The organism is Vibrio penaeicida (assembly GCF_002933855.1).
Lineage (GTDB): Bacteria > Pseudomonadota > Gammaproteobacteria > Enterobacterales > Vibrionaceae > Vibrio > Vibrio penaeicida_A.
This window is the reverse complement of sequence record NZ_BFAQ01000044.1, coordinates 57,672-115,342: the sequence shown is the minus strand read 5'-3', so window position 1 is coordinate 115,342 and position 57,671 is coordinate 57,672. Positions and strand designations below refer to the sequence as shown.

The following is a 57,671-nucleotide window of genomic DNA, read 5'->3' as shown; positions in this document are numbered from 1 at the left end:
CAAGTTCAATCCTTGTATCTTATACCCAAGTAACTTCCCGTTGAGCCAAACACATTGACGTCACTTGGGTATAAAACCATTTCAGTTTACTGCTATGGAATATGGCTCATACAGTTTTCACTTTAATGACAGTAGTAAAAAATCTGAATACCATGTTTTTTTATTACTGTTTTGTGATCTGGCAACGTATTCAAAATGTTATCCACATTTTCTGTGGATAACTCAGTTAACACTCGTTACCAGCGTATGATATTTCTATGATTTTGGTTTTCGAGAGCGTAAGTTCGTGCAAATAGGGTAAATGAATGCACTCTGCACGCGTAATGACCTTTAGGAAAGTCGTTGATGGAATCTGTATAGATTAAGATGTGGAATAAGTAAGTGAACAATCCTTAACTGTTGATTATAAATGATTTTTAATCTTTTTTAGATATCTGTAAATACCTTCGGATTTTGTTGTTTAATCTTTGTCTTGTTGCACTGAATCTTTATCAATCACCCTCTCAATTCCAAGTAGATTAGCCGATAGTTTTACACGTAAATTTGGTGGTGTAGAAATGACCAATACAATGAAGGTGTCTTGTTTTAACTGGGTTGGTGGGTTTTGGGCTTGTGGAAAACCTTCAAAAAAATACGTCGTAGCACGCATTTTTCCACAAGATTATCAATAAGAGTTAAGTGGCGTTTACATCATAAGGGCTCACAATTGATGCATAAACCTTCCTGTAAGATAAATCGACCTTAACTCCTTAAATCCCCAAACCTCCAAAAGAGAGCGGGCTTAGACGCTAGAATAAGCAAAACAATCCCAGCCAATAAAATGGCTGGGATTCAGAGCGCGTTATTCGAAGTCTTGGTCGAAATCACCGTGGAAGTGATCGTGGTCAGATACGCTGTCTGCTGCTTTCAGACGTTCACCAATTCGCAATGTTTCTTTTGGAGTTGATGCCACTGAGAAGCTACGAGCTTGTCGTGCTGATGCTTTAGGTTCAGCAGGCTCTGGGAATAAGTCTTCACTCATCGCATAGTAAGTAGTGACATAGGTCAGAGCTTTGGTGTTCATGAACAGTGCTTTGTGACTGACGTTAGTTGAATCGTCACAAGCTCGGTGATAACACTTGTCGTATGCGACATCGATATCGCCACCAAATTCACCGACTTCTTCTGCCGACTTAAGTTTCTCTGCACCAGTAAATAACCCGCCGAATGCGACTCCCCAATCTGCAAAGCCTGCGTAATCAGAACGTTTAGAAAGAGCTTGAGGGACAGTTGTCTCGCCATTGTCACCAAAGAAATTGATAAACTGAGTTTCAATGTCTGATGTGCCAAATGGCGGTTCGAAATCGCCAGTATATGCGTTATCTGGGCTGTCTTTCGTGTCCGACAAATCGCCATCCATAACACCGTAAATGTAGTTAGGCGAGCCGATCATGTCGAAGTTTAGATACAGCTTCACGTTATTCATTTCGTTGTAACGAGCTTCAACCAGTTTATTTTGTTCTTCGGTAAGATCGGCTGGATCTTCAATGCCTAGTTCTTCCATGATTTGCTTACGTGCTTCATCAAGAATAGGTTTGAACAGTTCTTCGGTGTAGTAGTTTGAACCGATTAATCCAGCTTCTTCCGCTGCCCACCACGCAAAGCGGATTTTGTTTTTTGGCTTGATGCCAGTGTCGGCAAGGGTTATTGCGTACTCAAGTAAGCCTGCGGAACCAGAGCCATTATCGTTGATGCCTGGGCCTTCAGGAACGGAATCTAAGTGAGCACCTAGCATAACAACCTGATCATCATCGCCACGGCGAGTTTCTGCAATCAAGTTATGTGTTTTCACGATTCTGTTCATGACGGTAACATTTAACGAAGCGTTGATCGCACCATTACCAAGTTCGTCGAACCATTGTTTACCTAGGTCATAACGCAAACCAAATGTCGGGATAGTGACGGTGCTGTCGCGGCTTAACGTACCTCCTACGACACCTTTACGTCCTTCTGAGTTACCTTGGTTAAAGATGATCACACCAGTAGCTCCGGCTGCTTGAGCATTTGTCGCTTTCGCGTTGAACGAGCAACCACCACGTTGAATCACCGCCACTTTGCCAGTGACATCTTTACCATCAAAGTCTGTCGCCTCACAGCCATCAGTATCATCATAGTCTGGTTGATCAAAACGGAAGTCAGGTGTGACAAAAACGATGTTACCGTCAACTGTCCCATTCGATGATCCGGAGTATGACATGGTTGCGTAATCAGCGACTTCGCCTTCTCCCGCATCTTTAGTTGAGAGTAGAGTTTTACCATCAACCATAACAGAGGTGTTTGGTAATTCTTGCCAGCTCCTAAAATCAAACCCTTGCTTAGTCACCTTATATCCGGCTTTTCTTAATTTCTTAGCGATATATTTTAGTGAACGTTTATAGCCTTTTGTGCCTGCAGCACGAGTAAGAGCGCTACCATCCGGAGTGGGCACCGCACGCTTTTCTAATTTATCGAGATGCTTTACTACCGCGTCTTTCTCTATCTGGTCGCTGACATATTTTGCGTATAATTCAGGAGTACAGCCAGAGAGCATGACTGAAGCGACCGAGATCGCGATCAAAGATAATTTAGTGTTCGCCATTTTCATTATTCATTTCCTTTGAAGTTGACTTTGAGTATTTCCATTTCTATATCCAGAAAGCTATTTTTCTAAATAACGCCTTTATCTAACTTAAAGTGCGATGAGCGCTGCACACTTACTAGGTTTTTCGGATATAGGGAAAACAACCCATGGTAGTAATTGAAAAATAGGCATATCAAATATAATTATAATCTTTCACAGAGAAAATAAATAAAGTGTGAAAGTGGATTGAAATGCAATGAAAATCAAAAGCTTGCATTTCACCTTGTCTAAATGCATAAAAATTCTAGTTTTCACACTTTTTGTAAAATAAATAATCAGTATAAAGTGTGGTGTTGCTTCAAAAAAGGCATCGATAGAATATTATTCTGAGCTTGGTGTCTAAACGCTAAACAATCTAAAGCTTATCGGCAAGCTATAATAAATCTACCGTTGAAATGAGATTGAAACAAAAGATTAGTTTAATTGTTTATGCAATGAGCTTATTTATCAATTACTGACAAGTAATTAAAAGAAGTTTCGTAAATAAGAAAAGAGAATATTTAACATTGATCTGTGAATTTTGATTACAGTGCTATGGTTTTGAAATTGAGATTACTAATATTACGTAATTTTTGAACCAAGGTAGATTTAATTATTTTTAATATTGGTATGTTATATCATAATAAAAACTCGTGGCTACTGTTTTTTTAAATTAAATTGAGAGGAAGCTAATAAAGAAAATAATAGAGCAAGAGTCACCACTATTATTGTTCCCATTTGATTAAATTGGGAATAGAGAGCGTACCGAATCAGCTCGACACAATAGGTAAATGGGTTAAAGCGGCAGATTTGGTATAACCATTCACTGGATTCCTGCATTTTCCATAAAGGATAAAGGGCTGACGACATAAAAAACATAGGGAAAATGACGAAGTTCATTACCCCAGCGAAGTTTTCTAACTGATGAATGTAGGATGCGATTACGATGCCGAGACCCGAGAGCATCATCGCCGTTATGAAGCAAGCAGGTAACGCGTAGAAGAAACCCACGGTTGGTGGCTCAATCCCATATAAATAAGCAATACCTAAGAAGGCATAAACCTGAAGTAATGAAACTAACGAACTGGCAATTTGCTTAGATAAGATAAGAAACCAGCGTGGGAGCGGGCTAGTCAGAAGCAGTTTTATCGAACCCATTTCTCGGTCATACACGATGGAGAGTGCGCTTTGCATACTATTGAAAAGTAACACCATCGCGCACAGCCCCGGCAATATGTACTCTTCATAATTTATGTACGTGGCGTACGGCTCTATTATCGAAATCCCTAATGCGGCTCTAAAACCAGCAGCAAATACGACTAACCAGAGCAGGGGACGCACTAAGCTGCTGGCGAAGCGCGTTTTTTGCTGAGTAAACTTTAAAAATTCTCGATATACAATGCTAGAAAAACCAAACCAATAGTTCACGTTGTATCCTTACTTGGGTTCAACAGACCCTAGGCACGTTTGATACAACTGCTGAACAGAATCACAGCGGAATTTCTGGCACAGTTGGCTAACGCTGCCTTGCTCTACCAAGTTTCCCTTTAATAGCATCAATACGTTATCGTCGGGCTCTACTTCATCAATCAGGTGCGTTGCCCAAAGCACGCATGCTCCACTTTGTGAGGCCGTTTTTCGTATTAAACGTACGAGCACTTTTCTTACTTCGGGGTCTAACCCAGAGCTTGGTTCGTCTAAAAGCAGTAGACGTGGAGAGTGCAACATAGCCCGAACAATTTCCAATCTTCGTCGGTGCCCGCCATTCAGTTCTCTTACTTTGTTTTTTAAGGTGTTCTCTAATCCAAATTCTTGGACCAAAGGTAAAAAAGCGGCGGCTGTTTCTGTTCTGCTTAATCCCCGTAACCCTCCGTAATAAAAAAGGTTTTGTTCTCCGGTTAAATCTAAATCCAAAGCACTTTGTTGAAAAACCACACCTGTATTCTTTGCACTTTGCTGAGGCTGTTCAATCAAAGACTGGCCAAACATCAAAATCTCACCCTGCTGCTGAGGAAGAAGGCGAGTAAGCAATGAAAATAGGGTGGTTTTGCCAGAGCCATTAGGACCAAGCAATATTGTGATACCACTAGAGAGTTCGAAAGAAACATCTTTGAGCGTGATTCTATTGCCACGTTGAAACGTTAGGTTCTTAACACTAACTGGAATCATTGTGGCGTCTCTTTTATGACGGCACCCCAAGGGTAGCGACCAACTTTGATGGATTTCAGAACCTTTAGATTGGGGACATCAATGATCGATACATCGCCACTGACTCCATTTGTAGTAAGAAGTTTGTCTTCTGCCGCGTTAAATGCCATGTGCCAAACACGTCTTCCAACCAAAAGATAATCGAGAATTTCCAAAGATTGCTGATCAACAATCGCGATATGGTTTGCGGGTCCAAGGGCAACAAATGCAAATTTTCCATCGCTCGAAAGCTGAATACCCACTGGCTGAATTTTGTGAGAATGAATGCCTTTCGGTTTAAAGCTGAGCGTTTTTAACACTTGTCTTGATTGGGTATCAATCACTTTTACGGTGCCACCAATTTCAGAACTGATCCAAAGCCTTTCACCACTTTTGGTAAATTCAGCGTGTCTTGGGCGTTCATCAACCAACGTATTATGAACGACTTGGTTCGTTTTAGAATCTATCCAGTGCGCCATGTTTGAGGTTTCAGACGTGACGATAACTGTCGAACCATCTGGGCTCACAGCAACACCTTCTGGTTCTACGCCGACATCAATTTGGGTAATCACGCTTTTTGATGGAATATCGATAACAGTAAGAAGGGCGTCATCTTCATTGGCCACATACAAAACGTCGCCATTCGGATGCAAAGCAAATTGCTCTGGGTCCTCCCCAGAGGGCAGTTCTCCGATGATGTCTTGCGTGGCTAAATCCAATATCTGAACGGTATCCGATTCACTGGCACAGATATAGAGTTGTGTCTTGTCTTTGCTCAGCAAAATACCTCGTGGTCGATCGCCTACGGGGATCGTTTTGAGTACGTTCAAGCTGCCCATATCAATCAAACTGATCGAGTCGTCTTTTTCATTAGAAACATAGGCAACTTCTGACGCAAAAGAAGCCATAGATAACCACGGTAATGTGCATAGCATGCAAAGAGGGAGGTGCATTAAATAACGGTTCATATTCCTATCCTTTTGAATTTTGAATTTTGAATTTTGAATTTTGAATTTACCCAAGTAACCTTTTTAATCTGTTAAATCGCATTTCGAATCCTGCTTGTCAGCGCCCAACGTGTCTAAGTCATTAAAAGGGTGTAAGTAGCCTTCTAATGGGGCGGAAGCTACAAGCGCACTTGGGTGAGCAAGTGGAATGGGTTGACGTAGTTGCCCACTCCATGGTCTGAAACTCAGTTTTCTGCCTTTGTAAGCACCAAATTCAAACGTTGAGCTGAGCAAGTGTTCATGAATTAAATGAGGTTCCACTGAATTTGTTTGAGTGACTGCCGCGTTGAGGGCGCGAATGGCGACCCAAGCCGAGTAGTCTTGAGCGTTCATAAATCGATTCGATTGCTCAAAAAATCGATGCTGAAGTTGTATAGCGGCCCATTGCTCTATCGCTTTATGCCAATTGTCTGCTCGTAACCCGTGGGTTCCCACAACGGGTCTTGGTAGCCAAGTATTAAAAGGGAGGTACTGACCAAACACATTGTGCACATCCACCACCCAAACGGCGTCGTAGTTTTTGAATTGAGTGAATAGTGGGATTTCTTTGGCGGTGCTGCGCCTTAAATCGGCATCAAATGTCCATGGCTTGTCTGCGATTATCTGTAATCCTAAGCGTTTGATGCTGGCTCGAACACTTTCTGCCATTTCCAAATCTTGCTCTGTTGAACCTGTAATCAGCAGAACCTTTGTAAGCTTTTTATACCTGAGCCATTGGGCAATGGCATCGGACAACATGCGATAGCTTGGCGAAGTATGTAAAACATTGGTGAGGCAGGTATTGGTTCGCAATGTTTGATTGGCTGAGTTGACATTAAATATCAGTGCTTCAGAAGGTAAAGCCGCTTGAACGCGTTTCAACGTCGCGGCGTCGCTATCCACTAAGTACAGTTTCGTTCCTGATTGATAAAACGATTCTGCATGTGATACGAGTGCGTCTTGGCTGGTTTCACTCACTGAAGACAGTGTGTATTGATGTCCCAAAAATTTGCCGGCTCCGTTGCTGTCTTCAATGGACAATTCGGCTCCAGCTATGCCACTGTCGGAGTGAGGTCTTAGGTAAATTGGAGTCGCTGTTATCGCGTCTTGAACCAGCTTCAAATACGCTACCTTAACGTCCAGAGCAAAGGAGTAATGCGCACAAGTTGACAGAGAAATACCCATCAAAACAATCTTCATCCAATTCAGATTTATTAGTGGTCTTCGCCTAAAAAAATGAAGCATCCTGCCTCCGATTCCATTACCTATTGCTGACTACTCTAATCAACAAAGTTTGGTTTTGACCACGCTGCAACCCAGTAAAACAGGCGATTTCCTCCTAAAGGATGACAAAATACGAAGCTTTTGGATGATTTTGTTCAATGCCATGTACCCATACACTGAAACTAGAAAAATAGTGAAGTGAAGGAGTACTAATCATGAAAAATCTCATATGGAAGCTACGTAAAAAATGGCAACCAAGAAAAGTAGCGTTAACCATTTTAGGTAGCTTTTTGGTGCCAATTGCCGCTGTCGTTCCAAGCCTGATTTTCTTATCCGAGCCAGTAGCGGCGCACGGAAATGTCACCCCTCAATCAATAGACACTTCGTCTATTCCTCAGTTAGGGGAAGATTGGAAAGACACCAATCCATATCGAGAGTTGCAAGCCAGTGAACGCACAGAAATAGAACGAATTGGCGCATCTGCTTACAATCAAAATTGTGCTCGATGCCATGGCTTAGAAGGCATTTCTGGTGGTATCGCCCCAGATCTTCGTTTTCTTGAGCCTGACTTTGATGGTGATGAATGGTATGTATACCGTGTTCAGAATGGGGCAGTAAGAAACGGCGCGGTTTACATGCCAAAAATGACGGAACATCTAAACCAAGAAGCGTTATGGGCAATACGGACTTGGCTTGAATCTGTAGCTCCAGAAAGTTGATATGAAAGCGATCATTTCTTTTTGTTTATTGGTGGTGATTTTATGGCTACCCATCATAGTCGCTTCTGCCCGTTCAATGGACGACATTGTCGATAGCGGTTACATCAAAGTGGCGCTTTATCGTGATTTTCCACCGTACTCATTCATTGAAGGTGAAAAGGAAAAAGGTATCGATACTGAACTTGCTCGCGCTTTTGCAGAGGCACTCGATGTCGAGCTGAGAATCTTATGGATGACGGCAGACGAAACCGCCGAAGATGATATGCGTAATTACTTATGGAAAGGGTTAAACCTGCATACCAACGACGGAACGCGAGTAAAAGCCGATGTCATGATGCGTGTCCCCTATGACAGGAAATGGCAACTTAAGCGGGACGATTTAGGCTTACCTGCTCATGAACGCGTTTACATGTTTGCCCCGTACCAAACAGAGCGATGGCGAGTGGCATTTGATGCAACAAAAAATGCAGAGATTGAAACGGTTGCTATGTTCCAGTACATCCCTGTTGGAGTGGAAATTGATACGGTTCCTCAGTTTTATCTCGCCACGGCATTTGGCGGACGCTTTCGCCAAAACACCAAAACCTACCATAGCCTTCAAGGAGCGTTTACTGCGATGAGCGCGGGAGAGGTGCACGCTGTGATGGGGTTAGGTGGGCAGGTGCAGTGGATGAAGAACCAGTCCGGCGAGTCGATCGCACTTTCGGATACGCATTTTCCAACCCTAGGTATCCCACGGTGGGACATTGGAATGGCCGTTCAGGCGGATTATCGTCAGCTTTCGTATGCTTTAGAAGATGTGGTTATTGCTACGCTTTCAGATGGGCGAATGCAAGCTTGGTGTCTCGCGATGGCCATCGATTGCCCCATTCCAGAGCTATACAAAGAGGTAGGGTCTGATTAACCTAATCCCCCTCCACCCTAGGGTGGAGACTTTCCCTCCAACTAAGGGATGAGAAAACCTCATCCAGAGTCCAATTTCCCCCACTTTTAAACACAAGCACACTGAATAAGAGCAAATGATCTTCGAGGCTGTAATCTCGCAAAGCTATTACCTTGGAAAGCTTTGACCTAGCAAAGATTCAGTTCTTCAAGAAAGTGTGTTCTACATGATCATCCGTTCTACACGATCAGCTAAGGAAAGTAAGCAAAGGAGCAATACGATGTTATCGAAAGGGAAGTGGTGCATTTGGTCGCTTGCTTTAGGTATGTCTGGGTTGATATCTACGAGCAGCGTCGCTCAAGGTGTAACCGATGCAGATATCCTAAAAGATCAGGAAACACCTGAAGATATTGTGAGTTATGGGTTAGGGCTTCGCGCTCAACGATTCAGTTCACTCAATAAAGTTAATAGAGAAACCGTTGAAGAAATCAGACCGGTATGGGCGTTTTCACTTGGTGGAGAGAAACAGCGCGGGCAAGAATCCCAACCCATGATCAAAGATGGGGTGATGTTCGTGACTGGATCGTATTCGCGGGTGTATGCCATCAACGCAAGAACAGGCGACGAGATTTGGCAGTATGATGCCCGATTGCCCGACGGCATTATGCCTTGCTGTGACGTGATCAATCGTGGTGTTGCCTTGTACGGTGATTTGGTCATCTTCGGAACGCTCGATGCCAAGTTGGTGGCGTTGGACGCCAAAACAGGGAAAGTACGTTGGAAGAAAACGGTAGAAGATTACCGCGCAGGTTACTCTATTACCGCAGCCCCCATTATTGTGAGAGGGAATGTGATTACTGGGGTATCTGGCGGTGAGTTTGGGATTGTAGGAAAAGTCAGAGCGTATGATGCAAAAACCGGTGCTATCGTTTGGGAACGCCCTACCGTTGAAGGGCACATGGGGTATGTCTGGAAAGATGGAAAGAAAGTTGAAAATGGCATCTCAGGAGGGCAGGCAGGAAAAACATGGCCAGCCGATCTCTGGAAATCCGGTGGTGCGGCACCGTGGCTAGGTGGAACTTACGATCAAGATACGGATTTACTCTTCTTCGGTACAGGTAACCCCGCGCCTTGGAACTCCCACATGAGACCTGGAGATAATCTTTTCTCTTCGTCACGATTGGCGATAGATCCAGATGATGGAAAGATAGTGTGGCATTTTCAAACGACACCTCACGATGGCTGGGATTTTGACGGTGTTAACGAGCTCATTTCGTTTGATTACCAAAACAGTGGAAACACCATAAAAGCCGCCGCTACCGCAGACAGAAATGGATTCTTTTACGTATTAAACCGCACCAATGGCGAGTTTATTCGAGGTTTTCCTTTCGTCGAAACCATCTCTTGGGCGAAAGGGTTAGATGAAAACGGTCGACCAATATATGTCGACGAAAACAGGCCGGGTAATCCTCAAGAGTCAGCAGATGGCAAACAAGGGGAAACCGTGGTTTCAGCACCTTCGTTCCTCGGCGGTAAAAACTGGATGCCAATGGCATACAGCCAAAATACAGGGTTGTTTTATGTACCAGCGAACGAATGGAAAATGGATATTTGGAATGAGCCCACAGCTTACAAAAAAGGGGCGGCATATTTAGGTGCTGGTTTCACTATTCAAGCACATCATGAAGAGTACATTGGCGTGTTACGAGCGGTGGATCCTAAATCGGGAGATATTGTTTGGGAATTCAAAAACTATGCGCCACTGTGGGGCGGCGTGCTGACTACCGCTGGTGGGTTGGTCTTTACTGGCAACCCAGAGGGCTACTTGATGGCGTTTGATGATAAAACGGGTGAAATGCTGTACAAGTTCAACACCGGTTCAGGGATTGTCGGTAGCCCAGTTACGTGGGAAATGGATGGCGAACAATATATATCCGTACTCTCTGGTTGGGGTGGCGCAGTGCCATTGTGGGGCGGCGACGTCGCCAAACGGGTGAAAAACTTCAATCAAGGTGGCATGGTGTGGACGTTCAAATTGCCTAAGTCCATGGAAATTGCCAAAAAATAGCGATGTTTTTAAACAGAACCTAACGTCTTATCCCGAGTTCAAGCTATTTAACCATGCGCGCTGCTTTCTGAGTAGCGCGCTTTTTTATCTCGCAAACATTCCTTCATCCCAAAGGATGATCTTTTGCCAACCAACAGCGGATAGAGCCCATTGCGGTGTGTTGAGAAGATAAGTCTATCTGCTGATTGGTGCGGCATTCACAATCTAAAGCCCCCATTGCAGTCTTGACATATACCAATAGAGAGGTGCTTATGATTTACGCAAAACCAGGGACGGAAGGTGCGGTTGTTAGCTTCAAATCCCGTTATCAGAATTACATTGGCGGTCAATGGGTCGAGCCAGCGAAAGGGCAGTACTTTACAAATACCTCGCCTTGTACAGGCGATGTGATTGCAGAAATTCCGCGTTCAGATGCAGCGGATATAGAACTCGCACTGGATGCGGCGCATAAAGTGAAAGATGCTTGGGGTGCCACTTCGGCTACAGAGCGCTCGAATATTTTGCTTCAAATTGCCGATCGCATTGAAGCCAACCTCGAAATGCTCGCGGTGGCTGAAACATGGGAAAATGGTAAAGCGGTACGCGAGACATTGAATGCAGATATTCCGCTGTGTGTTGATCACTTTCGCTACTTTGCAGGCTGTATTCGAGCGCAAGAGGGCAGCGCGGCAGAGATCGATTCAAAAACCGTTGCTTACCACATTCATGAGCCGCTCGGAGTTGTAGGGCAAATCATTCCGTGGAATTTCCCGTTATTAATGGCAACTTGGAAATTGGCACCTGCTCTAGCTGCGGGTAATTGCATTGTCTTGAAACCCGCAGAACAAACACCGACAACAATCCTGTTATTGATGGAATTGGTTGGCGATTTGTTACCACCTGGTGTGTTGAACATAGTTAACGGCATGGGACCAGAAGCAGGGCAAGCACTGGCAACGTCTAAGCGAATTGCAAAAATCGCGTTTACGGGGTCCACCGCCATTGGTAACCATGTGCTTCGCTGTGCGGCAGATAACTTGATTCCTTCGACAGTTGAATTAGGAGGCAAGTCACCAAACGTCTACTTCGCCGACATCATGGAGCAAGAAGAAGCGTTTATTGAGAAAGCGGCTGAAGGCGCTGTACTAGCGTTTTTCAATCAGGGTGAAGTGTGTACGTGCCCTTCCAGATTGCTTATCCAAGAAAGCATTTACGATGCATTTATGGATCGAGTCTTGGCGAAAGCGAAAGCGATCAAACATGGCAATCCACTAGACACCGATACCCAAGTCGGCGCGCAGGCATCCGACGAGCAGTTCGACAAGATCAAGAAGTATCTAGAGATTGGTCGTACGGAAGGGGCTCAAGTGGTCATGGGCGGCAGCGCGGAAGATTTTGGCGGCGGTTACTACATCCAGCCAACGATTTTTAAAGGTGAGAACTCAATGCGAGTCTTCCAAGAAGAAATCTTTGGTCCGGTTATTGGCGTAACCACGTTTAAAGATGAAGCCGAGGCAGTTGCGATTGCCAACGACACTGAGTACGGATTAGGGGCAGGGGTTTGGACGCGTGATGTGAACAAAGCTTATCGAGTCGGGCGTGCGATTCAGGCAGGTCGAGTCTGGACAAACTGCTACCACTTATACCCAGCGCATGCTGCGTTTGGCGGCTATAAGAAGTCGGGCATCGGGCGTGAAACCCATAAGATGATGCTTGAACATTATCAGCAAACCAAAAACCTTTTGGTCAGCTATGATGTTAATCCTCTCGGTTTTTTCTAAAAGCTTGAGCTCTTCTGAGTACTCAGGCTCATCTAAAGAAATGAAGGAAAAGCGCTTATCGCTTTTCCTTCAAATATGGCTGGTGGCTCTGTTTTTGTGGGCTTCCAGCTTTAATAGTCTAGCGAACGACTGGCAGGAGCCAAGCCAAGATATTCTCACCTTTTTCCCTACTGCTACTCGTACGTTGCCAGAAGAACAAGAGCTCGCTATTACGCCTGTGTACCAACTCAATTCACTGTTGGGCTACGTATTTGAATCTGATGACTTAACGCATTTTCTCGGTTTTTCTGGTGAAACGGTTAATTTAAAAGTTGGGTTGGATGTTCAAGGGGTTATTCGTGGTATTAAGGTGCAACGGCATCACGAGCCAATCTTCCTTCATGGGTTAGGCGAAGAGCCTATGCTGGCGTTTATTGCCCAATACCTCAACCACAATATTCAGCATCGCTTTTTGGTGGGCAGCAAACAAATCCGCACGAATGACGGGAACACCCAATATTTTGATGGTGTAACCAAAGCCACGGTGTCGGTGATGGTGATAAATGACACGATTCTTAGCTCTGCTCGTAAAGTGGCACGTCATAAATTGGACGGATTTGGCAGCGCTAAGTCAGTTGCTCAGTTTGAAATGGATTCGCCTAATCGATATGAGTTTCAGCAGTTAATAAGCGAAAACTTGGTGTTAAATTGGCAAGCGACGTTGAGTGAATTTGCTCAGCAATTAGCGTTGCAAGAAAACAGAACCACGGATTTGCTAGAAAACCCAAATGCACACTTTGCGTTAAATTATCATTTGGCGTTTCTTAACCCGCCTCAAATTGGCAAAAGCCTGTTGGGCGATGATGAATACCAGCGGCTTATGGAAGAACTGGAGCCTGGAGAAATTGCCTTATTGTTATCGTCTAGTGGTGGCTTTTCACCTTTAGCCGCTGATTTTGTGTCGGGCACTACACCTGCAAGGTTCAGTGTGACCCAGCAGAACGTGAGCATCGACATTCGAGATCAGGATTTCTATAGCTTTTACGAGCCCAAGTTGGAAGAAGGCTTTCCAGACTTTGATCTGATCAAAGTATTCCGCTTAAAAAGCAGCAGTGGATTTGATCCGGCGCTTCCCGTTACGTTTCAACTCAATGTGCCCGTAAAAAAAAGCTTTTTGGAATACGATATCAAGCAGGTGACGAAAAGCTATCACATCCCCAACGCTTTATGGCGCTACCCAGACGTTGTAGAAGATACACCAATGCCTTTGTGGCAACAGATTTGGCAGCAGCGTCGGTTCGAAACCGCAATGGTTATTCTGTACCTAGCAACGGTGACGTGTCTGTTTGTAAGGCAAAGTTACTGGGTAACATTTCCTGAGCGATTCCATCAATTTCGTTTTGTGTGTTTGATGTTTACGTTGTTTTTTCTTGGCTTCTATGCACAGGGACAGCTTTCAGTCGTGAATATTTACACCTTGCTGCTTTCGGTTTGGAATGGGTTTGAAATTACCGTTTTCTTGCTTGATCCCGTCATCTTTATTCTTTGGCTGTTTGTGTTTGCCTCTCTTTTCCTGTGGGGAAGAGGTGTGTTTTGTGGCTGGCTTTGCCCGTTTGGCGCTATGCAAGAACTGACTGGGCTGGCAGCGAAAAAGCTGAAAGTTAAGCAGTGGAAAATTCAGCCACAAATGCACAGCCGACTCCAAGGCATTAAGTACCCGATTTTGGCGATACTGGTGCTAACAAGCTTTTCCTCACTGACGTTGGCAGAAAACCTAGCGGAGCTAGAACCGTTCAAAACAGCGATCACCTTATGGTTTGTTCGTGATTGGTATTTCGTTGTCTACGCGCTTTTGCTTCTGTTTATTGCTCTCAAGATCAACAAGGTGTACTGCCGTTATTTGTGCCCACTCGGGGCTGGGTTGGCTGTTCTAGGGAAGTTTAGAGCATTCAGTTGGCTCAATCGGAAAAAGGAGTGTGGCAGCCCTTGCCAGCTATGCCATAAAGCCTGTGATATAGATGCCATCAAGCTCAATGGGAGTATCGACTACGACGAATGTGTGCAGTGTTTGGAGTGTGTGGTTATTGCTGCAGACAAAGATCGTTGTGTAGTAGAAAAATACGGGGCTAAGAAACGCCGTAAGCAAAGAAACGTGCCGGATCGCATTCCAATTAAAAGCAACTAGCGAGCATCGCTAACCTGCCTATTGTCTATGAATAAAATTGGATTACAGGCTCCCAACCCTCTGCCCATGTGCGATTAGGTCCATCTCCCATCTCGGCTAATGAAGCCGTCATAAACTCAATGAACACTCGGACCTTGGCGGGCAAATATTCTCGCTTGGGGTAAATCGCAAACACGCCGCTGTCGGGTTGTGGTGGTCTGAAATAAGGGTAAAGCGATACCAATTCACCACTTTCTAAGCCTTTTTTGGCAAGAAAATGAGGCAACTGAGCAAACCCCAAACCATCCGCGCACAGATACGCCATAGTTTCGCCATCGTCGGTGACATGGCTCCGTTCTAAGTCGTATGGCAGGTATGTCCCTTCGTTGTTGGGCAAAAAAATTGGCTGTAACTGTTGTGTTTCTTTTACACGAAACCCAATCCATTCATGTAGATGAAAATCCTCTCGGCAATTTGGTGTGCCGTTCTCCGCTAAGTAACGAGGGGACACACAGGTAAGAAAGTCCATTGGGCTAAGGCATCGAGCCACTAAACGGCTGTCTTTGATGTAACCAGTGCGTAGTGCGATATCAATGTTTTTCTCAATAATATCTATATGTAAATCATTGATTTCTAGCTCCAGTTTAATTTCTGGGTAACTCTGGCAAAAAGCCTGTAGCAAAGGACGTAAGTACAAATGACCGTAACACACGGCTGAATTGATTCGTAGAGTGCCAGATGGGGAGTCATTTGATTGCTTTAATTCTTCTTCACACTTACTGAGATCTTGAATCATTTTTCGTACGGTATCTGCGTATTTTTTACCTACTGACGTGATACGCAGTTGTCGAGTTGAACGTTGAAACAGCGTTAATTGCAGTTGCGCCTCCAAGCGTCCAATCGCTTTACTAATAGTGGAAGGGTCTGTATTACATGCTTTTGCAGCTGCGGCAAAACTACCCGCATCACAAGTTGCCAAAAACATTTCTAATGACCGAAATTTATCCATTTCTTTAAGCTCAATAGGCTGATTCAGCTACGGACTATAGCATGAATATTCGTGAATAATATTCACTATTCAAAAGGGGGTTTGCCAGTTTTTCTCGTAATTTCATGGACATAAAATCACCTCAACAAAGAGTTGAATTTACCTATTTGAGGAATTATGTCTGATCATTTTTTATCGAAGCCGCTTTTGCTAAAGCGCTTATTTCCAAAGCACCAGTTTTCAAAACGGGAAAAATCCAAAGCATCTCGCTCTCACGGTGCTCCTATCTATTTTTTCTTGGCGTTCATTGCTATGTCTGGGCTCTCTTACATCAATTTCTTGCCGAGTGTTGTTAACGCGTTAGCTGGCGAAATTGGTTATAGCGATGTTGAGGCAGGCCAAATAGTTGCACTTAATGGCTATGGTGGTTTATTGGGGAGCAGTATCGCAATTATGCTGGTGCGCCGGATCTCTTGGCGTTTCTCCATGTTTGTGTTTTTGGCTGTGCTGGCTGTGATTGATGTCAGCACCGTTTGGGTAGAAGGCTATCATTTGATGCTAGGCTGGCGATTTTTAGGAGGATTATTTGGAGGGTTGAGTCTTGGTGTGGCGTTTTCAGTACTTGCCAGGCTAGACAGCCCTGACCGCGCTTTCGGTACTTTGTTGTTTGTTCAGTTCAGTGTAGGTTCGCTCGTTATCTACGCTTTGCCTGAGCTGGAAAAGATATTAAGCACACATGCTGTGTTTTATTTAATGACCAGCTTCGCACTCATAAGCATGATCCTTTTGCTTAGTTTACCTGCGATATCCTTAAATAGCGCGCCAGTTCAACTTCGCATGAAGTTGTCGGCAAAGCGGCGAAATGTACTCCTATTGTTGACGGCGATTATCTCTTATCAAATTGCGGCCAGTGCGATTTGGGTCTATGTAGGGCTTATAGGTCAGGCGGCGAGTATCTCGGCTGAAGAAGTCAGCTTTTACATCGCTGTGACCGGATTGCTTGGGCTATTGGGCGCTATGTTGCCTGCCTTCAGTGGCAATCGATTTGGTCGCCTGAATTGGGTGGCGGCGGGTGTCACTTTATCGATGATCTCAGCGGTGCTTCTTAACTATTCAGACTCGGTCGTACTCTACATCACGGCTATGTCACTGCTATTTTTTTCTTGGCCTGCGGTTCAGTCTTACTTGCTGGCGGTAACGGCGGATATGGACAGCAGTGGGCAACTTTCGACTATTGCTGCGGTCGTCTCTTCAATTGGGTTAGCAACGGGTCCTTTGCTTGCATCTAGCTTACTGAATAATGGAAGTTTTTCAGTAATGCTCTACACCTGCGTTGCAACCTTCTTGCTGAGTTTTGTTTGCCTATACAACCCATTGAGAACCACAGAGCGCACTCGACCAGCCACTTTGTCTTCACAGCCTTAACTGTATTGTCGAACCTAGCGTTAATTTACTTTTATCAATTATTCAACAGCTTAAGGGTCTTATTATGATCAAGTATGTACTCAACAAAATGCTGCTATCAATGAAAAACCGTTACGATTATGACGTTCGTTATATGCAGGATATTTTAAACACGGATTTTAAGGCGTTCTTAAAGTTCATGGGGTTTCAAACCATGTCATCCCACTCAGGAGATTTACCCGCCGCACCGCTATTTGCGGCACGGTTGCGAGCGATCATTTGGGATGATTGCGGACCTTGCACACAACTTATTGTGAATATGGCTTTAGAGTCTGAAGTGCCATCAGACATGGTGCGAGCAATTGTCGATAGAGATTTGGACAGTTTGCCAGAGGACATCGCTTTGGTTGTGGAATTTACTGACTTTGTGTTGGCTCATAACCCTGAGGCAGATGACTTACGCGAAAAAATAGTGGCGCTGTGGGGCAAGAAAGGGCTTATCGCTATTGGTTTTGGCATCAGTTCCAGCCGGGTTTATCCAGCGTTTAAATATACGATGGGCTACGGAAAAACGTGTAGTCGAGTCACAGTCAATGAGTCGGCACTTGCGCCAACACGAACATCCGATTGGACATAGAGGCCTCTTATTCTAATCGCCTCCATCCCCAATGTTTTCATGGCATACGGACCTTACCCACAAGAAAGCTTAGCTCTGAAAAGTAGGAAAGAAATCATCACAAAGTAGGATAGTCCACTTTATGGCTAACCCGTAATCTGGAGTTCAGGAATAACAGCAAAGGAGCAGTGCACATGTGGAAAAAACCCGCTTACAAGGAACTTCGCTTGGGTATGGAAGTGACGTTATACATCAGTAACCGCTAGGTCGACAGATTCTAGACGCGATATGAGAAGACAGGGCTTGCTTCTATGGATGAGTAGTTAAGGTCAACAGACCTTGGGCATGTCCTGTGTTTTCTTACTTTGAACAAGGTCGGCGAGCAACACGGTTAAAATCCAGGGGCAAGGAGAGTGGTATGCATGTCATCATACTGGGCAGCGCAGCAGGAGGTGGGTATCCGCAATGGAATTGCCATTGCACCATGTGTAGCGGTTTAAGAAACGGAAAGATCGTAGCAGAACCTCGTAGCCAATCCTCTATAGCAGTCAGTGACGATGGTGAACATTGGGTCATCATTAATGCGTCGCCTGATATTCGCCAGCAAATCAATCAAAATCCGGATATTCATGAGTGTACTGGCAAGCGTGGTTCGTCTATTGCAGCCGTGGTCTTAACGGATGCTCAGGTCGATCACACCAGTGGGTTGTTGATCCTCCGTGAAGGGTTACCCATGGATTTGTACTGTACAGAGCAAGTCCGTTCAGAATTAACCGACTCTTTCCCTTTATTAAATGTGCTTTCACATTGGCATGGTGGTTACCAGCAGCACACGATAAACGAGCAGTCTTGGCATATCCCTACGGTCCCTCATTTAAGGTTTGAAGCCATAAACTTGGAGTCGAAAGCGCCACCTTATTCCTCTCATCGAAATGACCCTCACTCTGGCGACAATATTGCTATTCGCGTGACCGATACAAAGACGCGTCGAAATCTGGTGTATGCACCAGGGCTTGAAAAGCCAAGTTCGCATATTGAAATGGCGATGAGCAATGCCGACTGCATTTTAGCCGATGGCACATTATGGACAGATGACGAAATGATCCTAGAAGGGGTCGGGAGCGATTTGGGCACATCAATGGGACACCTTCCCATAAGTGGGAAACACGGCATGCTGGCGCTTCTTAGCCAGTTCCTCAAGCCTCGGAAAATCCTAGTTCATATCAACAATACCAACCCGATCTTAGATGAACGTGGCTTCGAGCGATTACAAGTGGTCAGGTCAGGAGTTGAAGTCGGCTTTGATGGAATGAAATTTGAGGTTTAGGGTTCACTCAATCTCAACACGGGTGAACTCGGAAGCGTGAGAAAACTTGGAGAAGTGAAGGGATGAACCATCAAGATAGAGCCATGCGTTACCAAGATAAAGCTATGCGTCATCGAGACAAAGCTGCGGCTGCGATGACGCCAGAGCAATTCCGTGAAGCATTGTTGAGCAAAGGAGCGCTTTACCATATTCATCATCCATTTCACAAAGCCATGTACCAAGGGAAATGCAGCCCAGAGCAAATACGAGCTTGGGTTGCGAATCGGTTTTATTACCAGATTTCGATACCAATAAAAGACGCAGCGATACTCTCAAACTGTCGACATCCAGAGATTCGTCGGCAATGGGTGCAGCGCATTTTGGATCATGATGGTCATGCTGAACAGGAAGAAAAATGGGGCGGGATTGAGGCTTGGCTACAACTTGCTGTAGCGGTGGGGCTTACACGCGAAGAGGTGTTAGCCGAAAAATGGGTACTCCCCGGGGTCAGATTTGCGGTGGATGCCTATGTCAACTTTGCGCGCAGAGCAACGTGGCAAGAGGCCGCTTGTTCATCGTTAACGGAGCTATTTGCACCAGAGATACACCAATCCCGTTTGGATTCTTGGCCACAACATTATCCGTGGATCGAACATCAGGGCTTAACTTACTTTCAGCAACGGTTGTCTCAGGCTCGTCGAGATGTCGAACAGGGTTTGGCGATTACTCTGGAGCATTTTGATACAACAGAGAATCAGCAGCATGCACTGAATATTTTGCAGTTTAAACTCGATATTTTGTGGTCGATGCTTGATGCCATCAGCATGGCGCATGAATTTCATCGAGCGCCATATCAAAACCTTACCGCTAGCGAAGCTGTCTGGCACCGAAGCCTATTTCAGGAATAAGGAGAAGCCATGCATACCAAGAAAAACTTCAACGAAAAATGGAAACGAAACCCAACCTTTAGAATGCAGTATGAGCAAGCTCAGAAAAGCCATGTGCTGCTGTTTCCTGAGGGGATGGTCACGTTAAGCGACAGCGCAGCGGAAGTACTTGCGATGTTCGAACAGGAAACGACGCCGAGTATTGCCATCACTCGACTATGTGCTCGGTACCCGAACGAAGATATTGAGAGTGACATCATTGAATTTCTGGATGTAGCGTATGACAAACAATGGCTCCAACCCTATTAAACCACCGTTCTGGTTACTGCTTGAGTTGACGTACCAATGTCCGCTCCATTGCCCATATTGCTCCAACCCCATAGATTTGGGCAGTAAAGAGCAAGAACTTTCCACTGAACAATGGTTTGATGTTTTAGAGCAGGGAAGGGAGCTGGGTGCTGTCCAGTTGGGTCTTTCTGGTGGTGAGCCATTAATGCGTAAAGACCTCACCGATATCGTTGCACATGCCCACGATCTTGGTTATTACATTAACTTAATAACCTCAGGGATTGGTTTGACCCAATCGCGCATTGATGGCTTAAAACAAGCGGGATTGGATCATATTCAGATAAGCCTTCAAGCTGCAGACCCAGAAATGAGCGATGCCATAGCAGGGAAGAAAAATGCGTTTCAGCACAAAGTGAACATGGCAAAAGCCGTAAAGGAAGCTGGATTTCCAATGGTGCTGAATGCGGTTATCACTCGCCAGAATATTCACAATATAGAAAGCATTATGGCATTGAGCTGTGAGCTGAACGCCGATTACGTCGAGCTGGCCACATCGCAATATTATGGTTGGGCACTCGAAAATCGCGCATCGTTGCTGCCGTCCAAAGCCGAAATTGAGCAAGCGGAATACGAAGTGAATGCGTTCAGAGATGCCTGTGATAGGAATGCACCCAAGTTTATATTTGTTACCCCAGATTACTATGAAGAACGCCCCAAACCTTGCATGAGCGGCTGGGGGAGTATCTTTACCTGTGTCGCCCCTGATGGGAAAGTTTTACCCTGCCACAGCGCAGCGGTGCTGGATCTGCCTTTCCTCAATGTTAAAGATCGAAGCTTAAAACACATTTGGTATGAATCTGAGAGCTTCAATGCTTTTAGAGGGTTTGAGTGGATGGAAGAGCCCTGTAAAAGCTGCGATGAAAAAGAATCGGATTTCGGTGGATGCCGTTGTCAGGCAATGTTACTCACGGGCAGTGCTACTGCAACGGATCCCGTGTGCAGTAAATCGCCTCATCATCACAAGATAACCGATGCTATTTTCCAAGCTTCTTCTGGCTATCACAATGAACTGGTTATGCGGCACATGAGAAACAGCCAAACCATATTGATGTCAAAGCCCTAGGTTTTGAGCCGATATTGCCATGAGTAATTTGAGTTTTCCTCCATTTAAGCAAACTAAAGAAAGGGTTACACCCAAAGGAGACGTATGGCTTTGTTGGGAGCACCCTTCAGGCCTGAGGCATTGGCACTGCTCGAACTTATATCGAAGTAATCCAGAACCGCAGTTTTCTGCCTCTGTTATGGTCAAAACGCCTTCGTATGACGACTGTGGTGTTACCCATGCTGTAGAGCATATGGTTTTACGGGGGTGTTACAAATACCCAGACTCTCACCGCTTTTGGCAACTGCGTTCGAGCCTAGGATTGGTGGAGTTTAATGCCACCACTCGCCGAGGTAATACGCGATTCCATCTGTCTGGCAGCCACAAAGACAATGCCTTTTTAGGGCTGGATTATTTTGTCCACTCCACGCTTTGCCCGCTATTAACAGAAAGGGAATGGCAAGCCGATAACCATGATGGTACTTATGTTCAAAGGGGAGAGCTAAGCGCTTTGTATCAAGAGCTGCAAGGATATGAAAACAATGAACACTTCCAACAGGCGTGCGCAGTCGCAAAGGAATTCAATTATCCTCTGTATTCGGGGAGTGCAAAAAACATATCTCGCTTGTCGCTACCAGAAATTCGCCAATATTATTGGTATCACTACCGTCCAGAGTACTTTTGTATTGTAACGGCGGGGAACTGGAATCTAACGCATATTTGGCAAAGTATTGTTACTGCACTGGCCTACCGAAAAAGCGAGGAGCCTGAAAAGATCCCGTTAACGACTCGCTGGATAAAGAGCGCACAAACTGGTTCATGTGACTGTAAGCTAACATTGAAAATGTCAGACAAAAAAGCGGTTCAGATATACAAAATGCTTAGTGAAGGGCATATCAAATCGACCTTGGATACACTTGGTTATCAATTATTGCCTCTGACGACAATGCTTGACCCAAAGCCAACAATTAGGATGAAAAGTGCAAATGGGGAATACGACGAACTGATTACACGTTACCTCAGCATGTTGGCTAGCCAGTGGACGCAATGCCAAGAAGCAAAAAACATTTGGTTTCAGTATTGTATGGAGCGGCATCGAGATACGATGAAAAAGTGGGGAGAGAGCCTGACGGCGCTTTATCTTTCTAACCAACCATTAACTCATGAAATGCACATGCCCAAAAGCCAAACGGAACCAATAGGAGACTGGTTACCTGAGCCGGTTTACCATCAAACGGTGACGATTTTCGCTCGGCTGCCTAAAGCGGATACGAACCTATACTGTGCCTATGAAACGTGGATTCAAGAGCTCATCCATTATGTGACCCAACATTTTAAAACGACACCACATTCTGTGGCATACCATGAACAAACTATTTCTGGGGTTCACAGCGATATTCATGGCCTGTCCATTCATTTATCTTGTTCTGCACTCATCTTCTGGCAACATTTTGATGACCACTTTCGCCAGCATGAGCCACCGGGTTTTATGCTTAATTTGCTAAAGTCTGAACAGGTGATCTTTATGCCTGTAGATATGCCACATAGCGATGCAGACCGCGCACAGCGTGAACCTTTTGTTCGTATTGAGCAAAACCATGACAGCGTTAGAATGGAGTTTCGATTACCCAGATCCGTGTCGACTTTTCATCAGTGCGCTGCGGTGCAATGGATAATGCAGCGAAGGTCAGTGATAGAAATGAGACTCAATGGGCAGCTATACAGCATCAGTAGCTCAATAAAACCGGAATTGAACGCATTGGAAATTTGCAGTCATTTCGATAAAAACCCTCACCATACGCGCAGAATACTGTGTGAAGAAATTCAAGCCTTTAACCTTAAACACCTTTCACCTTCCGAATTACAGGGTGTTTTTCATGGCGCTCGCGGCTTAATGGCATCGCAACTGTGCAAGCATCAGCCAGAATTCTACAAAACGGCATATCGGTTACTGGGTATATCACTAGAAATGCCAGAGGCAGTGGGCTCGTCGGGGCTCGCATTCACATTTGCTATGTGGAAAACCGCACTCGTTCCGTACTTAAAGGCGAAAAAGAAAAAATAGCCGATTCCGTTTAACGCCTTAAGTAGCGATCAAAGTCGATATTGGTGACACCAACTACGGCTTGGATCCGGTTATGAACCCCAAGCTTTTTCAATATCGCTGAAACATGAGATTTCACCGTGGTTTCAGAGATATTAAGGTCGTAAGCGATTTGTTTATTCGCGCTGCCTTGCGACATCGATTTCAACACTAGTAATTGCCGACGGGTTAGGGTGCTTAACATATCAGCAGAAAAGGCGGGCTCTTTGTTTCGTTGCCCAGAAAATTTCGTATCGTCTGTTGCTCGAATGATATTGGCTGGTAAATACACATTCCCATTAATTATTTGAGAAAATGCGTTCGTCATTTCTTCGCGAGAAGAGGATTTTGAGATAAAACCAATGGCGCCATAGGCGATGGTTTGAAGAATGGTTTGTTTATTTGTTTCAGCCGATATGATGGCGACAGGCACTGAAGGTGCTTGATTTCTTAGCTCAAGTAGCCCGTTAAGTCCCCCCATGCCAGGCATGTTTAGGTCTAGCAGGATTAGGTCGGTATCAGAATGCTCATTTACGTATTCCAACGTTGTAGCAACATCTTCCGTTTGATGGATGGAGCAGTCTAAAAATCGTCCTCTAATGACGGAGACCAAGGCGTCTCGAAACAGCGGATGATCATCGGCAATCAAGAATTTGTACATGCGAATCCCTCTTCCTTAAGGTTTTCTTATCATTCTTCGTACCTACTGACGTTATGTTTAACTTTCATTGGGTTACGGATATTGAAGTAAATAACCCTATTCTTAGTAGTTCCTTTTAGTGTAATCAGCTCAATTTATAATGCTTGTTCTAATAATGAGACATCGACTATATGAGGAGAAGATGAACGACAAATATCCTCCTTAAGTAGGATTAACGTTGCCTCAGACCAAGCTAGACTGAATGTATACATGTTTCTTTAATCAAAGATAGATCCAAAGATATCGACTAAGGAAGAGGGATGTTTTCTGCCAGTCCAATACCAGACCAAGCTGCCGTGGTGACGGCTGAATCCTATCAGCTTGAAGCCGTTAAGGCGGTAAGAGAGCTTGCTGCACGTTTGAACACCCCAAACATTGGGTTTGTTTTATTCTTCTGCTCCGCTGCCTACGATTTAAAAGAACTTGAATCAGAAATGGATCGCGCATTTACTCATTGCAAAGTGATGGGGTGCACTTCGGCGGGGGAAATTACCAGCAGCGGTTATGCGAAAAGCAGTATCAGTGCGATTGGCTTTACCCAAAGCGCGTTTACGGTATCTGGCATGGTGATACCGCTAGAAAATTTTGAGTTAAGTGTTGCGCAGCAGTGCGTCGAAACCCTTTTTGAAAATTGCCGAAGCCACCTAAAAGCGCCCATAAAGCACAGTAGTTTTGTGCTTACCTTAATAGATGGGTTGTCGCCGCAAGAAGAAAATTTCCTTGTCACTTTAGATACGGCTCTGGGTCGAATTCCGCATTTTGGAGGGTCGGCCGGAGACGATGAAAACTTGGCAAATACTCATGTGTATTTCGACGGTAAATTCTATGCCGATTCCGCCATTGTGGTGATGTTCAATACTACTTGCCCATTTGAAGTCTTCACGACGCATCATATTCAAAGTTTAGGCAGTAAGTTGGTGGTGACGAAAGCCGACAGTGAATGCCGCCGAGTCTATGAATTCAACGCTGAGCCTGCTGCGCAAGTGTATGCGAGAGAAGTAGGTATTTTACTCGACGATCTCAGACCAGAAATATACGCTCTGCACCCATTAGCGGTGAAAGTGGGAGGAGAGTTTTACATTCGGTCTATTCAGAAAGTGAATGATGATCTGAGTTTGGATTTTTACTGCGCGGTTGATGATGGCATTGTCGTTACCGCGATGAAACCGGGCGACATTTACGCCAATGCAAAACAAAAGCTTAGCGAAGTGTCTGAAAGGGTAGGAGATTTAGAAATCATTATCGGGTGCGATTGTTTTTTGCGGCGTAAGGAAATAGAACAAACTAACGGGTTAGAAACCATCAAAGCCATTTTCAGTGACTTCCGCATGGTTGGGTTTAATACCTATGGAGAACAGCTCGGTGGCGTACATATGAATCAGACGCTAACAGGTGTCGCAATAGGTCGTCAGCCCAATGTTTATCCACTCTCTTCTGATATGACAGAAGTGCGTGAAAAGGTGGGCTAAATGTCGGATGAAGCGTTGAAGCGCCAACTTGAAGAGGCGTTATTAGAAAATGAACGCCAGAAAAAAATCATCGATTCTTTGGTTCGTCGTGTAGAGCAAGACAACAGCCACCGTGTTGATCCTTATGCCGCTTTTCAGCATTCCGTTGTGTTGGCTGATCAGGTTCGTGAAAAAACAGAAGAGCTCAATAACACTCTGCATGAATTAGAAAGTATCAACAGAGCACTTTCGCACGCCAATCAAAAAGTAGAGCGTGCACAGCAACGTTTTGTTGATGCGATTGAATCTATTTCTGACGGTTTTGCTTTGTATGACAAAGACCGGCACCTCGTACATTCCAATAGTCGATTTCAACAATATTGGCTTGATCATGATATTTCACTTGATATGTCGAGCATCACGCTGGCTGAAGTGAAAAGGCTCGCGCACACCAAAGGTCTTATCGTCAAAGAGTTACCGTATTCCGACTTACATGGAGGAAGGGTTTTTCAGCAGCGAGATAATCGCTGGGTGCAAGTGAGTGAACGCCGAACAGTGGATGGTGGGTTGGTGATGCTGTACACCGATATTACCCTTCTTAAAGAAGCGGAATCGGCAAGGTATGAGGCAGCCATTAGTGAAAAATTACGCCAGTCTTATCAAACGCTAGAAAAGCGCGTACAGCTTAGAACGGCTCAGTTGGAAGACCTGAACAATCAGTTAAGTAAAGAAGTCGATGAACGGCGAGAGATCCAAGGCAGGCTACTAGACGCCAAGCAAGAGGCGGAATTGGCTAATCTATCAAAAACGAAATTCCTTGCGGCTATCAGCCACGACTTATTGCAGCCCTTGAATGCTGCGCAGCTATTTTTGGGATCGTTGCGTGCACAAAGGCTAGGACCGCCCGCCCGTAGGCTGGTGGATTCGTTGGATCACTCCCTTTCCGATGTCGAATCTTTAATTACCATGCTGGTTGATATTTCAAAATTGGATGCTGGAACCATTCGCGCAGACAAGCAGCCTTTCGCTCTAAACGAGTTGTTAGACAACATCGCCAATGAGTTCCATCAATTAGCCTTTGAGTCTGAAACAGAAGTGAGATACGTCCCCAGTAAAGTTGTGATTTACAGTGATTCCGTATTGCTTGCCAGAATCATCAGGAACCTGATGACCAACGCCTTAAGGTATACCGAGTCGGGTAAGGTTTTACTGGGCTGTCGGCGCACTGAAAGCGGGGTGAGAATTGATGTTTTGGATACAGGAGACGGCATTCCTAAAGATAAGCAAAAAGAGGTGTTTCAAGAATTCAAACGTCTGAGTCCTAGAAAAGCAGAAAACAGAACGCAACTGGGGCTGGGGTTAGCCATTGTTGATAAGATTTCAGGGGTATTAGGGCACCATATTTCATTGGAGTCAGAACTTCACAAAGGATCGCGCTTTTCGGTTTTAGTGCCTTATGGCACGGTGAAAACAACCGCCATGCCAGTTCTGAAGCCAAAAGAGTTAGATGCAAGTGCTGTTTTACAAGGCTGTCGAATTTGGGTTGTGGATAACGATAATAATATTTGCATGGCGATGAAGGAGTTACTTAGTCAGTGGGGATGTGACGTGGTGACGGCAGAGTCTTTAGCTGCATTGCAGGTGCAATGCGATGTTTCATCGGATTCGGTTGAACTGCTGATAGTGGATTACCATTTAGATGAAGGTAAAACAGGTTTGGAAGTTGCTGAACATGTGCACCTTAATCGTCCTCATTCAGTGCCAACCATTGTGCTAAGTGCAAATCGAAGCGAAACACTCAAGCAACAAGTAAGAGAGAGTGGCTACTTATTGGTCAATAAGCCCGTTTCTCCTGTTCGGTTAAAAACCACCATCATTAGCCAGCTACATTCGAATTCTCAGTTCCCGTTTCAATCGCAAGTTATTCAAGGTTAATCGTTAGCTCTCCTCTTTGGTTGAAACCAAAATCCGCCCTTCTTTTGAAAGAACTTTACGTAACCCCAGTTTGGTCGAAAGCGACAAAGATATGGTCATCATGACAAAAATCGCAATCATAATGATTAACTGATATTTGATTGCGACCAAGGGGGATGTTCCACCTAAAATCTGCCCTGTCATCATGCCGGGTAGGGTAACTAAACCTATTGTTGCCATTGAGGCAAGAATAGGTGACCACGCTTTTTGCATAGCGGTTCGAACAAAAGGCAATGAAGCATAGGTCGGAGAGGCACCCAGTGAAAGCGCGGCATGGTATTCGCCTTCCCGTTCTTTGAACGCGCTGAATAAGTTTTGTAGCATGATGATATTGGCATTCATGCTATTACCAATGAGCATTCCACAAAGTGGGATAACGTATTGTGAGCTATACACAGGTGTTGGCTGAACAACCACAACACATAGCACAATAATGATGGGGGCAAGACCAATCAATAGCCCCGATATCACAGGCAAAAATAGCGGTTTCAATGGGAGCTTGGCTTTATCGATGATTGCACTTGTCCCTATGCCTGCCATGATCAAAACCCAAACAACGTTCAATACTAGGCTATTGAGATCAAAAACAAACTCCAAATAAGCACCCACCAAAATCAACTGAATACACATTCTTGTTACGCTGATAAATGTGTCTTTTGCCAGCCCAAGCTGAAAGTGGTGATTAATGTAAAGCGGAATGCAAAGAGTGAGAGAGAAAAGCAGTAGGAAAACCCAGCCAATATCAATTGATTCCTGCATAGAAACCTCGATTGTTTTTCCCCTATTTTATACCCAAACCACCACATCTTGTTAGGTCTGTTGATCCGAGTTTTTATCTAAAGCAAATACCTTTAGTTAGAAAGTTTTAATTCGCTTCAAATTCTCACAAATGAAGCTTTTAGATTTAACAAATATTCTACATTTATTTCTGAGTAGGTTAGGAAATGAAGCGGCTTTCCTCGGTTTCTTGAACGCTAATAAAGAGTGTTTTGTAACAAAAAACAATCAAATTAAACATATATGAAACAATATTAAATTGTCATATCTGTTCATTAATTTTCACATAAAATGTTAATTAAACACATCTCTGTATGAGCTCAAAAAAGTGTCGAATAGCTTGCTATATAAGGAACCAAACCATTGAATCATAAGATTCGATTGTTCTAAAATTTCTCATTATAAGTTGTAGGTGTACTTGGTCTCCGGACTTGGTACAGATGAAATTATCAATACTATAAGCAGGCAATGTATGAGTAATGTTAATAAAGTGGAGCCAAAAGAAGCTCGCTCATTTGAGTGGAAGTCTTTTCTCCTGATTACCGTCGTTCTCTTTCCCGTATTAAGCGTCATGTTTGTTGGTGGGTACGGGTTTATCGTGTGGATGCTGCAGGTCTTTTTCTTAGGTCCTCCAGGCGTACACGGTTAAATCCCTCTCCATTTTTTGAACGAATTTTTTAAAGAGAACAGATCATGAAATCGTTTATCGTAAAAATCTGGCACACGATGACTCGCCCTGCCGTTCACATCAGCTTGGGTGTGCTGACAATGGGCGGGTTTATTGCAGGTGTTATCTTTTGGGGTGGCTTTAACACCGCATTGGAAGCGACGAATACAGAAGAGTTCTGCGTTAGCTGTCACACCATGCGCGACAATGTGTATCAGGAACTGCAAGAAACCATCCACTGGCAAAACCGTTCAGGTGTCCGAGCGACTTGTCCTGACTGCCACGTTCCACATGAATGGACAGCAAAAATTGCCCGTAAAATGCAGGCTTCAAAAGAAGTGTTTGCACAGATCTTTGGCGACTTAGGTACCCCCGAGAAATTTGAAGAGCGCCGTATTGAGCTTGCTAAACACGAATGGGACCGTTTCTCTGCGAACAAGTCTCTGGAATGTAAAAACTGCCACAACTACGACTCCATGGACTTCGAGAAGATGAAGCCAGCCGCACGTATCCAAATGAAAAATGCGGCGGAGCGAGACCAAAGCTGTATCGATTGCCACAAAGGCATCGCTCACAACTTGCCTAAAAACATGGACAGCTCAGGTGGCATGATTGGTGAATTGGAGCAACTGGCTTCTAATACCGATTACTCCGCAGGTAACAGCGTAACAAGTGTTCGCCATTTACCTATGTATGAAGACGCTGGAATGACCAAAGAAGCAGGATTACTGAACCCAGCATCGACGGTAAAAGTCGTTGATGATAAAGGCGATGCGGTGCTGGTTGAAATTTCTGGTTGGCGTAAAGCGAAAGGCTTTGGGCGTGTTATTCAGGAAGACTTTGGCCTGAACATCGCTATTGGTTCTCTTCTTAAAGAGACCGCTGTTAATGAAGATCTAGTGAAAACATTTGAAACCAAAGAAGACGAGCTGACGGGTCTACCATGGCAACGTGTAGAAACGAAACTGTGGATGGAAAAAACCGCCATGCTGGGTGACGTAACACCAATCTGGGACAAAGCAAAAGAAGCTTATCAAACCAACTGTTCAGTGTGTCATACACAGCCAGACGAAGCGCACTTCACCGCAAACGGTTGGCCGGGCATGTTCAATGGCATGCTTGCATTCGTGAACTTTGATAAAGACAGCGAAGCCCTAGTATTGAAATACCTACAGAAACACTCTTCAGATTTTGCTGAAGGTCACCACTAAGCGTCAGACGGAGTAAAAGAAATGGCAATTACACGAAGAAGTTTTCTTAAAGGTGTAGCGACAACGAGCGCAGCGTCTGTCATTGGCCCTAGCTTATTGGCATCGGCTTCAGCAAATGCAGCGGAAACGACTGGGACATGGAAAGTATCCGGTTCTCACTGGGGCGCATTTCGCGCCCATATCTACGGTGGCAAAGTTCAAGAAATCAAACCACTAGAGATGGATTCGCACCCAACGGATATGCTGAACGGCATTAAGGGCATTATTTACAGCCCATCCCGCGTTCGTTATCCGATGGTTCGCCTAGACTGGCTCAAGAAGCACAAATACAGCGCAGATACACGCGGTAACAATCGTTTTATCCGTGTAACTTGGGATGAAGCTCTGGATCTTTTCTACCGAGAGTTGGAACGAGTACAAAAAGATTATGGTCCTTGGGCGCTACACGCTGGGCAAACTGGCTGGCGTCAAACGGGTCAATTCCATAGTTGTACCAGCCACATGCAACGCGCGGTGGGCATGCACGGTAACTTCATTACCAAAGTAGGGGATTACTCTACGGGGGCGGGTCAAACCATTATGCCTTACGTATTGGGATCGACCGAAGTATATGCTCAAGGCACGTCTTGGTCTGAAATCTTAGAGCACAGCGACAACATTATTCTGTGGGCGAACGATCCAGTGAAAAACCTTCAGGTTGGTTGGAACTGTGAAACGCACGAATCGTTCCCGTACTTGGAACAATTGAAAGAAAAGGTCGCGAAAGGCGAAATCAACGTTCTCTCAGTGGATCCTGTGAAGAACAAGACACAGCGCTATCTTCAAAACGATCACTTATACATCAACCCAATGACAGACGTTGCGTTTATGTTGGCCGTCGCACACACATTGTATAAAGAAGACCTGCACGATAAAGAGTTCATTAAAACCTACTGCTTGGGCTTTGACCCATTCATCCAATATGTACTTGGAGAAACCAAAGACAAAGTAGAAAAAACACCAGAATGGGCGGCAGAGATTTGCGGAGTAGAAGCGGATAAGATTCGCGAGTTTGCCCGTATGCTGGTTAGCGGTCGCACACAGATTCTATTTGGCTGGTGTATTCAGCGCCAAGAACACGGTGAACAGCCTTACTGGGCTGGAGCCGTTGTTGCTGCCATGGTTGGGCAAATTGGCCTTCCTGGCGGTGGGGTTTCTTATGGTCACCATTACTCTGGTATCGGTGTGCCTTCTACTGGCTTTGCTGCTCCGGGTGGCTTCCCGCGTAACCTTGACCAAGGCATGAAGCCAAAATGGGACAACAAAGATTACAACGGCTACAGCCGCACCATTCCTGTTGCCCGCTGGATCGACTGTTTGTTGGAGCCGGGGAAAGAGATTCGCTATAACGGCTCTAAAGTGAAATTGCCAGATTACAAAATGATGGTGATCTCAGGGAACAACCCTTGGCATCACCATCAGGATCGCAACCGTATGAAGAAAGCGTTCCGTAAACTTCAGACCGTTGTCACTATCGAGTTTGCGTGGACAGCAACGTGTCGTTTCTCCGATATCGTACTGCCAGCTTGTACGCAATGGGAGCGTAACGATATCGACGTGTACGGTTCGTATTCTGGTCGCGGTTTAGTGGCGATGCAGAAGCTGGTGGATCCATTGTTCCAGTCGCGTACTGACTTTGACATCTTCACAGAGCTAACTCGTCGTTTTGGTCGCCATAAAGAATACACCCGTGGTATGGATGAGATGGAGTGGGTACGCTCGCTTTATGAAGACTGTCGTAACGCAAACAAAGCTAAGTTCGACATGCCAGAGTTTGATGAATTCTGGGAGAAAGGTGTTCTGGACTTCGGTACAGGTAAACCTTGGGTTCGCCACGCTGATTTCCGTAAAGACCCTGAAATCAATGCATTGGGGACACCATCTGGTTTCATTGAAATTTCGAGCCGCACCATTGGTCGTATGGGTTACGAGCATTGCCAAGACCACCCAATGTGGTTTGAGAAAACAGAGCGTTCTCATGGTGGCCCGGGTTCAGAGAAGCACCCGTACTGGCTGCAATCTTGCCACCCAGATAAGCGTTTACACTCTCAAATGTGTGAGTCCGAAGAATTTCGTTCAACGTATGCGGTACAAGGTCGTGAGCCAGTTTACATCAACCCTGTTGATGCTAAAGCAAAAGGCATTAAAGATGGCGATTTAGTACGTGTATTCAACGATCGTGGCCAATTGATGGCGGGAGCAGTGGTAACAGATAGCTATCCGCAAGGGGTTATTCGTATTGAAGAGGGTGCATGGTATGGACCGCTGAACGAAAAAGAAGGCGCGATTTGTACTTATGGCGATCCAAATACGTTAACTCAAGACATTCCAACGTCTGAACTGGCACAAGCAACCTCCGCGAATACATGTATTGTGGATTTTGAGAAGTTCTCAGGAAAAGTACCGCCAGTGACATCCTTTGGTGGACCTATTGAGGTGATTTAAATGACAGCACATTTATCATCCTTATATCAGGGTGTTGAAGTGCTACTCATGAAGAAAACAAAAGGTTCGGCATTGTTGCCGAACCTTACAGCCTTTCATTAGGATCTAATTACTGCAGTGCAACAGGAGGGCGGGTTTCACGAACCAAAATAGCTCGCTGGCACGCCTGACGTTGCTTTTCCGTCATTAGCACTCCATTACGCCAATAGCCTTTTCTTAAGGCACGTTTAAATTCAGAATAAAGTTCGTCAGGTAGACCGTGTACAATAAGATTAAAGCTATTGCCGTTCATGTTTTATGCTGCCTTGTCTTCCTGATTTTGCAATTCGGTTGGTTTTAAAGCTGGCAGTGGGTTTCTTGAACCAACGGCCTCTTCAATTGAATTAAAGCCATCTTGTTTAAGAAGCTGCACTAATCCGCGGTTAATCTCATTGATATTTTGCGGTCCGTCGAAAATCATTGTTGTGATCATATGTAGCAAATTGGCACCAGAAGTGATCTTCTCGTAAGCATCTTTTGCACTGAATACACCACCAACACCGATTATGGTCAGCTCACCACGAGTACGGCGGTAAACATGACGAATAACGTTAGTAGAGATACGTTGAAGTGGCAATCCGCTCATCGCTCCTTTACCTTTGGGAAGTTTACCTTGTGCTGATGGGTACTCATCAGGCACGTGTTCTTCATTTCCGTCAGGCTTAGCAAGGTTGGTTAGCACAACACCATCCATTTTGTGTTCCACACACGCGTCAACGATGACGTTAATTTCATCCAATGTAATGTCGGCTGCCAACTTAACGTAGATCGGACGGTCGGTGAGAGGGCGGATTTCATCGTTTACGGCATTGAGCAATGCGTCTAAGTTAGCTCTATCGACAAACGGTTCGCCATCTTGTGTGTTAGGGCAGCTGATGTTGATTGTGAAGTAATCACCAATGTCCTTGAAGGCGTGCATCGTTTTTAGGTAATCCTGAATGGAGTCCTCTAAAACAAATTCAGGTGTGATATTTGATTTTGCTGCATTGATTCCCACTCTTAGTGAACCAAAATCAACGTTAGCCAATCGTTTTGCGATTTTTTCAGCACCTTGGTTGTTTAAACCATACCAAACGACAATGGCTTTAGATTTCACCATACGGAAAAGCCTTCTACCAGGGTTGCCGGGGCAAACTTCGCCAGTAAATGATCCCAGCTCTGCGAGCCCAAACCCTAGTGAAGGGTATATTTTTGTTAGCTCACCATCTTTATCGAAACCAGCGGATAAACCGACAGGGTTACGGTAAGTTACACCATCTACCTTTGTATTCAGTGCCTGATTTTCGTAGTTGAAGAGTAAGCTAGTTAGCCCGCGGGTAAGGGCATTTGAACCCAATGCAACGCCCATCTTTTTCAAAACAGAGTGGGCTTGTTCTGGTTCCATAAGAAATATTAGTGGGCGAACGATGCGATAGAGCACTCTCAGAACGAGGTTTCTTACGCCGATTAGGAAGCTCATGACTTTCTATCCTTGTTATTGGTTGACTTTTTATGTCCCTTCAATTGGCCGAGCTCACTACGAGAAGCAATGGTGGTTTCTATCCTGTTAATACTTTAAATAAAATATTAACCATTAAATATCGCAATAATCCCGACACAAAGAGGGTATTTTCTTTTGTAACCAAGATTGACTTGGTATGTTGCTAACTTTAATTAAATGATAATGCGAATGCAAACGATTATCATTTATAATGGTGTTGGTTGTACTCAATTAATGAAGATTAAACTGCACTTTTCACTCGGATCAGGAATGACTTTTTTTTGAAATCAGGTAAAGTAACGACTTTTGAAAAAGCTACCGTCACAGGCACCGAAACTCTTTTGCGATTTTTTGTGTGATTGTCGGCAAAATTTGAAAGTAATTAGGAAGCAAAATGATTCTAGTAGTTGGTCATAAGAACCCAGACACAGACAGTATCTGTAGTGCGATCGTTACCGCTGAGCTATTGAAAGCGCGTGGACTTGAAGCAAAAGGCATTCGCCAAGGCGAAATTAACCGTGAAACTCAGCACGTTCTTGAAGTTGCTGGCGCAGATCAACCAGAGCTACGAACTTCTGTAGCAGGTGAAAACATTTGGTTGGTTGACTACACAGACTTAGCTCAAGCTCCTGATGATATTGGTGATGCTGAAATTCTAGGTATTGTGGATCACCATCGTCTGGGTGATGTGATGACTGTTAACCCTCTAGAAGCTTGGATTTGGCCAGTAGGTTGTACTTGTACAATCCTATTTGCACTTTTCAAGATGGAAGAGACTGAAATCACTAAGCCATTAGCAATTATGATGATGTCTGCAATTTTGTCCGATACGGTTGGATTTGCTTCTCCTACTTGTACTCAGAAAGACAAAGACGCGGTATACGCACTAGCTGAAATTGCTGGTGTAGAAGACGTAGACTCGTTCATCAAAGATCTTCTGATTGCAAAAACAAACATCGAAGGTTTGTCTGCAGCAGAACTCGTAGAGAAAGACTTAAAAGCTTACCCATTTAACGGTCGTGATGTGGTTGTTGGTCAGGTTGAACTTGCGACCCTAGAGCAAGTAGATGGCATGATTGAAGGTCTAGAAGCTGATCTAGAGCGTCGCTGCTCTGAAGAAGGTCTAGCGTTCGCTGCTGTTATGCTAACTGACATCACGACTTCTCAAACTCGTCTTCTTTACAAAGGTGAGTGGGCAGAGAAGCTCGTTAAGCATGAAAAAGGCGGTATGTTAATGATGGAAAACACATTAAGCCGTAAGAAACAAGGTTGGCCTTGGCTTCAAGGTGAGCTTGCTTAACTCTTTATTTATTAAAGTATTATTAGAAGCCGGGGCAGTTGCTCCGGCTTTTTTAATGTCATTTTTTAAGTGCAAACTATGACATATGTATTAAATCTATAATAATTTCGAAATTTCACACTTCATCGACTGGCGAGTTACCTATCACCTGCTACTTTTTTATGTGTCAGTACACATAAAAATATAAATCATTGTATACCTGAGAATTCTTCATTTTAGGTAGAGCATGAACAAAATATATTAAAAAATAGGCTAGGTATTATGGGAATTGCATATCACAGTTATATCGGCACAACAGTCGATCAGTTGCCGGAACTGCCGTGTTCATCTGCTGGGCACCTTTCGCTTAACACACCTGTCGGTAGTTGCGTAGACCGTTTTGGTCGGATTTGGTTAGCCGATACCGCGCACAATCGCGTTTTTGTGTTTGATTCAGAAATGGATCAAATTCTCGCCAGCTTTGGGACCGTAGGTAAAGGCTCACAGCAATTTAACATGCCATTTAGGCTGTTATCACACCCCGATAAGAATTGGGTATACGTTACGGACATAGGAAACTTCCGTGTCCATATTCTTGAATACAATGAAGAACTCGATATTCAATCCATCAAAGTATTCGGTGATGAGCCCGAGGTGGACTTAAAGGGGCCGAATGGCATTGTCGTCCATGAAGGTAAAGTCTGTGTCGCTGATGAGTTTTATGAGGGACCAGATAGCCAGTCTCGCCTTGTGGTTTTTAGCGAAGATGGCAATTTTGAATACACGATCGATGAAATTACCCCAGAAAACGGAGGAGATCCCGTTCACTTACTCTGGCCTCAAGGGTTAAGCTTGGATAAGCAGGGCAATATTTATATTGCTAATACAGGGTTTGCAACCGTCGTGCGCTGTGATTGGCAAGGCAAAGGTATTGTCTTTAGTGAACGCGGAAAATGTTATATCGATGGTCTTGATTTATCTCGTGGCGTTTCAGTCATTCAGAATCGCGTATTGATTCCCGGTGGCGGACCAAACGTTATTTCAATATATAACCTCGATGGTCAATTTATGGGGCAACTGGACGGATTTTTCGCACCCGTTCAGATCACCGAATCGACTGAACCTCAAACCATGCTGATTACCGAACCATTCCTTGCGTCTCTCCAAAAACACAAAGTCAATCTTGCCACTTTAAAAGGAGGCAAAACGCGGGCAACAAAAGTTCTGAAGTCTGTTGGTGATGAACGAGACAATCCTGGGCAACTTCACTTTGTAACTTCTGTTGTTGGAGACGTGACATCCGCGCAAAGCGGCGGGCAAACAGGAGACGCTCCGGCGATTCAAAACTGGTTGGAGCATCAGCTTTCGATACAAGATCAGGTGCTTAAAGCCATGCAGCCTGCTGGTATTCCATCATGGTTAAGTATTGCGTTGTCTGCTCAAACTGAATGGGTTCAGCGATGGCAGCAAACGATGATCCGAATTTTCTTAAACGATAAATTTGATGATCCAGAGGATTTACTTTGGATGGTTGATGCAGGTAATTACCAACTGCAAGCCACTGAAGATGGTAAGAGCAATTCCGCGAGACCGATAAGCTTACCCATGCTGCCGGGCTCGCTTGGCATCGCTGCGTTAACGCCTAGCGAACCGTTACCTGGTCAATTGGATCCAGAGGTGCCGCTGCTTGTCGTGAGCAATTACCTGAGTGGTATTGTCACCGTGCTGCAATATAACGATGTGATAGGCGAATTGGTTCCTTATACCGTCTTTGGCGGATTAGGTTCTAACCCTGAGCAATTAAACAAACCGCAGGGTATTGCCGTTGATCCAACGAACAATGACATCCTGATTGCGGATTCTGGCAATAACCGAATTTGCCGTTGGAGGTTATCGGAAACCGGTGCAGCTGGTTTAGTTCATACCTATGGGCAGCTTGGGGATGAGCATGGAGAATTCCATACGCCATCTGACATCACTGTCGATGCAAACGGAATTAGTTTTATAACCGATCAGAATAACAACCGAATCGAAGTATACGATCAGAGTGGAAAGTGGGTGCGTAGCTTCGGTAAAGAAGGGTATGGAACGAACAACGATAATTTCTTACTTCCTACCAGTATTGATCACGAAAACGGATACCTGTTCGTTTCCGATCTCGTGAACCGAGCAATAAAAATCTTCAAATGTTCTGGAGAGTATGTCGAATCATTCAGTGGTTTTGGAGCCGATAGAGAAAAAGGTCAATTATGGCTGCCTTACTTGCTCCATGTGAAAAATAGCAAAGTCTATTTACCCGATTGTGCGCTGAACAGAGTCAATGTTTATAAATTTAATAGTTAACGTCACCTGTATACCGCTATGACTGGACCATGGGTTGGGTATACACATAGTGAACCGTACAGAAACAACGTCAGGGGTTAGGTATGAATAGTGTTTTTAAACGTGCGCAGGGTAAAAAGCTGTCGCATAAAAAGTTACAAGACGCTCATGGTGTCTGCCAAAAATCGGAAGAAAGTTCTCGGCAGATTTTACAGCAGTTTCAAACGGTCATTCAGCATTTTGAAGACAATGCGAAAGATGAAAAAAAATGCAGAGATGCATTACGTGAGCTGTATGAAAGCCATGAATTTTGCTACGCCAGTGAGAATGTCACTGGTCCGCATGAGTAACGAGGAGGCGCTATGAACTTTTCTCTAAAAAACGCACCCATAAGCATGCGGGCATGGATGATACTGGTTCTGTTTGCTGTTGGGTTAATCGCAAATTCACTCTTAGATGCATCAGCAACGAAAAAGCACATGCGCGCAAACTACGAGCGTGGTGTTCAGCAAATAGTCGAAGGGGCGGTAGGCGTTCTTAACTATTACCATGCACAAAGCCTGAACGGCTCAATGTCGAAAGAAGAAGCGCAGAGGTTGTCGTTAGAGTCGATATCTGCAATGCGATTTGATAACGGAAACTATATTTTTGTTGCGGACAAAGATGGCATCCAGTTGGCGTCTGGACTGAAGCGATTGCTTGGTACCAATATCCTTCCACTGAAAGACGGGAATGGCAAACTGTTCGTGGAAGAGCTCTATGCGACAGGTAAACAAGGGGGCGGGTTTGTCGATTATATGTGGAAAACATCGCCAGATGCGACAGAGCTTTCCCCAAAAACCAGTTATGCCGACTATTTTCACGAGTGGGGGTGGATGATTGGTACAGGCATTAATATGAGTTCACTTGAGCGAGACATTCAACAGTCGCAAATCATATCCATGACCAATGCCGGTATGATTCTGATTGTGCTTTCTGCGTTGATCGCGTATTTCGTGAAGACCATTACCAACCCAATCAATAAAACCGTCGCTGCAATGCGCGATTTATCTAGTGGTGAAGGTGACCTAACGCAACGTTTGAAAGAAGAGGGTAGTCAGGAGCTTATTGAGCTTGCACAGTACTTTAACCGTTTTGTTGGCTCAATTCAGGAGATCATGAGAAGTGTGAGTGATGCGGGCACCCAGTTGGCTGCTTCTGCCAATCAGCTTTCTTCGTCGGTTTCATCCGTTGATGTCAACCTCAATCAACAGCAAAGTGATACTTCACAACTGGCGGGTGCGATGAGTGAAATGTTAACAGCCGTTGAAGAGGTGGCGGGCCGTACCGTCGATGCTTCAGATTACAGCGTGAAGGCAGCCAAGCAAACTGAACAGAGCTTAGTGATTATTCAGCGAAACATACGTGAATCTCAGCTATTAGCGGAAGACATCGGGGAGGCCAGCCAGGTTATTACTCAACTTGCAACCGACAGCCGAAATGTCGATACCGTTTTAGAAGTCATCAGAGGTATTGCAGAGCAAACCAACTTACTTGCATTGAACGCAGCAATAGAAGCGGCTCGTGCGGGTGAAGCTGGTAGAGGTTTTGCTGTAGTGGCTGATGAAGTGAGAACGCTGTCTCTTCGAACTCAAGAATCCACAATTGAAATTCAAACCATCATAGAGAAGCTTCAAGAAGGTGCGGAGCAAGCGGTCGGTGTGATGAGTAAAGGGGCTGAAAAAGCCACCAATACGTCTGAGATTTCTTCTTCTGCAGGGGATGCATTGAATGAAATTGCGCAAGAAGTTCATGCCATTCAAGGAATGAATCAACAAATATCCGCGGCAACAGAAGAACAAACCGTTACGGTAAACAGCATTAACCAGAATGTTTCTAGCTTAAACGACGGTTCAAATTCATTAGCCAGCGAATCGACTCAGATGGCGGCAGCAAGTGAAGAGTTAAGCCAAGTTTCTGAAGATATGATGAGGATGATAAATCGCTTTAAGTTAGCGTAATAAATCTAAAAAAACCTGAAACAAAAATGCCGAAGCGGATAGCTTCGGCATTCTAGGATTCTTTAAGTAGCATATAAAACAAGTTGTCGAAAATACGTAATGGTTTTGATTGATTTATAACCTTAGCAATATATAGAAAAGCTTGTGCGACGAACTTCGTGAGAACAGTACAGTATTCAGATAGTTATATCAATAGTAACCTTTCTTTTAATGTTGTTTTTACTCATATTAGTGAACCTGAACACATTAGTGAGGAGTTTTTTTGCGTCGTAAAATTACGTTTGTAAAATCCGCCGAAGTTTTTGAAATACTTCATGAGGATTTAAATGAGCGTACTAGGTTATATGCAGAAAGTCGGTAAGGCACTTATGGTGCCCGTGGCTACGTTGCCTGCCGCAGCAATTTTGATGGGTGTGGGTTACTGGTTAGACCCTGTAGGTTGGGGAAGCGAAAGTGTACTTGCTGCTTTTTTAATTAAATCGGGTGCCGCCATTATTGACAACATGGCGGTGTTATTTGCAGTTGGTGTTGCGTTCGGTTTGTCTAAAGATAAAGATGGCTCGGCAGCTTTGTCGGGCTTTGTTATGTGGTTGGTGGTCACAACGTTGCTTTCTCCTGCGACATTGTCCCAGCTTCAAGGTATCTCTGCTGACGAAGTCAACATGGCATTTGATCGTGTTGCAAACCAGTTTGTGGGTATTGTTGTCGGTATTATCTCAGCTGAAATATACAACCGATTCTCACACGTAGAATTGCCTAAGTTCCTTGCGTTCTTTAGTGGTAAGCGTTTAGTTCCTATCCTAACGTCTATCGCTGGTATGGTTTTGTCGTTTATTTTAATGACTGTGTGGCCTGTAATTTTTAATGCGCTACTTTCTCTTGGCACGGCATTGCAAGATCTCGGTCCTCTAGGCGCCGGCTTGTTTGGCTTCCTAAACCGTCTTTTCCTTTCAGTTGGTATGCACCACGCGTTGTACCCAGTATTTTGGTTTGACGTAGTTGGCATCAATGATATTCCTAATTTCCTAGGTGGTGCTCAGTCCATTGCAAATGGTACAGCGACTCCTGGTGTAACCGGCATGTATCAAGCGGGCTTCTTCCCAATCATGATGTTTGGTCTACCTGCTGCAGCGTTGGCGATTTACCACAGCGCAGATAAGAAAAACAAAGGCAAAGTATTCTCTGTTATGCTGGCAGCAGGTGCTGCTTCTTTCTTCACAGGTATTACCGAACCGCTTGAATTCTCATTCATGTTCCTTGCGCCCGTACTGTTTTTGATTCACGCTGTCCTAACGGGTATCAGCTTGTTCATCGCGGCATCAATGGAGTGGATGGCTGGATTCGGTTTCTCTGCTGGTCTTGTCGACTTTGTTCTTAGCAGCCAAAACCCACTAGCGACACAGTGGTACATGCTGATTCCTCAAGGTTTGGTCTTTGGTTTGCTTTACTACGTGCTATTCAGAGTTGCTATCGCCAAGTTCAACCTTAAGACGCTTGGTCGTGGTGAAGAAATGGCGGAAGAAGGCGAAGAGAACATCGATCAATTGGCGGCTAAATACATTGCAGAACTAGGTGGTAAAGAAAACCTAGTGACGATCGATAACTGTATTACACGTCTACGTCTTGAAGTGAAGAGCACAGAAAATATCAACGACGACGCATTGAAAGCACTAGGTGCAGCCGGTGTGGTTAAACTGGGTAAAACATCTATCCAAGTTATCGTTGGTGTTGGCAAGGTTGATAAAGTTGCCGCGGCAATGAAAAACCTAAACGCATAAGAATTTTGTTCGGCTAGAGTTCCCCCTAAGTTACTTGAATTACGATTAGTCACCGTTTGCCGAACAAAACCTTTTTAAAACCGAGCGTGCTTTACGCTCGGTTTTTTTTTTATGACCGATGTACTGCTATCTCCTTTTACTTTTATCCTCGATTTACTTTTAGCTCCGAGCTAACGTTACGTTCGCTATAAACTGTCTCGATTATTTTTGACTTGGGTATAGAACAATCGAATTCAAAATGTGGGCTAGTCCTTCACTGTCTGTAAGCATGGGTAGATGACCCGTATGCATTGCATACACACTTTTGATTTGTGCGTTTTTAGCGATTTTAAGTTGAGATGCCAGCGAAATGATTTTGTCGTTATTAGCAAAGATGTAGTGCTTCTTGATTCGTTCCATATTCGAGGATTCAAATGTCACCTTTTCTTCTGCGATATGAGCAGGTTCAGAAAGGGAAAGACGTTGCAGTAGGTCCTTTTGTTTTCTATTCGCATCCTGCGCGAAGGTTTCTGCAAACTTGGCGCTATCCCCGATGATCATTCGGTGGCTTGTTTCGTTATAGCGAACGCCTTCAAAATAATTTGTTTCATCTTGCTTACTCAACGAACCGAATGCAGTTTCCCCCTTTTGAGGAGCAACTGCCGTTACGTAGGTGATGGATTGGAATTGATTCGAAGGGCATAACCCCACGGCTTGGTTGACGATTGCTCCCCCTTGGCTATGTGCAGCAAAATGGATGTTACCCTCTAGTGCTTTGATTTCCCTACACAGCGATTTTGCAGATGAGCTGAGTGTGATGATTTCGGCATTTTCCGATTCCATTCGTCCTGGCAGGTTCACGAAGACTGGTTGGATATTAGAAGATAATGAATCCGATACCTGTTTCCAAGATTCGGCATTGAAGTGAGCTCCATGCACAAAAACCAAGTTCTCCGTTGCGAATACTTTGGTGGTAAAAGTGGCTGCTGAGAACAATAATCCAGTGCATATAAAAACCGTCTTTTTCATTTTAAACTCCTTGTGTTATGTGATTTTCAAGGTGCATTGCCTAGGCTTCTTGTTCAATTAAAATGACTAAAAATGATATCAATTCAAAAGCAAGAGATTACAAAAGATGTCAAATTTAGATTTATCTTCTTCAAAATAAGGTGTATTGATTGTCAATTAGAGCGATCAGCTTATTCGTTGATTCTTGATTGAAAGAACAGTTCGCTCGCGATAGTCTTCTTACCTTCTGAGCTATTCGATGAAATATAGAAAGGGATTTATGATTCAGTTTGGGGAATACAGATTTGATGCTGAGAAAGAGTGCCTAATACTTAATGGTGAACCAGTAGCTGTTCGCAATAAAGTCCACCAACTTCTCTGCTATTTTCTTGAAAACCCTGAACGTATTATCTCTAAAGAAGAGCTCTTAGCTGCGCTTTGGACCAATGGAGATTATCGAGAACGGTCCTTATCTCAGAGCGTGTTAGAGCTGAGAAAGCTATTAGGTGATTCAGCTTCTAACCCAAGGTTTGTTCGAACTATTCCCAATCAAGGCTACAAATGGATTGCTCCCATTACGCAAGTGAATGAACAACCGACACACACGCGAAGAAACCGTTTCGCCGCACTGTCTGCTGTACTCTTAATTCTTGTGACGCTACTTTGGGTGTTTAACCAAGAGGGATCGATGGATTTCTCTGACAGGAAGATCAGAGTAGCGGTGTTGCCTTTTGAAAATGCCACCCAGCTTGATTCCTATCATTGGATTGAATATGGCATGAGCGACATGCTTGCCACTGATCTTATGCTGTATCCCGATGTGCAGGTTTACCCACCTAACCAATTCAAAGTAAAGAGTAAAGCTCTTGAAGACTGGCGAAGTCACGATTTTTCCTCTGCCAGCGTAAATGTTGCGATCTTTGCTTCCGTATCGTTAAAGCAAGGAAGACAGATAATTTCCTATACCATTTTGGATGAGCAGTTAAATCAAACATCTGGTGAAATAGAAAAACAAGACTTGGCACTCAGCATGCCGAGCATAGCGTCTAGCATTGTGCATTTGCTACGTCCTGCAAAGAACGTAGATGTGTTACCCGAATATGAGTTTGAAGTGAATGCGATGCACGAGTATGCGAAAGGGCAGCACGCGTTAAGTCAACGAGGATGTAAACTTGCTCAGCACTATTTCGCTGCCTCATATACGATTGATTTGTCTCACGAGTGGAGTGTGCTTCAATACGCCATTTGCCAATTGGAACTCGGGAATAGAGAAGAAGCACAAATAAACCTGCAGTCTCTATTAGAGAGCTCACCCGATCCCATTGTTGTTGCAATGTCGCATTTGTGGTTAGCGGAAATGTGGATGAGAAAAGGTGAGCTAGATAAAGCGGCGATGCATTTATCCCAAAGTCATTATTCTGAAGTGATAGGCGCGAACTACTTTTGGTTAGAGCAGGGCAAAGAGATCGAATACTACTTGGGTTATTTGTTGAATCGGCAGCGTCTTGAGCGCTCTCCGTTAGGTTCTGATGCAATTCCGAGCATTGGAGTACCGCCTTGGCACACGCCATTCGCGGAAGCGGAGTTAACAGCAAGCAACTATACAAATCAAACCAGTTTCCCTCAAAAGATGATGGCATTGCTTCGCTTCAGTCGAAGTCAAAATCTAGAGATCAAGGTGCGTATCACTGCTTTGGAAGAAGCCTTGGCGATCAATGAAATGGTAGGGTCGCGCCGCGCAGAGACGAGTATTCTTCTCGATTTGATTTACTGGCAGATTCAATCAGGTCAACATTCTGATGCCAAAGAGCTAATAAGTAAGCTAAATGTGGATAGCGAAGATTTCTTAGCGCAGTCGGAGCTGACTATTTTGCAATCTTTTCTAGAAAACACTCATTAACCTGATAGCGTGCATCTCCAGTATTCTTCGCCAAAACATCCTCACTTAGGGCGGGCATGCTTAATGAAATTCAGCATCCACTGAGTAACCAGCAAGCCGTCTGTCGGCAGTTTTAAGGATGCTAAACCTTTGTCTTGAACAGACTTTGGAATCGCGTCTTTTCGTACTTCTATTAAGGCTTTTGAATAGGGTGCACAAAATTCTGGGTGCGCCTGAATCCCAAGTGAGCTTTTCCCCACCACCATAATGGATACGGGGCAGAAATCGTTCCCCGCGACAACCTGACCATCGTCCGGCATAGATATGACCTGATCTTGGTGGCTGACCAACAGATTCACTTTGTTTTGGAATGGGTGCATCCAAGGGGAAGGGGTGACGATTTTAGCAATCGCTGTACCCACTCCCCAGCCAACATCTGCCCTGTCAACTTGTCCTCCCAGCGCTTTAGCCAATAACTGATGACCAAAACAAATACCAATGAAAGGAATATGATTCTGGTGGATCTGACGAACCAGATTCTCTAGCTCTTGGATCCATTGGTCGCTATCCATGACACCAGACTTACTACCGGAAGTAATATAGGCATCACATTCTGAAATATCGTCAGGAAATTCGGAATGATTAACCCAATAGAACCGAAGCTCAAGTGCTTCATCTACAGCATGAAGGAGCCGCGTAAACATATCTTTATAGCTGCCATGATCTGGCTCTAGCTTAGGATTGACGTCGTCACAGATCAGTATACCGATTTTCATAGTCTTCACCGCTACGAGGTTGGTTGATTCATGGGTTGACCTGTTAGAGCGTGCATAAACAGATTCGAATACTCTTCAGCGCTGAATAAAATCGGATTTCCACCTGCTGCGGCATCAAGGACGGCGAGTTCACCAATTCGCTTCGCGTCGTTTCCGTCTAGCCCTATTTCCGCCAAAGTATGTGGGATGTTTAGCGTTTCACGCATTCCCAAAACCCACTCAAGTACCGCGTCGAAGCTGGGGGATTGAAGAGAAAGCGATCTTGCGAGCACCAACATTTTATCTTCGATCTTGTCGCGATTGGCTTCCAAAACGTAGGGCATCAGAATGGCGTTTAATAACCCATGATGTTTATCGTATAGCCCGCCTAGGGTATGCGCTAAGGCATGCATTGCTCCTAACCCTTTTTGAAACGCCGTCGCTCCCATGCTTGAGGCGACGAGAAGTTGAGTTCTTGCTTCGATATCTGCTCCGTCTAGATACGCTCGATATAAGTAGTGCTTCACGAGTTTTATCGACTCAACCGCAATGCCATCAGCCATTGGGTGATAACCGGGCGCGCAATAAGCTTCTAAGCTGTGCGAGAGCGCATCCATACCTGTTGCGGCAGTAATGTGGTTTGGTAACCCTACCGTGACGTTAGGATCGAGCAACACCTGAACAGGCATCATTTTCGGGTGAAAGATGATTTTTTTTACGTGGGTTTGAGAGTCGGTAATAACAGATGCTCTGCCCACTTCTGACCCTGTACCCGCCGTGGTAGGAATCGCAATTACTGGGACTATTTTGCTTTCATCGGCTTGCATCCAATTGTCACCGACATCTTCAAAGCTCCACAATGGGAGACTTTGTTTGGCGCAAAGTGCGATAGCTTTGGCTGCGTCTAGGCTAGAACCGCCTCCAAACGCAACAATGCCATCGTGTTCTCCGTTATTGAAAGCCTCAATTCCACGATTGACATTGGTATCGGTTGGGTTGCTTTGAATGTCGGCAAATAAACCCACTGAAACACCGTGTGATTGGCAGTTTGATAGCGCATTACTCACGATGTCTAAATCTGCTAAGAATGGGTCGGTGACCAACAGGGGAGACGACATGTTAAGGCGCTTACAGTGTTCGGTCAGCGATTCCAAACAGCCTTCTCCAACACTAATTGCTGTTGGGTAATTCCAGTTTGCATGTGTCATTATTTCTCTCCCAAGGATTTAATGTGGAAAGATTTCGGTCTCGTGAGCATTTCAAAACCTATTGGAGATAATGTGCACCCCCGACCGGAATTTTTAACACCCGTCCATGCCAACTGTGGATCAAGATAGTCACAGCGATTGACAAAAAAAGTGCCAGTTTGAACGTCTTCACCGAGCCGGATCGCGGTTTCTTCATCAGTTGAAAATATGGAAGCGGTGAGCCCAAAGTCACTGTCATTCATCAATTGGATGGCTTCTTCATCGCTGTTTACCGATTGAATACCGACAACGGGTCCGAAGGATTCTTCCGTCATAACACTCATAGAATGGTCGACATTGGTTAAAATCTGAGGGGCGAGGTAGGGCGTCCCTTCTTGACTCATAGGGAACAGAGATTCATCAATATGTGTGGCCGCCCCTTTAGCTAAAGCATCACTAATTTGTTCTCGCACAAAATCGGCAGCCGCAGTACGCACCATTGGACCAAGTGTTGTATCTGAATGATTAGGATCACCGAGCTGATACGACTTGGTCAGAGTGGCGGCTTTTTCAACGAAGGCATCGTGAACCGATTCATGAACATAGATTCGCTCTATTCCGCAACAAGACTGTCCTGAATTAAAAAATGCACCGTCGACCAAGGTTTCAGCCGCGTGGTCTAGGTTGGCATCAGATCTTACATACGCTGGGTCTTTACCGCCTAGTTCTAACCCGACACCAATGAACCGACCTGCAGCATTGCGCTCCACCATTTCGCCACCAGCTACAGAACCCGTGAACGCGACGTAATGAATACTGGGGTTTTGAATGAGTTTTTCAGTGGAAGCATGGTCTGTATGTAAATATTGAAAGGTGCCAAGAGGTAAACCCGTGCCTTTAAATGCTTCCACTAACCGTTCTGAGCACAACGGGGTTTGAGCAGAATGTTTCAAGATTACGGTATTCCCAGCAAGCAGGGCTGGAATCACAGCGTTGATGGCTGTCAAATAGGGATAATTCCATGGTGCGATGATCAAAACGTTTCCAACAGGGACGCGCTTGATGTAGCGAGTGAATCCTTTTTTCTCTGGAAGCGTGACGGTTTCAAGGGCTTTATCGGATTGCTCGATCATAGAGAGCGCACGTTCTTCAACGCCCATGATCTCGCCTTGCGTGTACGAAATGGGTCTGCCCATCATCATGGTAATTTCTTCCGCAAGGACCGCTTTGTTTGCAACAAAATTTTCGATGGCTTGCTTGCAAATCGCTTTTCTTGTCTTTAGAGGTGTTGCCTGCCATTCCTTTTGAGCTTTATTGGCTTTATCAATGGCGAGTGCGATGTCTTCTTCGCATGCTAATGTGCGTGTGACGCAGACATTGCCATTGATCGGCGATAGGGTTTTCTGTTCCATGCTTTCCTATACCTTCTTTTGTGTTCGCTCTTTTCAATATCGACGGGATAATGCTTAAATAATTTCGAAGTAGCGCTTCATTTCCCAATCCGTTACCGCTTTTCTGAATTCTCGCTCTTCCCATTCACGCGAAGCGGCAAAGTGGTCCACAAACTCATCGCCAAACATATCCCGCGCGTGCTGAGAACCTTTCAAGCGTTGAGCAGCATCCCAGAGTGTTGCAGGGAGCTTTAAGTCTTCAGGAATATCCTGCTCGTAAGCGTTTCCAACGATGGGTTCACCGGGTTCCCATTTGTTCATGATTCCACACAGGCCGGAAGCCAAAGCAGCAGCCAGCGCGAGGTACGGGTTACCGTCGGCGGCTCCGATTCGGTATTCCACTCTTTGACTGCTCGGCGAGCCGGGAATAACGCGTAAAGACGTGGTTCGGTTTTCTACTGCCCATGTGGAGTGGGTGGGTGCCCAAAAGCCGGGAATCATTCTGCGATAGCTGTTGATCGTGGGGGCGACCATGCATAAAAAGTCAGGCATTAAGCGCTGTAAACCCGCGACGAAGTGACGTTGTAGCGTACTCATATTGTGTTCGCCTTTTGGGTCGTAAAAAGCGGAACTGCCGTCTTTGTTTTGCAGCGAAATGTGGATATGTCCACTTTGACCAGGGTAGTCGTTGCTCCATTTCGCCATAAAGGTCGCCATTAGGTCATTTCTCTGGGCGAGAACTTTTGTGTAAGTCTTAAATAACGCTGCTTTGTCAGCGGATTCCATCGCCTTATCGACTTCAAGCGCTGCTTCCAATACTCCAGGCCCCGTTTCTGAATGGATCCCTTCAATCGGAAAATCCATAGTTTCACCAAGGTCGATCAATTGCTGGTATAACTCTAGATAGGTGGAGTTTCGGATCATGGAGTAACCGAACCAATCTGGTGTTATAGGTTCCAGATCGTAGTAGTTTTTTTCTCGGACAGATTTGGGCGTTTCGTTAAAAACGAAAAACTCATATTCAAACGCGGCAAAGGCGTTTAAACCTAAATCATCGAACTTTTTAAGGATGCGTTTCAGTGTGCCTCTAGGGCATACGTTGGCAGCTTTCTCGTCGAACTCTGCGATAAATAGAAGCATGCCGTCTTCATCCAATACGTCTCGGCACGTCTCTGGCAGAATTTTTACGGGTGCATCTGGGTATCCTGTGTGCCATCCAGTAAATGTGGTGTTGTCGTAAAGTTGGTCTTTTGAATCCCAACCCAGAACGACATCGCAAAAAGCAAAGCCTTTATCAAGAGATGAAAAGAACTTGCCTTTTGACATGTACTTCCCACGCATAATCCCATCGTTATCGAACAGCCCAACTTTGACGTGGGTAAGACCACGTTCTTCAACAATTTTTTTGGCGTCTTCGATGGTTTTAACTGATCTTGCATCCATTTTATAATCCTCTAAGCACCGGCTAAATCAAGCCGGTGCTATACCCTGTTAGCTGTAGCGATATGGCTTTCCTGCTTTCTCCATATCTGCGGCGTATTTCTTAAATATCTCCACCACACGCTTAGTTCTAGGGCTGGTTTTCGCGATTTCATCCCAGAATTTCAGCGCTTCCTGCTCGACGGTTTTCCACTCTTCATCTGGAATGGTGGTGAGCGCAAGTTTGTCGCCTTCTACACGAAGTTTAGCTTCTCCACCCCAATACCAGTGCTGTCGGTAGTAGTGGGAGCTGTCCATGCAAAGTCTCCACAGTGTTTTGAGGTGTTCAGGTAAGGCGTCCCAGCGTTCGCTATTGGCAAAGAAGGATCCGCACCACGCGCCAGAGATGTTGTTGGTTAAGAAGTACTTGGTCACGTCTGCCCAACCTACGGTGTAGTCTTCTGTAATTCCTGACCAAGCAATGCCATCAAGCTCGCCTGTTTGAATCGCCACTTCAACGTCTTCCCAAGGGAGAGTGACGGGAATGACACCGAAGCGAGACAAGAATCGTCCAGCGGTAGGGAAAGTAAATACGCGTTTACCTTTTAAGTCAGCGAGGCTATTAATGGGTTCTACAGTCGCGAAATGACAAGGATCCCATGCGCCAGCAGATAGCCATGTCACGCCTTTTACCTCGCCATACGCCTCTTGCCATATTTCTTTCAACCCGTACTGCTCAAAGAGTACAGGTACATCCAAGCTGTAACGGGTAGCAAATGGGAAGTAACCCCCAAATACGGACACATCCACAGGCGCAGCGATAGAGTCATCATCACTTTGTACTGCGTCGATGGTTCCTCTTTGCATCGCGCGGAAAAGCTCACCAGTAGGCACCAACTGATCGGCATAAAACAGCTCGATAACCATTTCGCCATTTGCGGCTTTGTTAAAAGCATCGACGGCTGGTTTGATGACGTGCTCGCCCAATGCTGGTCCAGCGTAGGTTTGCAAACGCCATTTAATGGTTTTTTTGCTGTTTGCGATGGCAGGAGCGCCGACAATCGCCGTCGCACCCGCAGCAGATACCGCACCTGCTTTTTTAAGGAAATCTCTTCTACTAGACATGTTTTATTCCTCCATGGAATGGGTGTCCTTGTCCAAGTGTAAGGGTGTCACTTAAGGTTATGTTTCATCGGCTGTAGTGGTACTCAGGTAGCCACAAAGCCAGTTGGGGGAAGGCCATCACCAAAATCAATCCAAAAATCATAATCAGGACAAAAGGAATGATTGAAAGGTAGATATCCTTCAAGGAAACTTCAGGTGGAGCCATGGCTCGCATTAAGAATAAGTTGTAGCCAAAGGGGGGTGTCATGTACGCAATTTGGCACGTGATGGTGTAGAGCACACCATACCAGAGCAAATCGAATCCCAGTGCGCCGACTAGAGGTACATAAAGCGGTGCAACAATCACCAACATGGCAGTGTCGTCAAGGAATGTTCCCATTAGTAGATAGGAAAGCTGCATCAGAATCAGCACCTGCCAGGGTGTCAGGTTTAGTCGATCAATAAAGAAACCTTCAATCGCTTTTACTGCGCCGATCCCGTCAAATACTGCGCCAAAGCAAAGTGCTGCAAGAATGATCCACATAAACATGCAGCTAATAGCGAGCGTTTTGCGCAGTGTTTCTTCCATTACAGAACGGTTTAACCGTTTTTTCGCAATCGCGGCAATCGTCGCTGCGGTTGCCCCAACGGCGGAGCTTTCGACTAAGCTCGTTACGCCCATCAAAAACAGCCCAGTCATGGAGACAAAAATCAAAAGTGGTGTAATACCTGCGCGCAGCAAAAGCAGTTTCTCTTTAAAGCTGACGTTACGTTCTTCTTCGGGTAGCGCCGGACCGAGGTTGGGCTGAATTTTGCAACGAATGACAATATAAACGATGAACAGCGTGGCCATCAGGAGCCCAGGAAAAACGCCTGCCAGCCAAAGTTGCCCTACTGGTTGCCGAGCGATCATGCCATAGAGAACCAGAACGACGCTTGGGGGGACAAGAATGCCCAAAGAGCTCCCAGCTTGAATGACGCCAGTGACCATGATCTTGTCGTAACCACGCCTTAGCAGTTCTGGCAGAGCAATACTTGCGCCAATTGCCATCCCCGCTACGCTCAACCCGTTCATAGCAGATATCACGACCATTAAGCCAATCGTGCCGATGGCTAAACCGCCATTGAGTGGCCCCATCCATACATGGAACATTCGATATAGATCTTCCGCAATTCCAGACTCTGACAGCATGTAACCCATGTATATGAAAAGCGGAAGGGTCAACAATGGGTACCATTTCATCAGTTTAATGGCAGAGCTAAAGGCTATTTCAGATCCTCCATCTCCCCAAAGGAGAAGGGCAGCGATAACCGCAATGGATCCGATAACGGCAAAAACACGTTGACCAGTCAGTAGCATTAACATCATGGCGGAGAACATCAGCAGGGCGATCATTTCGTAACTCATGATTGTGCCTCCGCACTTTCAGAGTTGTCACCATACATAATGGTGGCGATGTCTCTGAACCAGACCGCAATGGCTTGTAAAAGCATTAACACGATACTGAGACACATGATGATCTTTATTGGAGACATATAGGGTCGCCAAGCGGAATAGCTTCGTTCACCGTATTCAAGTGCGTAACTCGTGCTCGATATTCCGCCGTACAACAGTATAGAAAGGTAGACCAGCAGCATGATGATAGTGATGCTATCAATAATGGCTTTCTTTTTCGGACTCCAGCTACCGTAGATCAAATCCATTCTTACGTGGCTATTGAGTTGCATGGAGTATGGACCGCCAAGCATATAGAAAGCCACCATAACAAACTGAGCCATTTCCAATGTCCAAAGGGAAGGAAAGAAGAAGGTCTTTGAAATAGATGAGTAAAGCAAAATACCAATCATCACAAAGACGAGGTACATAGCGAACCGACCAATTCTTCGATTTATTGTTTCCACTATGCGGACAAATGACCGAATGGGTGTAGGTAAAGATGCGACTGGATCCTGATCCATTAATGACTCCATTGTTCCATATGGTCTTACTGCTAATATCCATTAACTTTTTGAAAATTAACGGGTATCACCAGAAGATATGAATTCCGTTTCAATCTTCAAGAGATAATTAAATTGTTAAATTTGTTTAAATATTGATCTATTTGTATCTATATTTACAGAAAATAATATTCTGTCAATATAATTACAGAAATTATCTTTTCAGTTTTTGATCTCATGTTATGTTTGTTACAATGTTATCAATTAGGTGGGCTGATACCGTTGGTAGAGCCTCTACTTCATGGAGTAAGATTTGACCGTTGCAGAAAGGATAAAAGCAAGATTCGCTAAGTTAACGCGAGCAGAAAGGCAACTTGCTAATGTGATGCTAGAAAACTACCCTGCTTCGAGCCTCGGAACGGTTGTTTCACTGTCGGAAGCTGCAAAAGTCTCGACGCCGACAGTGGTACGACTAGCGAAAAAGCTCGACTTTACTGGGTTTCCTGACATGCAGCGTAGCATTCATGAGGAAATTGGGGATACGCTGAAAAGCCCAATTGAAAAGCACGCCTCTATTCCAAGCATGGACGAAAAATCGCACCTTCTGGATAGGTTCGCAGACACCGTGATGAACAACATCAGGCAGACAGTTGCACAGGTGGATGAAGCCACTTTTAGCAAAGTGGTGGAACTGCTAAGTAAGCCGGATTGTCCGTTGTACATTGTTGGAGGGCGTATTAGCCACTCCATTGCCGAATACATGTTCACGCACATGCAGGTCATTCGGGCCAATGTCACCATGATTGAACCTAACGCAAACAGTTGGTCGCATTATGTGATCAACATGAAACCGGGCGATACCTTGGTGGTGTTTGATATTAGGCGTTATGAGAACGACATTTTAACGTTGGCAGAAATCGCGCGAAGTCGAGACGTAGAATTGATTCTGTTTACCGATCAATGGGGTTCACCTGTGGTTAAATTGGCGCAGCATGTATTCCATGCTCGAATTGAAGCGCCATCTGCTTGGGATTCGACCGTTGCTATTACGTTTTTGGTGGAAGCCATTGTCGAGGCTATACAGTCTGCAACGTGGTCTGAAACCAGTAACCGAATGAAAGATTTGGAAGTTTTGTTGGATAAAGCTAAATTATTTAAAAAGTTTGTATGACCCGATGAATTTTGTTTGACTCGATGGGGAGAATACTAAAGAATTCCCGCATTCCAGTCCTGAATGAGCACCCTTCATGTCTAAGCAACTTGACCAAGAACAAATTGACACCATTAATCGTTACGATACTGAAAAGCGCCTGAAATACTGTGTGAAAGAGGTCGTAGCAAATAGAGAGATCTGGATCCTCACCGATGAGCATGGTTGTGTCATGCTAAACACTGAGGATGAAGATTGTGTACCAGTTTGGCCAAACAAAGAGTTTGCTCAAGCATGGGCGAACGGTGATTGGGAAGAATGTAAGCCGGAGCCTATTTCTTTGAATAAATGGCACAGCAGATGGACACATGGCTTGGCGGATGACGAACTATCTGTGGTTGTTTTTCCAAATGAAAATGAAGAAGGGGTGATTTTATTCCCTGATGAATTTGATTTTGAATTGAAGAAACAAGCGAATAAAAAATAGAGCCCTGCAAAACAGTTCTATCTAAAACATAGTAACTCAAAACGCGACTATGTAAAAAAACGGTACCCAAGCGTTTTGAAAATGCTTGGGTATATTTTTCATCTCATCACTCTCATAAATTCAATGTTGCGGCGAGACGTATTAGTGGATCAAATTAAAACCCCATAAGCGGGTATAATTCTCCTTTTCTAACTTCGCTAATAGCGCTTTCTAACGTACCGTCGTTTTTGAAATCCGCAATAATCTGTTTCACGACAGGCTCAGCTTCTTCTCTGCTCATACCTACTTTTAGCGAAGGGTGGTAGAGAATTTTTAGCAGTAATCCATCAAGGGGGGAAAGCAAATCCTCTGGCGACGCATCGTTAAAAATTGATGGGTATACCTTATCGGAGTCGTTTGGTAACCCCAACAGCTGAGTGATCTCTTCGACCACGCAACCGAGCAGTTTCCCTTTAGAACGCGCTTGATCAACGGGAATGATTATTCCACCTCTAATCAGCTCTCCGCCTACATCGGTTTTAAAATTCGCCATACAGATGGCTTTGCCTGAATGCTGTAACGAAGACTTTCCCAGAACTCTGACGATATCGTCTTCCCAAATACTTAATCGCGTATAAACCCAAATAATATTGGCTTCTTCTAAGTTATTCGTCAGGCTTATTGGGTGATTCGTGAGATAGGAGAGGTGCTTTATATGCATTTGTGCAAGCTCCGTATGAATGTCTTCATCCGGTACTTTATGCTCAATAAAAATCTTAATAGGCTCGCGCCATTTCCTAACGTTCTGTTTTTCAGATTCGTATTCGTTTTTTAGTGCAACTTCGTAAAACGCTTCTTCTAGGTAAGCGGTATCTAACCAGCGATGACTGGCTTGCGAATAAGAATAAATTGGGTAAAAGAAAAGCACCAAGTAGCCGATAAGATAAGACGCAAATTTTGTGCTTTTCGACATAACGAACCCTAATGTGCGGGAGCTTTATTGAAATGGCTTTCTATCAAACGTTGCGTAATTTGGTGAGATGGGTTGGCAATCACGTCGTGAGTCGATCCCGATTCGACTACATCCCCTTCATGCATCACCATTATTTTATCGGTGATGTGTTTGATTATGCCAATATGCTGCGACACATAAACAAAAGACACGCCCATTTCGTCTTGCAACTCTAATAGTAAGTTTATTATCTGAGACCGCATGGCCATATCAAGACCATTTAGAGCTTCATCAGCAACAATTATAGACGGTTGAAGAATAAGTGCACGGGCAAGGTTGATTCGCTGTTTCTGACCTGTAGCCAGCATTTGAGGGTAAAAATAAGCATGTTCAGGCAGTAGGCCAACACGGATCAATGTGTCTTTCACTCTCATTTTTCGAGCTTCTGACGACATGTTCGTATTTCGCTTCAAAGGGCCTTCGAGAATAGTCCCGATCTGTAATCTAGGGTTGAGAGAGGTGTTTGGATCTTGGAAAATCATGCGAATGAGTTTGCAACGCGTGGCGTAATCACGGTGCTCCAATCTTTCCCCCATTACACGAATTTCTCCTGAAGTCGGTTCTATCACGCCCGCTAACATCTTGGCCAATGTTGATTTCCCTGAACCATTTTGACCTATAAAACCCAGTGTTTGACCTGCTTCCAAGGTGAAGCTAACGGGTTTTACAGCCTCTTGCTCTTTTTTAGTGAATAAACCAGAGCGACTGATAAAGGTTTTTCTGAGGTCGCGAACTTCTAACAACGCGCTCATGTGCGTTTCTCCATATTCAGAGGGAAATGACAGCTAAACTTATGGTTTTTGACTTTTTGAGTTCGCGGAATTTCAACGCATTGGCGCTGGGCGTGAGGGCAGCGCGGACCAAGACGACATCCAATGGGTAAATGTTGAAGTGGTGGAATAGAGCCCGGCAAAGATTGTAATTTGGACTTGTGTGGGATCCAATCGTTAAAATCTGGCATGGCTTGCAAAAGAGCAACGGTATAAGGATGCTTTGGAGCATTTAGTATTTGTTTTGTTGCTGCAGATTCCACGGACTGACCACAGTACATTACGGTGATTCTGTCGGCCCATTGCGTAATGGTCGTGAGATCATGCCCAATGAGGAGAATCGTGGTGTTATTTACCTGATTCATTCGGCTGAGCAGTCTTAGAATTTGGGATTGTGTAATGGGATCTAAATCGTTAGTCGGTTCATCAGCTATCAAGACTCTGGGCTTGGTTGCGATCGCCATTGCTATCATGATTTTCTGGCATTCCCCATCGGTTAGTTCGTAGGGGTAACTGCGCATGATGCGTCTATGATCTTTAATACCCACTTTGTGGAGCAGTGCCATGGCTTGTTTTTTTCGCCATTTCCAAGATTGCCACCATCGACCTTCGAAAGAGTCACGTGGAATGGACTCGGCTAACTGACGTCCAACCCGTTCAGAAGGATCTAGACACGTTGAAGGCTCCTGAAAAATCATGGCGATGTCGCGAGCGATAACGCGCCTTCTTTCACGTGGTGTCAGTTGCAGCAAATCAATGCTGCCTAAACGTAGCCTGTCTGCGGTAACAGTCATGTTGTCTTTGGCTATACCAAGCACCGCTTTCGCCACCAAACTTTTACCAGAACCAGATTCCCCTACCAGCCCACGAATTTCACCTTCGTTCATGGTTAGGCTCATGCGATCCACTGCTTTTACCTTACCTTGCGGCGTTTCAATTTCTATTGTTAGATGTCTAATGTCGAGTAATGGCATTATTCTGTCCCCGCATTTAATGCGCGTCGGGTTCCTTCACCAACTAGATTAATTACAACAATAGTAAACATGATCACTAAACCGGGTAGAGTTACTGTCCATGGTGCGGAATAAATCAGTTCTACTGAATCACCAAGAATCGCGCCCCATTCGGTACTCGGTGCTTGTGCGCCAAGTCCTAAGAACCCTAATGCGGTAATGTCGAGTATGGCGACAGATAACGCCATAGTAAATTCAGCGGCGATCACTGGTAGCACATTTGGAAAAATGGAGTTCCAAAGCAGGTGAACATTTTTCGCCCCATCCAAACGTGCTGCAATGACGTAATCTTTTTCCACTTCATTGTGAACTGCCACATAAACGGAGCGAATAAAGCGGGGGATTAACGCTAAACAAATAGCCAGTAAAATATTGAATTCCCCAAACCCTAAGAAGGCAACGAAAATGATCGCTAATAATAGTGAGGGAATAGACATGACGGTGTCGAGCAGGTGGTTTAACGTACTTGATATTAGCCCTTTGGTCATGCCTGCCAAAATGCCAATAGCACAACCAATAAGACCCGCGATTAACGTAATCAAAATCCCAGCACCTAATGTGAGCTGAGATCCTTCAATCAATCGGGAAAGAATATCTCTTCCTAAATCATCCGTTCCTAAGAAAAACTCGACAGTGCCTTCAGCATTCCAAGAGGGAGGCAGCCTTAAGTTTGCGGTTTGGGCTTGTGGATCATGAGGTGTCAACCACGGTGACAGCAGCGTAATAACCAGAAGAATGACAAAACACCACAGCCCGAACATCGCCAAGGTGTTACTCCGGTAGCTATTCCAGAAATGCTCAAACTGTGTAGGAACGCGTTCTTCCTGATAAACATTATTTGTCAGCATACCATTCCTTTCTTACCAGAGGATTCGCAAACGCTCCGATCAAATCCGATAGAATATTCGCAATCAAAACAAAGGTTGCTACAACCATAACGCCCGCAGAAATCGCGACGTAATCTTGATTTGAGAGCGCATCAAGCAACCAACGCCCAATGCCAGGCCAGTTGAATATAGACTCGGTAATAATTGCAAAAGTCAGCATGCTAGAAAGCTGAACGCCAAATTTTGGGATAATAGGTGGAAGCGCATTTCGAATTACGTGTTCAATAACAATTTCGTATTTAGAAAGACCGTTTATTTTGGCTGCGCGTATA

The 57,671-nt window shown here is 44.8% G+C and carries 50 protein-coding genes (1 of these 50 only partly in view); 26 read left to right on the top strand and 24 right to left on the bottom strand.

Annotated elements, in window-relative coordinates; genetic code table 11:
• Positions 1 to 460: 460 nt before the first annotated feature.
• From VPNCDNU1_RS23145 to VPNCDNU1_RS23120, 6 genes are all read right to left on the bottom strand, one after another.
• Positions 461 to 649: a hypothetical protein gene (locus VPNCDNU1_RS23145; protein WP_104402538.1), complete on the bottom strand. Its 189-nt coding sequence runs from the start codon at positions 647 to 649 to the stop codon at positions 461 to 463.
• A 192-nt stretch (positions 650 to 841) separates the two neighbouring features.
• Positions 842 to 2,623, bottom strand: coding sequence for a M28 family metallopeptidase (locus VPNCDNU1_RS23140; protein ID WP_104402537.1), 1,782 nt, complete (start codon positions 2,621 to 2,623; stop codon positions 842 to 844).
• 672 nt (positions 2,624 to 3,295) lie between these two features.
• Positions 3,296 to 4,066 carry an ABC transporter permease gene (locus tag VPNCDNU1_RS23135; RefSeq protein WP_104402536.1) on the bottom strand — a complete coding sequence of 257 codons (771 nt, stop codon included), beginning with the start codon at positions 4,064 to 4,066 and terminating at the stop codon, positions 3,296 to 3,298.
• Between the two features lie 9 nt (positions 4,067 to 4,075).
• A complete protein-coding gene (locus VPNCDNU1_RS23130) occupies positions 4,076 to 4,807 on the bottom strand; it encodes an ATP-binding cassette domain-containing protein (protein ID WP_104402535.1) in 732 nt (243 codons plus the stop codon).
• Positions 4,804 to 5,793 (bottom strand): YVTN family beta-propeller repeat protein, encoded by a 990-nt coding sequence (locus VPNCDNU1_RS23125; protein WP_104402534.1) that lies wholly within the window; start codon positions 5,791 to 5,793, stop codon positions 4,804 to 4,806. The genes VPNCDNU1_RS23130 and VPNCDNU1_RS23125 overlap by 4 nt, the downstream gene beginning before the upstream one ends.
• A 63-nt stretch (positions 5,794 to 5,856) precedes the next feature.
• Positions 5,857 to 6,996, bottom strand: coding sequence for an ABC transporter substrate-binding protein (locus VPNCDNU1_RS23120; protein WP_104402584.1), 1,140 nt, complete (start codon positions 6,994 to 6,996; stop codon positions 5,857 to 5,859).
• Between the two features lie 254 nt (positions 6,997 to 7,250).
• Between VPNCDNU1_RS23120 and pedF the strand changes: the two genes are divergently transcribed.
• The 5 genes from pedF (at position 7,251) to VPNCDNU1_RS23095 (ending at position 14,629) form a co-directional block, all read left to right on the top strand.
• On the top strand, positions 7,251 to 7,754 hold the full coding sequence (gene pedF / locus VPNCDNU1_RS23115; protein WP_104402533.1) for a cytochrome c-550 PedF: 504 nt from the start codon (positions 7,251 to 7,253) through the stop codon (positions 7,752 to 7,754).
• Position 7,755: 1 nt separating this feature from the next.
• Positions 7,756 to 8,658 (top strand): substrate-binding periplasmic protein, encoded by a 903-nt coding sequence (locus VPNCDNU1_RS23110; protein ID WP_174715165.1) that lies wholly within the window; start codon positions 7,756 to 7,758, stop codon positions 8,656 to 8,658.
• A gap of 304 nt (positions 8,659 to 8,962) precedes the next feature.
• Positions 8,963 to 10,705: a PQQ-dependent methanol/ethanol family dehydrogenase gene (locus VPNCDNU1_RS23105; RefSeq protein WP_371410809.1), complete on the top strand. Its 1,743-nt coding sequence runs from the start codon at positions 8,963 to 8,965 to the stop codon at positions 10,703 to 10,705.
• A gap of 251 nt (positions 10,706 to 10,956) precedes the next feature.
• On the top strand, positions 10,957 to 12,465 hold the full coding sequence (exaC, locus tag VPNCDNU1_RS23100) for an acetaldehyde dehydrogenase ExaC (RefSeq protein WP_104402531.1): 1,509 nt from the start codon (positions 10,957 to 10,959) through the stop codon (positions 12,463 to 12,465).
• Positions 12,437 to 14,629 (top strand): 4Fe-4S binding protein, encoded by a 2,193-nt coding sequence (locus VPNCDNU1_RS23095; protein ID WP_237324198.1) that lies wholly within the window; start codon positions 12,437 to 12,439, stop codon positions 14,627 to 14,629. The genes exaC and VPNCDNU1_RS23095 overlap by 29 nt, the downstream gene beginning before the upstream one ends.
• A 25-nt stretch (positions 14,630 to 14,654) precedes the next feature.
• On the opposite strand, the gene VPNCDNU1_RS23090 is transcribed toward VPNCDNU1_RS23095, so the two are convergent.
• Positions 14,655 to 15,617 (bottom strand): LysR family transcriptional regulator, encoded by a 963-nt coding sequence (locus tag VPNCDNU1_RS23090; protein WP_104402530.1) that lies wholly within the window; start codon positions 15,615 to 15,617, stop codon positions 14,655 to 14,657.
• Between the two features lie 156 nt (positions 15,618 to 15,773).
• On the opposite strand from VPNCDNU1_RS23090, the gene VPNCDNU1_RS23085 reads away from it, so the two are divergent.
• The 8 genes from VPNCDNU1_RS23085 (at position 15,774) to VPNCDNU1_RS23050 (ending at position 23,264) form a co-directional block, all read left to right on the top strand.
• Positions 15,774 to 17,021 (top strand): MFS transporter, encoded by a 1,248-nt coding sequence (locus tag VPNCDNU1_RS23085; protein WP_104402529.1) that lies wholly within the window; start codon positions 15,774 to 15,776, stop codon positions 17,019 to 17,021.
• 64 nt (positions 17,022 to 17,085) lie between these two features.
• Complete coding sequence (locus VPNCDNU1_RS23080; RefSeq protein ID WP_104402528.1) at positions 17,086 to 17,637, top strand: hypothetical protein; 552 nt, start codon at positions 17,086 to 17,088, stop codon at positions 17,635 to 17,637.
• 173 nt (positions 17,638 to 17,810) lie between these two features.
• Positions 17,811 to 17,882, top strand: a complete 72-nt coding sequence (pqqA, locus tag VPNCDNU1_RS29350; protein ID WP_101115399.1) for a pyrroloquinoline quinone precursor peptide PqqA — start codon at positions 17,811 to 17,813, stop codon at positions 17,880 to 17,882.
• 152 nt (positions 17,883 to 18,034) lie between these two features.
• Entirely contained in the window at positions 18,035 to 18,943 is a 909-nt protein-coding gene (gene pqqB / locus VPNCDNU1_RS23070; RefSeq protein ID WP_104402527.1) for a pyrroloquinoline quinone biosynthesis protein PqqB, read from the top strand.
• A gap of 104 nt (positions 18,944 to 19,047) precedes the next feature.
• Positions 19,048 to 19,830 carry a pyrroloquinoline-quinone synthase PqqC gene (gene pqqC / locus VPNCDNU1_RS23065; protein ID WP_104402582.1) on the top strand — a complete coding sequence of 261 codons (783 nt, stop codon included), beginning with the start codon at positions 19,048 to 19,050 and terminating at the stop codon, positions 19,828 to 19,830.
• Positions 19,831 to 19,839: 9 nt separating this feature from the next.
• Positions 19,840 to 20,118, top strand: a complete 279-nt coding sequence (gene pqqD, locus VPNCDNU1_RS23060) for a pyrroloquinoline quinone biosynthesis peptide chaperone PqqD (RefSeq protein ID WP_224055110.1) — start codon at positions 19,840 to 19,842, stop codon at positions 20,116 to 20,118.
• Entirely contained in the window at positions 20,090 to 21,220 is a 1,131-nt protein-coding gene (pqqE, locus tag VPNCDNU1_RS23055) for a pyrroloquinoline quinone biosynthesis protein PqqE (RefSeq protein ID WP_104402526.1), read from the top strand. The genes pqqD and pqqE overlap by 29 nt, the downstream gene beginning before the upstream one ends.
• 19 nt (positions 21,221 to 21,239) lie before the next feature.
• Positions 21,240 to 23,264, top strand: a complete 2,025-nt coding sequence (locus VPNCDNU1_RS23050; protein WP_104402525.1) for an insulinase family protein — start codon at positions 21,240 to 21,242, stop codon at positions 23,262 to 23,264.
• A gap of 10 nt (positions 23,265 to 23,274) precedes the next feature.
• On the opposite strand, the gene VPNCDNU1_RS23045 is transcribed toward VPNCDNU1_RS23050, so the two are convergent.
• Entirely contained in the window at positions 23,275 to 23,943 is a 669-nt protein-coding gene (locus tag VPNCDNU1_RS23045; RefSeq protein WP_101115278.1) for a response regulator, read from the bottom strand.
• Between the two features lie 299 nt (positions 23,944 to 24,242).
• Between VPNCDNU1_RS23045 and nosP the strand changes: the two genes are divergently transcribed.
• Positions 24,243 to 25,451, top strand: a complete 1,209-nt coding sequence (gene nosP, locus VPNCDNU1_RS23040) for a nitric oxide-sensing protein NosP (RefSeq protein WP_104402524.1) — start codon at positions 24,243 to 24,245, stop codon at positions 25,449 to 25,451.
• Complete coding sequence (locus VPNCDNU1_RS23035) at positions 25,452 to 27,365, top strand: hybrid sensor histidine kinase/response regulator (RefSeq protein WP_104402523.1); 1,914 nt, start codon at positions 25,452 to 25,454, stop codon at positions 27,363 to 27,365.
• A 3-nt stretch (positions 27,366 to 27,368) separates the two neighbouring features.
• Here the strand turns inward: VPNCDNU1_RS23035 and VPNCDNU1_RS23030 are convergent, their stop codons facing one another.
• Positions 27,369 to 28,163, bottom strand: coding sequence for an ABC transporter permease (locus VPNCDNU1_RS23030; protein WP_104402522.1), 795 nt, complete (start codon positions 28,161 to 28,163; stop codon positions 27,369 to 27,371).
• 490 nt (positions 28,164 to 28,653) lie between these two features.
• Between VPNCDNU1_RS23030 and torE the strand changes: the two genes are divergently transcribed.
• Genes torE through torA form a run of 3 tightly spaced genes read left to right on the top strand, consistent with a single transcriptional unit; the run spans position 28,654 to position 32,543 of the window.
• Positions 28,654 to 28,830, top strand: a complete 177-nt coding sequence (torE, locus tag VPNCDNU1_RS23025; RefSeq protein WP_104402521.1) for a trimethylamine N-oxide reductase system protein TorE — start codon at positions 28,654 to 28,656, stop codon at positions 28,828 to 28,830.
• A gap of 44 nt (positions 28,831 to 28,874) precedes the next feature.
• Entirely contained in the window at positions 28,875 to 30,059 is a 1,185-nt protein-coding gene (gene torC, locus VPNCDNU1_RS23020; RefSeq protein WP_104402520.1) for a pentaheme c-type cytochrome TorC, read from the top strand.
• Between the two features lie 21 nt (positions 30,060 to 30,080).
• Positions 30,081 to 32,543 carry a trimethylamine-N-oxide reductase TorA gene (torA, locus tag VPNCDNU1_RS23015; protein WP_104402519.1) on the top strand — a complete coding sequence of 821 codons (2,463 nt, stop codon included), beginning with the start codon at positions 30,081 to 30,083 and terminating at the stop codon, positions 32,541 to 32,543.
• A 109-nt stretch (positions 32,544 to 32,652) separates the two neighbouring features.
• Here torA and VPNCDNU1_RS23010 read toward each other — a convergent pair whose 3' ends face one another.
• Positions 32,653 to 32,835: a DUF1315 family protein gene (locus VPNCDNU1_RS23010; protein WP_104402518.1), complete on the bottom strand. Its 183-nt coding sequence runs from the start codon at positions 32,833 to 32,835 to the stop codon at positions 32,653 to 32,655.
• Positions 32,836 to 32,838: 3 nt separating this feature from the next.
• Complete coding sequence (locus tag VPNCDNU1_RS23005) at positions 32,839 to 34,041, bottom strand: quinone-dependent dihydroorotate dehydrogenase (RefSeq protein WP_104402517.1); 1,203 nt, start codon at positions 34,039 to 34,041, stop codon at positions 32,839 to 32,841.
• Between the two features lie 415 nt (positions 34,042 to 34,456).
• Between VPNCDNU1_RS23005 and VPNCDNU1_RS23000 the strand changes: the two genes are divergently transcribed.
• From VPNCDNU1_RS23000 to nagE, 5 genes are all read left to right on the top strand, one after another.
• The gene (locus tag VPNCDNU1_RS23000) at positions 34,457 to 35,362 is read left to right on the top strand and encodes a manganese-dependent inorganic pyrophosphatase (RefSeq protein ID WP_104402516.1); all 906 of its coding nucleotides are present in this window, start codon (positions 34,457 to 34,459) and stop codon (positions 35,360 to 35,362) included.
• A gap of 261 nt (positions 35,363 to 35,623) precedes the next feature.
• Entirely contained in the window at positions 35,624 to 37,684 is a 2,061-nt protein-coding gene (locus VPNCDNU1_RS22995) for a beta-propeller fold lactonase family protein (RefSeq protein ID WP_104402515.1), read from the top strand.
• Positions 37,685 to 37,767: 83 nt separating this feature from the next.
• Positions 37,768 to 38,013: a hypothetical protein gene (locus VPNCDNU1_RS22990; RefSeq protein WP_104402514.1), complete on the top strand. Its 246-nt coding sequence runs from the start codon at positions 37,768 to 37,770 to the stop codon at positions 38,011 to 38,013.
• A 12-nt stretch (positions 38,014 to 38,025) separates the two neighbouring features.
• On the top strand, positions 38,026 to 39,663 hold the full coding sequence (locus VPNCDNU1_RS22985) for a methyl-accepting chemotaxis protein (protein WP_104402513.1): 1,638 nt from the start codon (positions 38,026 to 38,028) through the stop codon (positions 39,661 to 39,663).
• Between the two features lie 326 nt (positions 39,664 to 39,989).
• Positions 39,990 to 41,441 carry an N-acetylglucosamine-specific PTS transporter subunit IIBC gene (gene nagE, locus VPNCDNU1_RS22980; RefSeq protein ID WP_104402512.1) on the top strand — a complete coding sequence of 484 codons (1,452 nt, stop codon included), beginning with the start codon at positions 39,990 to 39,992 and terminating at the stop codon, positions 41,439 to 41,441.
• Between the two features lie 201 nt (positions 41,442 to 41,642).
• Here the strand turns inward: nagE and VPNCDNU1_RS22975 are convergent, their stop codons facing one another.
• The gene (locus tag VPNCDNU1_RS22975; protein ID WP_104402511.1) at positions 41,643 to 42,449 is read right to left on the bottom strand and encodes an alpha/beta fold hydrolase; all 807 of its coding nucleotides are present in this window, start codon (positions 42,447 to 42,449) and stop codon (positions 41,643 to 41,645) included.
• Between the two features lie 259 nt (positions 42,450 to 42,708).
• Here VPNCDNU1_RS22975 and VPNCDNU1_RS22970 point away from each other — a divergent pair, with 259 nt between their 5' ends.
• Entirely contained in the window at positions 42,709 to 44,328 is a 1,620-nt protein-coding gene (locus tag VPNCDNU1_RS22970) for a winged helix-turn-helix domain-containing protein (protein ID WP_167404869.1), read from the top strand.
• Between the two features lie 41 nt (positions 44,329 to 44,369).
• Here VPNCDNU1_RS22970 and VPNCDNU1_RS22965 read toward each other — a convergent pair whose 3' ends face one another.
• From VPNCDNU1_RS22965 to VPNCDNU1_RS22935, 7 genes are all read right to left on the bottom strand, one after another.
• Positions 44,370 to 45,083: a glutamine amidotransferase-related protein gene (locus VPNCDNU1_RS22965; RefSeq protein ID WP_104402509.1), complete on the bottom strand. Its 714-nt coding sequence runs from the start codon at positions 45,081 to 45,083 to the stop codon at positions 44,370 to 44,372.
• 11 nt (positions 45,084 to 45,094) lie between these two features.
• Positions 45,095 to 46,270, bottom strand: coding sequence for an iron-containing alcohol dehydrogenase (locus tag VPNCDNU1_RS22960; RefSeq protein ID WP_104402508.1), 1,176 nt, complete (start codon positions 46,268 to 46,270; stop codon positions 45,095 to 45,097).
• Complete coding sequence (locus VPNCDNU1_RS22955) at positions 46,270 to 47,661, bottom strand: aldehyde dehydrogenase family protein (RefSeq protein ID WP_104402507.1); 1,392 nt, start codon at positions 47,659 to 47,661, stop codon at positions 46,270 to 46,272. Before VPNCDNU1_RS22955 ends, VPNCDNU1_RS22960 begins: the two co-directional genes overlap by 1 nt.
• Before the next feature lie 54 nt (positions 47,662 to 47,715).
• On the bottom strand, positions 47,716 to 49,083 hold the full coding sequence (locus VPNCDNU1_RS22950; RefSeq protein ID WP_104402506.1) for a glutamine synthetase family protein: 1,368 nt from the start codon (positions 49,081 to 49,083) through the stop codon (positions 47,716 to 47,718).
• Between the two features lie 48 nt (positions 49,084 to 49,131).
• Entirely contained in the window at positions 49,132 to 50,184 is a 1,053-nt protein-coding gene (dctP, locus tag VPNCDNU1_RS22945; RefSeq protein ID WP_104402505.1) for a TRAP transporter substrate-binding protein DctP, read from the bottom strand.
• A gap of 64 nt (positions 50,185 to 50,248) precedes the next feature.
• The gene (locus VPNCDNU1_RS22940) at positions 50,249 to 51,571 is read right to left on the bottom strand and encodes a TRAP transporter large permease (protein ID WP_104402504.1); all 1,323 of its coding nucleotides are present in this window, start codon (positions 51,569 to 51,571) and stop codon (positions 50,249 to 50,251) included.
• The gene (locus VPNCDNU1_RS22935) at positions 51,568 to 52,122 is read right to left on the bottom strand and encodes a TRAP transporter small permease subunit (protein WP_237324197.1); all 555 of its coding nucleotides are present in this window, start codon (positions 52,120 to 52,122) and stop codon (positions 51,568 to 51,570) included. Before VPNCDNU1_RS22935 ends, VPNCDNU1_RS22940 begins: the two co-directional genes overlap by 4 nt.
• Positions 52,123 to 52,414: 292 nt before the next feature.
• Between VPNCDNU1_RS22935 and VPNCDNU1_RS22930 the strand changes: the two genes are divergently transcribed.
• Both VPNCDNU1_RS22930 and VPNCDNU1_RS22925 read left to right on the top strand, forming a co-directional pair.
• The gene (locus VPNCDNU1_RS22930; RefSeq protein ID WP_201797158.1) at positions 52,415 to 53,272 is read left to right on the top strand and encodes a MurR/RpiR family transcriptional regulator; all 858 of its coding nucleotides are present in this window, start codon (positions 52,415 to 52,417) and stop codon (positions 53,270 to 53,272) included.
• Between the two features lie 76 nt (positions 53,273 to 53,348).
• On the top strand, positions 53,349 to 53,738 hold the full coding sequence (locus tag VPNCDNU1_RS22925; protein WP_104402502.1) for a DUF2750 domain-containing protein: 390 nt from the start codon (positions 53,349 to 53,351) through the stop codon (positions 53,736 to 53,738).
• A 154-nt stretch (positions 53,739 to 53,892) separates the two neighbouring features.
• Here VPNCDNU1_RS22925 and VPNCDNU1_RS22920 read toward each other — a convergent pair whose 3' ends face one another.
• The 5 genes in view from VPNCDNU1_RS22920 to VPNCDNU1_RS22900 are tightly spaced (at most 8 nt apart) and all read right to left on the bottom strand, a layout consistent with a single transcriptional unit that may run on beyond the window.
• Entirely contained in the window at positions 53,893 to 54,690 is a 798-nt protein-coding gene (locus VPNCDNU1_RS22920; RefSeq protein ID WP_104402501.1) for a DUF2927 domain-containing protein, read from the bottom strand.
• An 8-nt stretch (positions 54,691 to 54,698) separates the two neighbouring features.
• A complete protein-coding gene (locus VPNCDNU1_RS22915) occupies positions 54,699 to 55,481 on the bottom strand; it encodes a peptide ABC transporter ATP-binding protein (protein ID WP_104402500.1) in 783 nt (260 codons plus the stop codon).
• A complete protein-coding gene (locus VPNCDNU1_RS22910) occupies positions 55,478 to 56,473 on the bottom strand; it encodes a peptide ABC transporter ATP-binding protein (RefSeq protein WP_104402499.1) in 996 nt (331 codons plus the stop codon). The genes VPNCDNU1_RS22915 and VPNCDNU1_RS22910 overlap by 4 nt, the downstream gene beginning before the upstream one ends.
• Entirely contained in the window at positions 56,473 to 57,360 is an 888-nt protein-coding gene (gene sapC / locus VPNCDNU1_RS22905; RefSeq protein ID WP_104402498.1) for a putrescine export ABC transporter permease SapC, read from the bottom strand. Before sapC ends, VPNCDNU1_RS22910 begins: the two co-directional genes overlap by 1 nt.
• Positions 57,347 to 57,671, bottom strand: partial view of an ABC transporter permease gene (locus VPNCDNU1_RS22900; RefSeq protein WP_104402497.1) — the 3' end only. It continues 638 nt past the right edge of the window; the window shows 325 of its 963 coding nt (coding positions 639-963); its start codon lies beyond the right edge, outside the window — the gene reads right to left on this strand; its stop codon occupies positions 57,347 to 57,349. Before VPNCDNU1_RS22900 ends, sapC begins: the two co-directional genes overlap by 14 nt.

Bases quoted from the DNA above. Each gene is read 5' to 3' on its own strand.
- VPNCDNU1_RS22950 (WP_104402506.1), bottom strand. From the start codon at position 49,083: ATGGATGCAAGATCAGTTAAAACCATCGAAGACGCCAAAAAAATTGTT.
- pqqC (WP_104402582.1), top strand. From the start codon at position 19,048: ATGCGTCATCGAGACAAAGCTGCGGCTGCGATGACGCCAGAGCAATTC.
- VPNCDNU1_RS22910 (WP_104402499.1), bottom strand. From the start codon at position 56,473: ATGCCATTACTCGACATTAGACATCTAACAATAGAAATTGAAACGCCG.
- sapC (WP_104402498.1), bottom strand. From the start codon at position 57,360: ATGCTGACAAATAATGTTTATCAGGAAGAACGCGTTCCTACACAGTTT.
- VPNCDNU1_RS22965 (WP_104402509.1), bottom strand. From the start codon at position 45,083: ATGAAAATCGGTATACTGATCTGTGACGACGTCAATCCTAAGCTAGAG.
- VPNCDNU1_RS22995 (WP_104402515.1), top strand. From the start codon at position 35,624: ATGGGAATTGCATATCACAGTTATATCGGCACAACAGTCGATCAGTTG.
- VPNCDNU1_RS23130 (WP_104402535.1), bottom strand. From the start codon at position 4,807: ATGATTCCAGTTAGTGTTAAGAACCTAACGTTTCAACGTGGCAATAGA.
- pqqD (WP_224055110.1), top strand. From the start codon at position 19,840: ATGCATACCAAGAAAAACTTCAACGAAAAATGGAAACGAAACCCAACC.
- VPNCDNU1_RS22940 (WP_104402504.1), bottom strand. From the start codon at position 51,571: ATGAGTTACGAAATGATCGCCCTGCTGATGTTCTCCGCCATGATGTTA.
- VPNCDNU1_RS23050 (WP_104402525.1), top strand. From the start codon at position 21,240: ATGAGTAATTTGAGTTTTCCTCCATTTAAGCAAACTAAAGAAAGGGTT.
- VPNCDNU1_RS23110 (WP_174715165.1), top strand. From the start codon at position 7,756: ATGAAAGCGATCATTTCTTTTTGTTTATTGGTGGTGATTTTATGGCTA.
- pqqB (WP_104402527.1), top strand. From the start codon at position 18,035: ATGCATGTCATCATACTGGGCAGCGCAGCAGGAGGTGGGTATCCGCAA.
- VPNCDNU1_RS23105 (WP_371410809.1), top strand. From the start codon at position 8,963: ATGTCTGGGTTGATATCTACGAGCAGCGTCGCTCAAGGTGTAACCGAT.
- VPNCDNU1_RS23095 (WP_237324198.1), top strand. From the start codon at position 12,437: ATGATGTTAATCCTCTCGGTTTTTTCTAAAAGCTTGAGCTCTTCTGAG.
- nagE (WP_104402512.1), top strand. From the start codon at position 39,990: ATGAGCGTACTAGGTTATATGCAGAAAGTCGGTAAGGCACTTATGGTG.
- VPNCDNU1_RS22915 (WP_104402500.1), bottom strand. From the start codon at position 55,481: ATGAGCGCGTTGTTAGAAGTTCGCGACCTCAGAAAAACCTTTATCAGT.
- VPNCDNU1_RS22975 (WP_104402511.1), bottom strand. From the start codon at position 42,449: ATGAAAAAGACGGTTTTTATATGCACTGGATTATTGTTCTCAGCAGCC.
- torA (WP_104402519.1), top strand. From the start codon at position 30,081: ATGGCAATTACACGAAGAAGTTTTCTTAAAGGTGTAGCGACAACGAGC.
- VPNCDNU1_RS23035 (WP_104402523.1), top strand. From the start codon at position 25,452: ATGTCGGATGAAGCGTTGAAGCGCCAACTTGAAGAGGCGTTATTAGAA.
- VPNCDNU1_RS22920 (WP_104402501.1), bottom strand. From the start codon at position 54,690: ATGTCGAAAAGCACAAAATTTGCGTCTTATCTTATCGGCTACTTGGTG.
- VPNCDNU1_RS22955 (WP_104402507.1), bottom strand. From the start codon at position 47,661: ATGGAACAGAAAACCCTATCGCCGATCAATGGCAATGTCTGCGTCACA.
- torE (WP_104402521.1), top strand. From the start codon at position 28,654: ATGAGTAATGTTAATAAAGTGGAGCCAAAAGAAGCTCGCTCATTTGAG.
- nosP (WP_104402524.1), top strand. From the start codon at position 24,243: ATGTTTTCTGCCAGTCCAATACCAGACCAAGCTGCCGTGGTGACGGCT.
- pqqE (WP_104402526.1), top strand. From the start codon at position 20,090: ATGACAAACAATGGCTCCAACCCTATTAAACCACCGTTCTGGTTACTG.
- VPNCDNU1_RS23010 (WP_104402518.1), bottom strand. From the start codon at position 32,835: ATGAACGGCAATAGCTTTAATCTTATTGTACACGGTCTACCTGACGAA.
- VPNCDNU1_RS22990 (WP_104402514.1), top strand. From the start codon at position 37,768: ATGAATAGTGTTTTTAAACGTGCGCAGGGTAAAAAGCTGTCGCATAAA.
- VPNCDNU1_RS23000 (WP_104402516.1), top strand. From the start codon at position 34,457: ATGATTCTAGTAGTTGGTCATAAGAACCCAGACACAGACAGTATCTGT.
- VPNCDNU1_RS23090 (WP_104402530.1), bottom strand. From the start codon at position 15,617: ATGGATAAATTTCGGTCATTAGAAATGTTTTTGGCAACTTGTGATGCG.
- VPNCDNU1_RS23085 (WP_104402529.1), top strand. From the start codon at position 15,774: ATGTCTGATCATTTTTTATCGAAGCCGCTTTTGCTAAAGCGCTTATTT.
- VPNCDNU1_RS22970 (WP_167404869.1), top strand. From the start codon at position 42,709: ATGATTCAGTTTGGGGAATACAGATTTGATGCTGAGAAAGAGTGCCTA.
- VPNCDNU1_RS22925 (WP_104402502.1), top strand. From the start codon at position 53,349: ATGTCTAAGCAACTTGACCAAGAACAAATTGACACCATTAATCGTTAC.
- VPNCDNU1_RS22985 (WP_104402513.1), top strand. From the start codon at position 38,026: ATGAACTTTTCTCTAAAAAACGCACCCATAAGCATGCGGGCATGGATG.
- VPNCDNU1_RS23045 (WP_101115278.1), bottom strand. From the start codon at position 23,943: ATGTACAAATTCTTGATTGCCGATGATCATCCGCTGTTTCGAGACGCC.
- VPNCDNU1_RS23005 (WP_104402517.1), bottom strand. From the start codon at position 34,041: ATGAGCTTCCTAATCGGCGTAAGAAACCTCGTTCTGAGAGTGCTCTAT.
- VPNCDNU1_RS23120 (WP_104402584.1), bottom strand. From the start codon at position 6,996: ATGGGTATTTCTCTGTCAACTTGTGCGCATTACTCCTTTGCTCTGGAC.
- VPNCDNU1_RS22935 (WP_237324197.1), bottom strand. From the start codon at position 52,122: ATGGATCAGGATCCAGTCGCATCTTTACCTACACCCATTCGGTCATTT.
- exaC (WP_104402531.1), top strand. From the start codon at position 10,957: ATGATTTACGCAAAACCAGGGACGGAAGGTGCGGTTGTTAGCTTCAAA.
- VPNCDNU1_RS23145 (WP_104402538.1), bottom strand. From the start codon at position 649: ATGCGTGCTACGACGTATTTTTTTGAAGGTTTTCCACAAGCCCAAAAC.
- VPNCDNU1_RS23080 (WP_104402528.1), top strand. From the start codon at position 17,086: ATGATCAAGTATGTACTCAACAAAATGCTGCTATCAATGAAAAACCGT.
- dctP (WP_104402505.1), bottom strand. From the start codon at position 50,184: ATGTCTAGTAGAAGAGATTTCCTTAAAAAAGCAGGTGCGGTATCTGCT.
- VPNCDNU1_RS23125 (WP_104402534.1), bottom strand. From the start codon at position 5,793: ATGAACCGTTATTTAATGCACCTCCCTCTTTGCATGCTATGCACATTA.
- VPNCDNU1_RS23030 (WP_104402522.1), bottom strand. From the start codon at position 28,163: ATGCAGGAATCAATTGATATTGGCTGGGTTTTCCTACTGCTTTTCTCT.
- pedF (WP_104402533.1), top strand. From the start codon at position 7,251: ATGAAAAATCTCATATGGAAGCTACGTAAAAAATGGCAACCAAGAAAA.
- torC (WP_104402520.1), top strand. From the start codon at position 28,875: ATGAAATCGTTTATCGTAAAAATCTGGCACACGATGACTCGCCCTGCC.
- VPNCDNU1_RS23140 (WP_104402537.1), bottom strand. From the start codon at position 2,623: ATGAAAATGGCGAACACTAAATTATCTTTGATCGCGATCTCGGTCGCT.
- VPNCDNU1_RS22960 (WP_104402508.1), bottom strand. From the start codon at position 46,270: ATGACACATGCAAACTGGAATTACCCAACAGCAATTAGTGTTGGAGAA.